Raw genomic sequence first — 57287 nt, 5'->3', positions numbered from 1 at the left:
TAGCATCCTTCATAACGCCGGATGCCGGTTCGTTTTTTCCGGGCTTCAGTGCGCCGTAAATCGTTTTCGTCGATACGCTGATAGACGGCTTCGCGAGTACGACCCACGCGTGCGGCGGTCTCGGCAGTCGTTCAATAATCTCCCCGCGCCCTGTCGCGAGTGCTGTTCCGCCGTAAACACAAAATGGTATATCAGAACCGAGTTCTGCTGACAGTTCCGCCAGCTCATCGAGTTCCAGTCCGAGATTGTACAGCGCGTTCATCCCCCTGAACGTCGCGGCAGCATCGGCAGAACCTCCGGCGAGACCCGCAGCAATCGGAATATGCTTGTCGATGTTAATCGTTACGCCGGTTTTTATCTTGTAACGGCGCATCATTAACTGCGCAGCCTGGTAAGCCAGGTTGCGGCGGTCCGTCGGCACAAACTGATGATCGGACTCAATGATGATCTTTCTGTCATTGCGCTTCTCGAACGATAAATTATCGTTCAAATCGACAGTCGTCATAACCATGCTGACCTCGTGATAACCATCATCGCGTTTATACAGCGTATCCAATGTTAAATTAATTTTTGCTGGTGCGATTTCATAATGCATAGCTCATAGTCCTTTGCCAGATTTTTTTCGAAATATATATGTGTTATTTTAGCATATAACAAAGATGAATAACGCTGATATTTTTAAAGATTGGTGCGGAGAAGTTGTTCGGATTGCGATTTGGCGTTGCCGTTACATAAACCACGACACCCACAAACAGAAAAACACCGGATCCAAAGGAATCCGGTGCCTGATATAATCTTACTCATCATTTTTACGTTTATTAAATGCCCACAGTACAAGCAGGAAGCTCGCTGCTGCCCATGCGCCCAGTATAATGAACTCCGTCACGCCTCCGCTGCCTTCCAGTACAAACATATGCTGATAAATTGGGAAGTATTCTGCAATTTTAATCGCTATGCTGTCCGGATCTGTAATCAGCATTTCTATATACGGTGTAAATCCGAAGATGAACATAACCGGCAGAACATAGACTGACGTTGTCGCAACTGATTTCACGACAAGTCCAAAGCCGACACCCATGTTTAAAAAGAACAGTCCTGTCAGAACCAGACTCAGTATGTTTCCGGCTGTCCAGTAGTTGTCCGGGCTGATGATGATAATCGATGCAACAAGTGACAGTACAGTCATCAGCGTCACCACCATGCTCTTGCCAAATATAATGTCCAGTATCGTCGCCGGTGACTGCAGCAGTCCTCTCAGCGTGTCTTTTTCATTTTCTTCTGCAATCATCGTCATCACCGCACTGAACAGCACTGCTGAGAATACGACACCTGCAATAATTCCAAGTATTTCAGGCGGCACAACTCCTTTTGCACCTTCCCCCACTCTCGAAAAAAAGACGGCCATCAATACCGGCAGCAGCACCGATGTAAACAGCATCATATTTTTCATAAATTCTTTTAAATCCTTTTCAAATATCGCCATTACTCTCGTCATATTCATTTAGACCAGCTCCTTACCGGTAACTTTTTTAAACACTTCTCCAAGTGTCGGAAAATCCGTTCTGACATCTGCTACGTTATCGTCAAAAAGCACATTATCGAGCAGCGGTCTGTTGTCCGTTGTTCTCGCTATCGTTTTAACTGTACCGTCCGTATATGTGACGTGTACTTCATCGTGTTTATATTTATGTCTCAAATCAGCCGGCGCACCAGAGTCCTGAATGACACCCTGATACAGAAAAGCGACGTTATCGCAAAGTCGTGTCGCCTCATCCATATTATGTGTCGTCAGTAAAATTGTCGTTCCCGAATCTCTCAGTTCCTCCAGCATGTCGTGAATTCTTTCAGCAGTCCCGGGATCCAGCGCCGAAGTCGGTTCATCCAGGAATAGCATCGCCGGTCTGTGAATCACTGCTTTACATAACAGAATACGCTGCTTCATGCCTTTCGATAATTTTGATACCGTCTTATTGATTTCGTCTCCAAGTCCGACATCATTCAGAACTTTTTCAACAGTGCCTTTCGGTGCACCGTACAGTTTTCTAAAAAGCTCGAGATTATCTTTGACGGTGAGCCTTTCATATAAAGAGCTTTTATCCGATAAAATTCCAAGACTGCTGATGTACTCATCTTTGCCGAACTGTTTATAGTTGAAACTGTTCACATCAACGTCACCGCCTGACGGCTTAAATTCGCCTGTCATTATTTTAATCGTTGTCGTTTTCCCCGATCCGCTCGGTCCAAGCAGCCCGAAAATCTGACCGCGTTCCACATTAAATGTAATACCGGAAAGTGCATGTTCACTGCCGAATGATTTCTCAAGCCGGTTTACCTGAATAATACTCATAGTTAAAACCTCCAGTTTTTTGTTTCGCCTGTCTTAACTACAGTTTATTCAGTAAAGAAAAACGCCGCGATATAATCACGGCGAGTTGTGGGAAACTGATATTGAGCTGTATATAATTCATCTTTTATGTACCTTTGTTTTTCTGAACTGTACTTAAATCCGGTGAACTGTACTAGAGTGTTTCGGTACGTTTCGATACCGCCATCCGGACAAGAAACATTGTCAGACCAAGCCACAGCAGCAAAATAACGTACGGCATTATTCCGGCGTTATTATGTATCGCTATCAGCTGGTACACTGGAGTCAGTTCGGCAATCACTATTATGATACTGTCTTCTTTAACATTTAACGTTTCTGCAATCGGAGTCATACCGAGGAAGAATAAGATTATTACACCATATACTGTCGATGTCGACTGCAGCTTCGCGTACAACCCTGTCCACAAACCCAGATTTAAAAATATAATCGCTGCGAGTATCAATCCGGCAAAGAGCGGCAGGCTGAATATGCCGGTCCCATTCATTATTACCAGAGATACTGTAGTTACAGCAGCTGTAATCAAGAGCGTCACTATACTTCTTCCGAGCATGCCGTTTACCAGATCACTCCGGGTATGCATGACAAGTTTTAACAGACCGTGTTCATTTTCTTCAGCATACAGCATAAGCGGAATATTTGTTGTGACTGCAGACAGCGTCGTTCCGAGCACAACAAATATCATAATTTCCGGCATTTCCGCTCCGGATTTTTGTGCAGTACCTCCATATAACAGCGCCATAGCCGGGGGCATAACCAGCAGTGTCAGAACAGCATAATTCGTAAAGAACTCTCTTATATCTCTGTATATTGTCGCCCGTATTTTATGTGTGTTCATATAGTCACCTTTTAGTTTATAGTTTTACCAGTTTTTCCTGTATTTCATTAAACTTCGCACGTGACAGCGGAATTTTTGATTTTTCAGGATTACTGATAATAACGGAATAAGTATTCTTTGACCATGTAATAATTTCTTTTACTTTATGAAGATTAACGATGTAAGAACGGTGACAGCGGTAAAATCCATGCCCTCCAAGCTGTTCTTCAGCAGCCTGCAGCGTCGATTCCATGATAAACTTCTCAGAGCCGAGATTAATATACACTTTACCGTCCTGACTTTCGAGATATTCAATATCCCCGATAGTGACGAATATCGTTTTATCGTGTGCTCTGACTTTTATTTTGCTCACATTCTGAGAGCCGTCTTCTTCAGTGTTGTCTGCTGTTTCTACAATCTGCAGTCCTTTTTCAGTCAGTTTCATGACATCCGGCTGGACGATAAACGCATCTTCCAGTCTGGACGTCGCAACGAACAATGATTTACCCTGCTGCATCAGCTGTTCTTTCATTTTATGAAACAAATGAATATTATCCGTCACTGTATTGATAAACGGATCGATGAATACGATGTGCTTATTGCCGCTGAGCAGTGCATGAATATATGTCAGTTTTTGAATTTCAGAGCGGCTCTGTTTAGACATTCTGAGTGAAACATCGGCAATATTAAACTGGCGGATAAGGTCCTCTGTTTTCAGCTGACTGTTGTACCATTTTCTTAAATACTCGATATGAACTTTTAAATTCATACGCTTATAATATAACAGGCTGCCTGAAAATACGTGGGTGCCTTCATTTTGCAATGTTTTCTCAAATAACCCGAGTCGTTCATACGGAATTTGGACAGCGAGAGTCTCACCTGCTGTCATTATAATATTTCCATCAGTCTGGCTGTCTGTTAATTTTTGAACCGGTATCTCCATAGTCACTGCTCCCATTGTTTAAAATCATTTTAAATTTACCATGTAAACGTAATCATGACAATTTCTGAATAAAAATGAGCCGAAACCTTTATTTCCATTTCTAATTACTGTATATTAAAAATTGGTTACAAAATGTAACTTAATACTTTTCATATACTCCGGAGGAATTATACAATGACTAAAATTGGTATTGTTACAGGAAGTACACGTGAATCACGTGTTAACTTACAGGTTGCAGAGTGGCTTAAAGACTTTGCTGAAAAAATGGATACAGGTGCTGAATTCGAAATCGTAGACATCAAAGATTACGATGCACCAGTATTTAAAGAAGCTTTACCGCCATTAATGGCTAACAGACAGTACGGTTCTGATGTAATTAATAACTGGTCAGCTAAAATTGATTCACTTGACGGTTATATCTTCGTTACTCCAGAATACAACAAAGCCGTTTCACCGGCTCTTAAAAACCTTCTTGACTACATCGGACCTGAGTTCGGTAACAAATCAGCAGGTATCGTAGGTTACGGTTCTACACTTGGTGTTGCTGCAACACTTTCACTGCGTCAGATTCTTTCAAACTTCAACATGGCAACTGTAGGCCCATTCGGTGCTTTCAGCCTGTTCACTGACTTTGAAGAAATGACTAAATTTGCACCAGCTGAATTACACAACCCGACAATCGAATCTGTAATCACTACTACAGTCAACTGGGCTAACGGACTTAAAACAATCAGATAATAAATGATAAAAAAGACGTTCAGGATAATTATCCTGAACGTCTTTTTGCATTAAAATCCGAATGATTCATCAAACTTATCCAGCACAGCCTGATGAGCCTCTGCATTATTAAATGTATTATCCATCAATGCATCGAGCCTTAAGAGAATATCATCATTCTCAATGCCTTCTGTTCCGAAGTCCTGATCCAGAATATAGACATATCCCGGTACAATATCAGCTTTCATATATGACAGAATCGGTTTTAACTGCTGTTCCGGCACCAGATAATGTCTGAGTGAGCCGGCAGTAATAATCATACTGACTGTTTTGTTTCGGAATGCATCCGGCGGCAGCAGATCAAATAAATTTTTTAACGGTCCCGGAATCGATGCCTGAAAAATCGGTGTGCCGATAAACACCACATCCGCTTCCATTATTTTAGTCAGTGCTTCTGTCGTAGAACCGCCGTAATCCAAATAGTTTCTGCCGTCGCTGAACGGCATATCATAATTTTTTAAGTCGATATATTCAATGTCATGAGCATTCAATGATTCAATCTTTTCCCTGAGTGCTGTCGTCGCCTTCCTCGTCTTGCTTCCGACGACTGAACCGCTGATGATTACTGCTTTCATTACTGTTCCCCCTGTCGCTTTGTATATTTTTTAACTGCAGGTAAAATCTTCTCCCCAATAATATCTATGTTACGTTTAATATCGTCCATTGTCACGCCGCCGAAGTCAAGCTGTGCAATATAACGGTCGTGATTAAACAATTCATGCTGATAAAGTATCTTCTCGATAATCAGTTCCGGGTCACCGACGTTAATCACACTGCGGTAATCCTGACCCTGTGCAAAGCCCTGTTTCGGGAATCCCTGACCGTTTGTTCTCTTCATCCCTTCATTAATATGAGGGTAGTATTTACGGTACGCTTCCAGTGTATCTTCATGTGTAAAAAAGAACCCTGCTGTTGCAACCGGCAGTTTAGAAGCGTCGTAACCCGCCTCCGCCGCCGTCTGCCTGTACAGGTCGATACGGCTCTTAAATACATCAGCCGGTCCGCCGAGATGTGCCTGGTACATCGGTACACCCGCTAGTCCCGCCTTATGCGCAGAAGCCATTGAACCGCCGACTGCACGCCATACCGGCAGACCGTTATGTTCATTTTCCGGGCGCGGAATGACATGCGCATTGTTTAACGGCGCACGGAATTCTCCCTGCCAGTCCACGTATTCATTTTCGTTAATTTTTAAAAGCAAATCAAACTTTTCTTCGAACAATGCTTCGTAATCATTTAAATTATAGCCGAGCAGTTCATACAGACCGACACGTGAAGCCCGTCCCGCAATGACTTCCATACGTCCGCCGGATATCAGATCAATCGTCGAAGCATCTTCAAATACACGCACCGGATCCGATGTACTGATAATCGTCGAACCGGAGGCAATTTTCATTCTGCCGGTCGACTGTGCAATCGCCGATAATATTATCATATGCGCCTGGGATACAAAATCATCCTGATGGGATTCTCCAACCTGAAACGTATCGATTCCCGCCTGTTCAGCATACTGTGCAGTTTCAATAATTTCCTTTATTCGCCGGCCCGCCGGGATTCTTTCTCCTGTATGCGGATTCGGTAGATGATCGCCGAGCGTGTACAAGCCGAATTCAAGCCCTTTAGATTTATCAATTCCAGGCATGATATGAGGATTAATTTTAGTCATAAGTCACACTCCATATGTTATATAATTTCCATAATATATATAATGACCGGCGCATGCTCAATATCCGCTCATAAAACAAAAAAACCATCCTTTCGGATGGCTTTTCAATATGTTATTGAATTAAAAATTCTTCTGTAAAATCGTCGTTATAGAATGTAACCTCTACGTTTGATGTCAGTACGTCTGTGTATGTATAAGATACACGCTCAAAATTATGCTCGTCTTGATCTAGTTCAACTACGAAAATCGATGGATAAGTCTCTCTTAGAATACCTTTTCTTTCAATCAACTTCTTGCGGCCTCCGTTTGCACGAAGTACACATGGATTTCCTAACTGACAATCAAGAATCTTTTTGATGTCGATTAATGTTTTTGGCATTATACCCCACCTCACTAAATCAAGTATAACAAGTTTACATAATTCTGTCAAAAAATTGCCATTATCTCAACATTTTCAGGCGAATTCCAAGTCACTTTTCTTGAAAGCATCGTAGATTTTCTTAAAGTCTTCTAACGATAAACTTTCACCGCGGCGGACAGGTTCGATGCCGGCTGCTTCAAACAGCGCACGGATTTCATCTTTTTTCTTTTTACCGTCAAGAAACAGTGTCTGATAGTTGTTCAGAATCGTTTTACGGCGGTGCAGGAATGCCCCCCTCGTTAATTTGAAGAAACTGTCTTCATCATCCACTTCGACTTTTCTTTCACTTCTCGTTTTCAGTTCCACGATAATTGAATCGACGTTCGGCGGCGGCATAAATACAGTTCTCGGTACGTGCTGTACTGTTTTCGCCTCAGTGTAATAATCGATTGCAATCGACAGTGAGCCGTATGCTTTTGAATTCGGCGATGCACTGATACGTTCTCCGACTTCTTTTTGCATCATCACGTAATATCGTGAAATTGGCAGGTGTGCAGTCAGGAAATTCATCAGTATAGGTGTTGTAATATAGTAAGGCAGATTTGCCACAACGACAATATCATCACAGTCGCTTAAATATTCCTCAATACGTGCAGGTACATTTGCTTCCAGTATGTCTTCGTTAATGACAGTGACATTATCGTATGCGCTTAACGTATCATCGAGCACGGGAATCAGACGCTGGTCAATTTCAAATGCCAGCACTTTTTTTGCATTGATTGCAAGATGCTCTGTTAACGAGCCGATACCCGGACCAACTTCGATAACACCTGTATTTTCATTAATATCTGCTTTATGGATAACTTCCTTAATGACATTCGAGTCGATTAAAAAGTTCTGTCCGAGACTTTTCTTAAACGTAAAGTGATGTTTCTCAAGTATTTCTTTCGTACGTCCCACAGTTGATATATGTTTCATCAGTTATTCACTTCCAGCTCATTTAATATTTCTGCCACTCTTTCAGGAGAGATACTGTAGCGGTTCAGCTTTTTTCGAAGCTGTGTTGCATTGGCATAGCCGATATTCAGCCGTTCCGTTAAATACTCACGGCGTTCTTTCGCAGCGGAATTTCCGGACAGCTTTAAATACTGCATATCCTGAATTGTGAACAGCTCTTCTTCGATCTGCTGACTCGTCCGGCAGTTTTCCAATGCCGAACGGATGTCTTCAGGATGGGCATGCTCCACACCGACACTATTGTGTCCGAGTGCTTTATGTTTTGGTAAAAATGCTTCTTTTATATTCGGAAAGCGTTCGATAATCGTATTTCTGATTTTATGACCCGGGAAGTCCGGGTCTGTAAATATAATGGCACCGCGCGTATTTAACGCCACTTCAATTTCATCAAGTGTACGCTGATTAATTGCAGAACCGTTTGTTTCAATTGTTTCACAGATTACCGCTTCTTTTAATCTGCGTGTATCATCTCTGCCCTCGACAACAATAATTTCTTTAATCACAGGTTTTTCCATACATTGTCACCTCTTATACCTCGTTTAGTATCATACCATATTTTTCATACTTCTTATCTTTCACCACAATAAAAAAGTGCTCCACCTCAACCAAAGTCAAAGTGAAACACTTTCATTTTAGATGTTATACAGTCTTTTAGCGTTCTCTGTCGTCGCTTTCGCCAGGTCTTCGTAGCTCATGCCGCGAAGCTCTGCAATTTTCTCGGCCACCAGCTTTACGTGGGCCGGTTCGTTACGTTTTCCGCGGAACGGATGCGGTGTTAAATACGGTGCATCCGTTTCAACGAGCAGTCGTTCAAGCGGTACATGTACAGCGATGTCTTTTGGCAGCTGTGCATTTTTAAATGTCACAGGTCCGCCAAGTGAGACATAGAAGTTCATACCGATAATCTCATCCGCAGTTTTTTCATCCGCGCTGAATGCGTGCATAATACCACCGATTTCTCCGGCATTTTCTTCTTTCAGAATTTCCACACAGTCATCAGTCGATTCGCGGTTGTGAATTATAATCGGCAGGCCGACACGTTTTGCCAGTGCCAGCTGCTTTCTGAACAGTTCTTTCTGTACATCTTTCGGTGACTTGTCCCAATGATAGTCGAGTCCTGTTTCACCGATACCGACAATTTTCTTATGGGCGGATAATTCTTCTATCCATTTGAGATCTTCGTCAGTACAGTCGATTGCATCGACCGGATGCCAGCCGATAACGCCGTATATATCATCATATTCTTCAATGAGTTCCATCGTGCGTTCAATCGACGGACGGTCGCAGCCGATAACAACCATTTTCTCGAGACCACTTTCCCGCGCACGCGCAATGACTTCATCGAGATCTTCATCGTACTGGTGTGCATTCAGATGGACGTGTGTATCGATTAGCACAAAATCACTCCCTGATTTATTTTACAATGCTGCCGTTCTCAATGCCGTCAGGCACATCGATTAACGTGAGACGGCTGCCTTTTTCCGCTGTTAAAATCATACCTTCTGATTTTTCTCCTCGCAGTTTTACAGGCTGAAGGTTCGTTACGACAAGTACTTTCTTGCCGATAATGTCACCCGGCTCATAGTGTTCGTGAATCCCGGAGACAATCTGACGTTCTTCATTGCCGAGATCCACCTGGATTTTCAGCAGTTTTTTCGCTTTCTTCACAGCTTCTGCCGCAATAACAGTTGCGACTTTAATTTCTACTTTGTTAAAGTCATCAATTGTAATTTTTTCTGCCGCTTCAGCTTCCTCTTCCGGTTCTTCTGCTGCCGGCGGACGCATCTGATCTTTGATGTGCGTCACCTCTTCTTCAACATCAAGTCTCGGGTAGATTGGCGTCGGTTTGGACAGCGGACCTTCCGGTTTAACAATGCCGTACTCCATTACCGATTCGTATGTCTGCTGGTTTTCATCAGTAATGTTCAGCTGTTTAAAGATTTCTTTCGGACCATGTGGAAGATACGGGCTTAATAATACCGCTGCGATACGGATATTCTCAGCCAAGTGTACCATAACATTGCCAAGTGCTTCTTTGTTCGCTTCATCTTTAGCCAGTACCCACGGTGCAGTTTCATCGATGTACTTGTTCGAACGTCCGATAATTGTCCATACTGCTCTGAGCGCATGGCTGAACTGCATGTTTTCCATTGACGTTTCATACTCCTGAACGTTATCTTTTACAGCTTTTTCAAGGCTCTTATCGAAGTCGGTATGTGCACCTGTGTAAGCCGGTACATTGCCGTCGAAATATTTGTTGATCATTGAAATTGTACGGTTAACCAGATTTCCCAGGTCGTTCGCCAAGTCGAAGTTCGTACGCTCGATAAACGACTCCGGTGTAAATACGCCGTCAGAACCGAATGGCACTTCGCGCATTAAGTAGTAGCGCAGAGAGTCGAGACCGTAACGTTCAACAATCTGGTCAGGGTAAATAACGTTTCCTTTAGACTTCGACATCTTGCCGTCTTTCATTAGCAGCCAGCCGTGTCCAAGTAATTTTTTCGGTAACGGCAGATCGAGTGCCATCAGCATAATCGGCCAGTAAATGGCATGGAATCTTACGATTTCCTTACCAATCATATGTACATCTGCAGGCCAGTATTTTTTAAACAGTTCGTCTTCGTCTGTTGAATAGCCCAGCGCTGTAATGTAGTTTGCAAGTGCATCAATCCATACGTAAACAACGTGCTTCGGATCAGATTGAACCGGTACACCCCATTTAAATGTCGTTCTTGATACTGCAAGATCCTCAAGTCCCGGTTTAATAAAGTTGTTCAGCATTTCATTTTTACGTGCCGCCGGCTGAATAAAATCCGGGTTATCTTCATAGTACTGCACAAGACGGTCAGCATATTTACTCATTCTGAAGAAGTAGCTTTCTTCTTTAACAAGTTCAACGTCGTGCCCGCTTGGCGCTCTTCCGCCGATCATTTTACCGTCTTCATCACGGTAAACTTCGTCGAGCTGAGTTTCTGTAAAGAATTCCTCATCCTGAACCGAGTACCAGCCTTCGTATTCGCCAAGGTAAATATCACCCTGCTTAAGAAGACGTTCAAAGATGTGCTGTACAGCTGCTTTATGTTTATCGCTCGTTGTACGGATGAACTGATCATACGTAATATCAAGCATTTCCCACAGGTCTTTCATTCCCTTCGCCATATCATCGACGTAGGCCTGAGGTGTAATCCCCATGTCATCAGCTTTCTGCTCTATTTTCTGACCGTGTTCGTCAGTACCTGTTAAGTAGTATACGTCAAAGCCTCTCAGGCGTTTATATCGTGCCATTACATCACATGCAATTGTCGTATAAGCGTTACCGATATGGAGTTTTCCACTCGGATAATAAATTGGCGTAGTGATATAAAATGTTGGTTTGGTCATGGGACATCCTCCTATAATATACTTATCTAATATATCTAATTTATGTATGTTTTTCAATTCTGAACAGTTTTTAATAGTTTTCCCATAATTTTTGTGCTATAGTCATGAATATCCAATTTCCGGTAATACATTCGAAGCTTATATTTCTATATTTTACTGCACGATCATATTTCCGTATTGGACATAACCCATAATATTTTGGTTAAAAATGTAGGAGGAATCACTAATGAAATCTACTGGAATTGTGCGTAAAGTTGATGAACTTGGACGCGTCGTTATTCCAATTGAACTGCGTCGCGTACTCGATATTGAAGTTAAAGATGCTCTGGAAATTTTCACTGATGACGATAAAATCATTCTGAAAAAATACCAGCCACGCATGACTTGCGCAGTAACCGGCGATGTATCCGATGACAACATGTCACTTGCTGACGGTAAAATTGTACTAAGCAAAGAAGGCGCCGATCAGTTAATTAAAGAAATTCAAAAGAAAATCGATAAATAGTTAAAAGAAACCGGACCGTGAATATTTCATTCACGGTCTATTATTTATGAAATTCATTATATACTTCCTGCTTTTTTAATCCGCGCAGTTCCGCTACAAGTTTAATGGCATCTTTCGGACGCATACCTTCCTCAACGAGCTCTGTAACATGGTCTTTCGGCGTTCCTGTAAATGCAGACTGTTCTTCTTTATAATTATCAATCACGACAACGAATTCACCTTTTAAAGGAATTCCGTTATCCAGCTGCGCTAAAATTTCATCGGCTGTACCTCTGACATGCTGTTCGAATTTCTTTGTAATTTCTCTCGATATGCTGACTATCCTGCTGCTGTCGACTTTGCTGATTTCCGTCATCAGTGATTTTATACGATGCGGTGATTCATAGAGTACAGACGTAAACTTATGGTGCATAATTTCAGAAAGTTTCTCCCTCTGCCTCGATGCACTTTTAGGCAGAAAGCCGAAATACGTAAATTCGTAACTCGGAATGCCGCTTGCAACTAATGCCATCGTAAAAGCAGATGCTGCAGGAATAACCGTATACGGCAGTTTTTCATCCTGCATGCGGCTGACGAGTTCAAATCCGGGATCCGATATGACCGGCATACCGGCATCGGTCACAAGCGCATAAATTTTACCGTCTCTTATATCTTCTATTATAGATTCCGTCGTTTCTTCCTTATTGAAATCGTGATAGCTTTTCAGCGGCGTATCAATATTAAAATGTGTCGTTAATTTTCGGGTAATACGCGTATCCTCACAGAGTATTGCATCTGCTTCTTCGAGTGTTTTAACTGCTCTGTACGACATATCATCCAAGTTCCCTATCGGTGTCCCGGTAATATATAACATCATTATCCTCCTATTAACGATAATTTCTGCTGTTTTGTCAGCTGTTTAATTGCATATTCCCGCTTCAGTGCCACGCTCTTCGAGTCGAACACTTCGACGTAGCGGAGCGTCACAGGCAGCCTGCCCCTCGTGTACTTTGCACCGAGTCCCGCATTGTGCGTTGTAATTCTCGCATCAATATCCGTCGTATAGCCGGTGTAAAGACTGAAGTCACTGCACTCAACAATATATACGTAATACTTCTTATCTTCTGCTGTCACCGTAATACACCTCGAGCATTTCATCCGAATACGTCTTGTCCTCATTATAAATATAAAACGGCGGGAGTATATCGGCATATGCATTTGAATTAAAGATTGCTTCCACAACGATAAACATCGCATTTCTGCTGTTTACATCGTTGTACACATACTGGGCGCGTCTGACTCTGAAGCCCTGGTTATGCATCTCTGTAAACACTTCGGCACTGCGCTCTGCACGGTGGACCATATACAGTCTGCCTTTATTCGTAAGTAAATAGCGGCATGCTTCGACGATGCCTTTTAAATCGATATGCAGTTCGTGGCGCGCAATACTCTGCGGTCCTTTATCCTTTAACGGCTGGTTACTTGTAAAGTACGGCGGATTTACCGTAATGACATCATACGAGGAATGCTTCATGGAAGTTTTAAGTTCTTTAATATCGAGGTTATACATCGTAATCTGTTCCGATTTGCCATTCATCTGTATGCTGCGGTTTGCCATATCTGCCAGCAGTTCCTGTATTTCGACAGCATCGATCGGCTGTTTGGCACGGTGGGATAAGAGGAGAGGTATAATACCGTTGCCGCTGCATAAATCCATAATTCTGTTATCCCGCTTATTAATTTTTACAAAGTTGCCGAGCAGCAGTGCATCGACAGAAAATGAAAAAGTTTCGCTGCTTTGAATAATACGCATATTTTCCCTGAACAGGTCATCTATGCGTTCATGTGGTTTTAACATTGAGTTCACTCCAAAAAGAAAAGCAGCTGTCCGCTGCTTTAACTTTGTCTTTCATTAAAAAATGCCTGGCAGAATAAGCAGTCGTCTCCGTGCCTGTGTGTGCCAAAATGAATGCTGCATACATGAAATCCTTCATCGTATAAACTTTTCAATGAGTTTTCTTTAAACGGAGAGTCTGCGGTCTCTTTATCATTTAAAAGCTGCTCATAGTTTTCTTTTTCAAGTTCCAGGCTGACGTTTTCCTCAACCAGTTTTACAGTGAGTTCTTTCAGTGTCTGCACTTCTTCATCCATCATTCTAATATTGCGTTCGAGCTGCTGAATGTGCAGGAACAATTGTTCACGGTCCATTACTTCACAACCTCTAGCTTATCGATATCTTCTTCGCCGTACTCTTCAATATAATCATCTGAACCTTTTACTCTGACTGCAAGATCCAGTATATTAATGCCGATCACTCTGCCGATACCCGCCGGTGTCTTCACTTTCGCGCCGACATCAGGCAGTTTTGTCCGTGCATCCTCGTAATACTCGTCTTCGTAATTTAAGCAGCACATCAGACGGCCGCATGCCCCTGATATTTTGCTTGGTGACAGAGACAGATCCTGGTTCTTTGCCATCTGGATGCTCACCGGAACAAAATCACCAAGGAATGTCGAACAGCAGTGTGCACGGCCACACGGACCGATACCGCCAAGGTATTTCGCTTCATCTCTGACGCCGATCTGGCGCAGTTCGATACGCGTTTTAAAACGTGTCGCCAGTATTCTGACAAGCGCTCTGAAATCTACTCTGTCATCTGCAGTAAAGTTAAAAATCAGCTTCTTCATATCAAGCGTAAATTTAGCATTTACGAGGTTCATATTAAGCTTTTCATCTTTAATTGCCTTTGCACAAAATTCCAGTGCAGCTTCAGCTTTTTCTTCATTCGATTTAAATTTAATTAAATCTTCTTCTGTTGCCAGACGAAGGAACTTGCCGTCCGGTTCAACGATATTATCTTTCGGAATTTCATAAGTGCCTTTGACTACATTCAGCAGTTCCAGCCCTCTTTTTGTTTCCGCGACAATATAATCTCCGCGTTCTATGGAATCATCACTGCACGTGATATAAATATTATCGTAATAATCAAGTTGCGTGACCTTGATGATTTTAAGCATATTCATTCATCAACCTTTCGCACCTATGACCATACCTTCAAAAACAAGCATCGGATTAACGTTAAATGAAAGCAGTTGATTCGCTTTTTGAATTTCTTCAAGCATGCGCGACAGTTTCACTGCGTTTACATCATTGCCTTTTGGCATTGGTGTATCAAATGGTTTAAAGTCATCGAGACCGATAGTCTGATGCAGCGCCTGACGGATAAATCCGGAAAGGAGCTGCAGCATCAGTTCGTAATCTTTACGGTCATCACAAAGATCGACCATCTTTTTCGCATCGATTAACACCAGCGGATGATTATGTATCCAGCGCGTTCCGAAGTTTACTGCTTCTCCGCGCATATCGCTGAATTTTTCCGCCATCCCGTTAACGTGATGAGCATTCAGCGAGAGAGCGTTGACGGTTTTCGTTTCGGCTTCGCTTAAGTTCGGCAGTGAATCTTCACGGTCCCCGTCTTCTCCCTGGATATGGATGTGCTGGCTTCTCGAATGTATAGTCGGCAGAATGCCGCTTTTATTTATCGTTAATAATATTGCAATTGTTTTTTCCGGCGGTTCTTCTAAAAATTTCAAAATACTGTTTTCAGCCTGCGGAGTCAGTTTTTCAAACTGCTCGATAATATACACTTTATAATCAGACTCGATTGGCTTCTGGTTCATCTGGCGGACAAGCTGCTCGATTTCCTCTTTCTTAATCGTGTTTTCAGCTGTCGATAAATAATATAAATCCGGATGGTTGCCTGAATCAATCAGCATCTCATTACGTGTATTGCTGCCGAAAATATGCAGCGCAAAAAACTTGCTGTATTTGCGCAGTGTTTCTATTGTATCACCTTCGAACATATAAGTATGACTCAGCTTATTGTTCTCGATAATTTTTAATAACTGCTGCTGTACGATACTGTTATTCATCTTAAAATCTTTCAAATTGTTCAATCGGTAAAACAAAAACAGTAGCGCCGCCGACTTCAACTTCAACAGGGTAAGGAATGTAAGAATCTGCATTACCGCCCATTGGTGTTACCGGTGCAACTGTCTGCTCACGGTTACCGCAAGTGTCGTCAATAAGTTTAAGAAGTTCGTCTACACGTGCATCTTCAACCCCGCACAGGAAAGTAGTGTTACCTGCACGAAGGAAACCGCCTGTAGAAGCAAGTTTCGTGTTACGGAAATCATTTTTTGTTAATTTATCATTTAATCTTTGGCTGTCATGGTCCTGGACAATAGCTATTACCATTTTCATTATTCTTCACCTCTAGATTGTATATAAGTATTTATAATATTTAATGTATCTCTTACTACGTCTTCGACTGACTGGGCTGCATCAACAATTTTAATTCTGTCGGGATATAACTCCGATAACTCATTATAACCCAAGACTACTTTTTTATGAAAGTCCATAGTTTCATCATCCAGACGATTATTTTCCCGGGCATTATCGCGGATCCGCTGCAGTCCTGTTTCCGGATCGAGCTTTAGGTAAATGGTTAAATCAGGCATATGATGTTCAATCGCAAATTTATTTACCGCCATTATATCATCAAAACCGATACCGCGGGCGATACCCTGGTAAGCAAGTGAACTGTCGATAAATCTGTCGCACAATACAATTTTACCTGATTCAAGTGCCGGTACTACACGTTCTACAAGATGCTGACGGCGTGATGCTGCAAAAAGCAGCGCTTCTGTTCTGCCATCCATATCATGTTCTTTCGTCAGTATTACTTCGCGAATTTTTTCGCTGATTGGTATACCGCCTGGCTCACGCGTCTTTACGACTTCATGAGTTTTTGCCAGCAGTGCTCTGATCTGTTCTATAACCGTAGTTTTTCCTGATCCTTCCGGACCTTCAAAAGTGATGAAGTAACTCATTTTTCTGCCTCATTCATATAATAGTGGATGTTATATTGTATACCCTCTATTTTAACATGATTAACCTGGCAGTGCTTTATCCTTTTAATTACGTCTCGTGTAATCATATTACCTTTTAACACAAGCGGTACACCCGGCGGATAAGGAACGATGTTCTCCACACATATCCTGCCTTCGAGAATGTCTGTATTTATAAATGTTCCTTCTTCCTCATCAGCTGCTGTTAAATTTTCAATTCTCTCCAGCAGCTCTGTAAAAGGATAGCTGTCTCCTTCATGCCATAACGGCAGACACCAAAGAACACCTTCATCAGTAACCATTTCCGAGTATATACCTGACTTACGCAGACTTCTTTCAAGATTGAATGCACCGTCCGGTGCATTCAGTATCAGCTTCGCTGGATCATCCTGTTCCGCTGCATCGATTCCCGACTTTTTAAGATGTTGTATCAGCTCTGCTCTCTTTTCAAAAAACAACCTGTCATCATAGCTGTTATAAAACTGCTGCGCATACTCTATTGAAGCCAGCACCAGATATGACGGACTGGATGTTTCAAACTGATTAATGTAATGCATAATCCGCTGATGAAGATTATCCTCTTTCGTAAACAGTACAGAAGCCATCGTCAGTGCAGGCAGCATTTTATGATACGATTCTATGACGACATCAGCACCTGAACTTAATAATGATTCCTTAAAGTTTTCAGTGACGGATAAATGAGCCCCATGCGCTGCATCTATTATACTTATCCCCTTGTTTCTTCTTACATAATCAACATACTCACTGATACCCTTAATAAGCGAACCTGTATAGTCAGGAGATGTAAATATCACACAGCTGTTCTCGGGATTAATATCATATATTTCGTTAAGGTCGATTACTGTATAATCAGCATTCACAAGGGATACACCATGATATACCGATTTGTGTGCATCTCCTATGATATAGTAATGTCCTACCATTTCACTTACTGCATAAATGCTGCAGATAATACCATTAGTTGTTCCGTTTACCATAGCCTGCGCTGTGTAACCAGGAGATTTTTCAGCAAGCATACTATTCAATTCATTTAATACTTCAACCGGCTCATGAAGATCATCGAGACCGGGTATTTCGGTCAAGTCATGATTTGCTTTAACCACATCGGACAATTTCCCGATCGTATTATTTTTGTGCCCCGGCACATGCATAGATATCGCATTTTTATTATGCAGTACCTGCAATTTATTAATAAGAGACATATGTACCTCCGAAAAATCAGTTTAATACCTTCATTATACTATAGAAAAAAGACCAAAAAAAAAGAGACCTCGAAAGGTCTCAATGCGGCTCATCGCATCCATATATTAAATATGTATTCGCCTGGCAGCGTCCTACTCTTGCGGGACGTCAGTCCAACTACCATCGGCGCTGGAGAGCTTAACTGCTGTGTTCGACATGGGAACAGGTGTGGCCTCTCCGCCATCGCCGCCAGACTATTTGGTTGAATGTCATATACATTCAAAACCGGATAGAAGTATCGAAAAGAGTGAACGCACTCTTTAAATTGTTCATTATTTACTTGAATAAGTCATCGATGGATTAGTATTTGTCCGCTGAATGTGTTATCCCAATCTCAAGGGTAGGTTGCCTACGTGTTACTCACCCGTCCGCCGCTCGATCATGAGGAGCAAGCTCCTCATTCTCGCGCTCGACTTGCATGTATTAGGCACGCCGCCAGCGTTCATCCTGAGCCAGGATCAAACTCTCCATGATTGGAAAGCTTAATAATAAGCTCTGTGTGATACTGCTGACAGTATCTCGTTTGCGTTTGTGTTGTTCGCCTCAACCTGTGCTCCTATATAATAGAAGACTTTGTATTCGGAATTAAACGTTGACATATTGTCATTCAGTTTTCAATGTTCTTTATGTAAAGCTTTGTTTCGTTTGTGTTAAGCTCTTGTTGACTGCTTAATTAGTATATCATGCGGTGTTTTCAATTGCAAGCACTAATTTGTTTCTTTTTGTTAATTTCTTTGTTGTGTTTTGTTGTGTGCTTGTTTCGAACCCGACAAGAGATAACTATACAGGACAATCCCGGGTTGTGCAACCCTTTATTTGAAATTCTTTTAAAAAAGTTTAAAGAGCCTTGCGGCTCTTATATTTCCGTTCTGTATTCAATAGCTTTTGAGAGCGTTACTTCGTCTGCATACTCAAGGTCTCCGCCTATCGGCAGTCCGTGTGCAAGCCTCGTCGTCTTAATACCGATCGGTTTAATAAGACGTGTTAAATACATTGCGGTACTTTCACCTTCTATATTAGGATTCGTCGCAAGAATAAGTTCATTTACTTCCTCATCCTTTAGACGTTCCAGTAATGAAGGTATATTTATATCTTCCGGACCGATGCCGTCCATCGGACTGATTGCCCCCTGCAGTACATGATAGAGTCCGTTGTATTCGCGCATTTTTTCCATCGCGATAACGTCTTTCGTATCCTGTACAACACATATTGTTGAACGGTCCCGGTTTTTATCTTCACAGATATAGCACGGATCTACATCCGTAATGTGTCCGCAGACACTGCAGAATGTAAGCTCCCGCTTCACCTGCATTAAACTTTTCGAAAAGTCGACTACATCGTCTTCCTTCATATTGAGTACATAAAATGCCAGGCGCTGAGCTGTCTTTGGCCCAATACCTGGCAATTTCATGAAGCTGTCTATGAGCTTGGATATCGGTTCAGGGTAATGCATTTACATCATCCCTGGAATATTTAAGCCTTTAGTATGCTTGCCTAAACGTTCACTCGACAGTTCGTCCGCTTTATTTAAAGCCTCGTTAGTCGCAGCAACGATTAAGTCCTGCAGCATTTCGATATCATCAGGATCTACTACTTCTTCTTTAACAATAACATCAAGTACTTCTTTATGGCCTGATACTACTACAGTAACCATTCCGCCGCCGGCTGTACCTTCAATTTTTTCTTCTTTCAGTTTTGCCTGTTCTTCTTCCATCTTCTTTTGCATTTTCTGCATCTGTTTCATCATGCCTTGCATGTTGTTCATACCACCGCGCATGTTCTCATCCTCCGATACATTATTTTATCACTTACATATTATATATGATTATACTTCATTTACAAACTATCAGTCATTAACTTCGACGATGTTCCCGAACATCTTACGCGCAATATCCGAAGACTTCTCTTCTTTCTCCTTTTTCTGTTGGAGATTATCCCGGTTACTTTCGATGTATTCCTGACGAACCTGCTGCCAGCTTGAATCCGGTACGCCGACAACCTGCACTTTTTTACCTATAATAGTAGGAATCAGATTTTCGAGCTCTTCTTTTTTCTCTGCGTTTTGATTTATAAGTTCGGAATGCACATCGTTATCAAACTTGATCAGCACATGTGTATCACTTGCCGCGACCGGTTCCGAGTCTTTAATCAGTGCACGAAGAGACTGAAGACCTTTTTCTTCTATATACTGATAAACTCCGGGCCAGCCGTCTTTCAATTTAACAAGGTCTTCTTTGTTCGCCTTGTCCAGCACGCGGCTGATACTTTCAATTGAAAAGCTCTGTCTGCCCCGCGACGGCGCCGGACGTTTTGGTTTCGGCTGTGCTGCGGCACCTGCTGCAATCTGCTTCTCAAGATTTTTAAGCTGTGCTTTCAGCTCTGCAATTTCTTCTGTTGATGCTCCGCTGCCAATTGCTGCCGGCAGAGGGGCGTCGAGTACACGAATCATTTTAACGATAACGATTTCCAGATGAACGCTTACGCTCACAGAGAATCTCATGCTGACCATCGCATCGTTCAGCACATCGATCATTTGATACAGAAGTTCATCTTCGACATGTGCGAATGCAGTTTCTTCGGAAATCGTTCCTGAATGTTTCATCAGAATAACGTCTCTTATGAAGTACACCAGCTCGTGAATCAGACGCGTCGGATCTTTTCCTTCGTCTGTCATCTGATGGAATTTTTTAAATGCCGCTTCAGAGTCTTTCTGCTCGATAAACTTCATCCACTCATTTAATTCATCACGTTCGATACCGCCTGTGATCATCACTGCATCCTGCATCGTAATTTCATCACTGCTGAAAGCGATGACCTGATCCATGATAGACAGGGCATCACGCATCCCGCCTTCTGCGATTCGTGCAATGTATGACAGTGCCGCTCTGTCGTATGCCGTGTTTTCCTGCTGTGCGACAAACTCAAGACGTTCTGTAATTTCCTCAATATCCAGCGATTTAAAGTCAAATCGCTGCGTTCGGGAAATAATCGTTGCCGGTATTTTATGAGGCTCTGTTGTAGCCAGGATAAAGATTGCATGAGCCGGCGGCTCTTCCAGTGTTTTTAACAGGGCGTTAAACGCTCCTGTCGTTAACATGTGCACTTCATCTATTATATATACTTTAAACTCCGCTTCTGCCGGAGCATACTTTACTTTGTCCCTGATATTGCGGATTTCATCCACACCGTTATTACTTGCAGCATCAATCTCAATTACATCATTGGCACTGCCATCTGTAATTGATACACACAGTTCACATTCATTACAAGGTTCCCCGTCTGTCTCAAACTGACAGTTCAATGCTTTGGCAAAGACTTTTGCAATACTCGTCTTCCCTGTGCCCCTCGGGCCGCTGAATAAATAAGCATGGGATTCCTTATTGCGCATAATCGCATTCTGCAAAGTTTTTGTGACGTGATGCTGGCCAACTACATCGCTAAACTTTTGAGGCCGAAAAGCTCTGTATAACGCCTGATACTCCATTAGTATGGCACCTCAACTCTTCATAAATTCTAGCTATAATTATAACATACAGGCTTATTCATATTCCTGTTTTCAGGCATAAAAAAAGACCTCATCCATATGAAGTCAAAAATTAAAAACCGTGCACCACTTAATCGAATATGATGAACAAGCGTTACTCGGGAGACCAGCTCAACCACGGCAACCCTACGGCACATAGAATGGGCCACTTAATGCTGCTTCCTTCCGGACCTGACATGATTCATGACGTTCTATTGCATAGGACCGCAGTCTCAACACCGGAACTCCCGAGGCAGTCCTCACACTTCAAATCCTCAAAAGTGGAATTCAGCCTTGCTGGAGCGGATTGCAAGTACAGGGCACCGCTACCTCCCCGCTTAGCACGGTAAGCTTTATATTATCAAACTACTTCTCACGATGCAAGAATTGTTTTATCTTGCTGATATTTTTCTGAACAGAGCAATACCAACCGCCGCAATAAGCAGTAACGTTCCGCCGCCGATCAGCAGCATTTCAAACGGAGACATGCTCCCTGACGCCTCTGATGATTTCTCATCTGTTTCAGCTTCTTCGACAGGCGGCTCTTCCTCTTTTACTTTCACAGGCTCTTCAGTTTCTTCCTCCGCCGGTTCTTCTGCAGGCTCAGGCTCGGCTTCAACAGGTGTAACTCCAATTTCATAACCGAGTTTGTTACGGTTTTCGACTGTGACCTCCACAGGCTCCGCCGCCGCTTCGTATTGTTCACTGTCAGCAGCACTTAATGTATATGTGCCGTTTGCCACATCCGTAAAAGTGAATTCACCATTCTCATCGGATACCGCTTCTATCGATTCTTCGTCCGCCGCGAGTACAAGTGTGACATCCGCTGCCGGATTTTCACCGTCAGTTACCGTACCGCTGACTGTATATCCTTCTCCTTTAACGGTATTAATAGAAAATTCTTCTTCCTCTGCAGGCTCTTCAGCAGGTTCTGGTTCAGCCGCAGGTTCTTCGTATGGTTCGGTGTACACTTCAGGTTCGGTATACGGTTCTTCATAAGTTTCAGTGTATGGTTCCGTGTACGGCTCCGTATAAGTACCGTCATTAACACCGGGCTCCTGATACTGGTTATTATTATAGCCGTCATTATACGTATTATCCTGAGTGCCGGTCACACCGTTATTCCAGGCACCCTCTTCTGTACCATTGTTCCATGTGCCGTTTTCAGCTCCATTATTCCAGTCGTCATTTTCTGTCCCATTATTATAATAGCCGTCATCCTGGTAACCGTCATTCTGATTGACATTGTTCTGATAGCTGCCGTCCTGGTAACCATCGTTCTGATAATTATTGTTATAACCGGGTTCTTCGTACTGATTGTCGTACGGCACCTGTTCCTCGGCCGGCTCTTCATAATAAGTACCGTCATCAAAAGTATTATCCTGCTCAACTGCAAATGCACGGGCAGGTGCGATCATCAATAATACTGCAATAAATACCGCTATGTATTTCCTATTCATTATTACCCTCCACATCATCAATAACCAGCCATGGTCTTTCATTTTCAAAGTAAACTTTTACAGGTGTTTTGTAAGTGTCGCTCAGCAGGCTGCCGGTCAGCACTTCTCCCTTTGGTCCTGCGGCTACGATTCTTCCGTCTTTAATTAACAGAACGTGGGTGATTGCTCCGGTCAGCTCTTCGATGTGATGCGTGACGTAAAGCAGGTGACGCTCTTCCTCCGGGATTCTGTTCACGATTTTTAACACATCTTCACGCGCCCTGATATCGAGTCCGCTGCACGGCTCATCCAGTATTAACAATTCCGGCTGCCCCATCAGTGCGCGTCCGATCAATATTCTCCGGCGCTCTCCCTGGGAAAATGTATTATACGTCCTGTCTGCCAGATGATTTAGATTAAGATCGTTCAGCAGCTGTTCTGCATGCTTTTTCGTTTCTTCATCGATATCCCGGTATATACCAAACGATGAAAACTTGCCGCTCAATATAATATTCAGGCCTGTTTCCCTGTTTAGTGTTTCGTGAAATTTGTCGAGACTGGAGCTTACGTATCCGATGCGTTTACGCATCTCGGGAAGACTCGCTCTGCCGAATTCTGTACCGATTACAGATGCACTGCCTGCAGTCGGGTAGTTATAGCCCATAATAATATCGAGCAGCGATGTTTTACCCGCACCGTTCAAACCGAGCACTGCCCACTGTTCACCCGGGTTTACTTCAAATGAAATATTGTCCAGTATCGTGTCACCGTTCCGGCGCCAGATAATATTACTTAATGAAAGAACTTTTTCCACAGCCGTCACTCCCAACAATATTTTCTTTACTATTATAACCGTAAACTGCAGGTTACAGCATTAAAAATCCCGGGATAATTATCGATTCATAAGAACTGATAAATTGTCCCGGGAAAATATTACTCTTCAACTTCTGTGTATCCCTGATCCAGCAGCATTTCTGCAGAGCGTTCCATGCTGATACCGTCTTTAGGATCTCCTTCAAATGCTATGCCGTCCACGCCCTGAAGTTCTTCAGCATCGATTTCATCATACACGATTGAAATGCTCTCCGTTGCTTCTTCATCACCAAAGTCAAAACTGTGCTCTACTCCGGACAGTCCTTCATACTGTTCTGCAAGATCCCCAAAAAGTTCTTCAGCCTGAGCTTTGTCGATACCGAGCGCTTCGTAGTTAATGACATTCTCAGTCGACTGACTGATAACCTCATCACCGCTGTAAGTATAAACCAGCTTACTTTCTATCCCCTGCTCGTTTAATTCAAATGTTCTGGTTTCTTCACTGCCGCATGCTGTTAACACAATCATCACAGCTGCGATAAGAAATAACGCCCATGCTTTTTTCATCGTACCTTCCCCTTTTATGTTCTTTACTATTATACATACCTTATAATACGCGAATTAAACTCCCTTATTCACAGTTTTATTTTTCTTATAAAAAAGTAACAAGTAACAGTAGTTTGAGAAAGAAAAAATATTTCATTATGTTTTAGGGCAAATTAGCCGGGTAGATACTGTACTGTAACAACTAATTAAGTTTGTTAAAAATTTGAGAGAATAAAACAGTCTCTTTGGAGGGGAATATTAATGAGTAGAATTGAAAATTTCGTTACAGAGAATGATGCCTTAACACGCGTAGAACAATTAAGAGCAGAAGGTGTTGCCGATCGTGACATTACAGTATTATCGAAGCAGCCGATAAAAAATGAAACATTTGCAGGCAGCGAGGTAAACTTCAGAGATGCAGAAGGTTCTGCATGGGATAAATTTGTTTCATTCTTCTCACCGGATAATTCTGAAGAGAAAGTTTTAAATGATCTTGGCTTAGGTGAGTCGGAACAGGTTCAATACCGTGATTCACTAAATGCAGGTGAAGTGCTGGTTTATGTAGAAGCACCGGACAACACCGCTGCAGACAATACGATGGAATATGGAGAGAAACGCAGCAACTATGATTATGACAACAATGCTGATACTGCAGGTGCAGGACTTGCAGGCAGTGCAGCAGTGAACAATAATTACACTGATGAAAATGTCGCCGGTCACGATAATTTAAGAACAGATGAATACAACAGAGATCCTGAACTTGATGCCCGTGCAGTTGAACGTGAAGACGGACTGACTGAAGAAGAAAAAATTCAGCTGCGTGAAGAACGGGTAAATGTCGACAAGGAAAACGTTCAGACCGGTGAAGTAACAGTAGACAAACATGTTGAAACCGATACTCAGGAATTCGATATTCCTGTAGAACGCGAAGAAGTTGTAATTGAACGCAACCCTGTTGACGATGTACCGGCTGAAGGCGGATTCGATGATAATAACGATGTCGATGAAGTCAGAGTTCCCGTTAACGAAGAACGCGTTAACGTCGACAAGGAAAACGTTGTAAACGAAGAGGTTACAATTAGAAAAGAAACACACGAAGATGTGGAACATGTATCTGAAGAGGTCCGCCGCGAAGAGCTGGATGTAGATGAAGACAAGTTCAGAAAATAATACAGCAATTTAAAATTACCCGGGATATTCCCGGGTATTTCACTTATACATAGAGGATATTGATTATAATAGAAACAAATGACATAAAGGCGGGATATTATGAATTTCGATGACTACGCTGCAAGTGTGGAAGATAGATGGAAAGATGCGTTTTTAGACACATGGAATACGATAGAGTCACACCTGCCCCCGGGTTTTGAAATCAGCATCTCACACGGTATGCCCGGCTTTCAAGTTCCACTCGACCGTTATCCGGCCGGCTATCACGTCGATAACGAGCCGCTGCCGTTTATCGGAGTCGCCGCCCAAAAGCGGCACCTCGCTGTATATCATATGGGTATGTACCGTAAACCGGAACTTCTCGACTGGTTTACAGAAGAGTATCCGAAACATATGAAAACAAAACTGAACATGGGTAAAAGCTGTATCAGATTCACCAATCCGAAAAAGATTCCGTATGAGCTGCTCGGTGAACTTGCCGAAAAAATGACAGTCGATGAATGGATTGAACTGTATGAAAGCCGGCCGACCGGTCCAAAATCATAAAAAAGCTGATTTTGTTTCATTCCAAACAGACAGGGTAAATATTTTATATGTATATGAAACTCTCTGGGAGGGGATATTATTGGCCAGATTGGAAACATTTCTTAATGAAACTGATTTACTGAATCGTATTCACTTATTGCGAAGAGAACACAATGTAACGAATGAACACCTGACTATTTTTTCGAATTCTTCTTTCGAAAGTGTCGAATTAAATGAAGATATTGAAACGAAAACAATCGACGGAAGCGCCGGAGACAAAATGATTACTTATTTCTCTGCGGGTGAGCCGGAAGACCGCCGTATTGGCAATCTCGGACTGACACATGAACAGGAAGAAGCTTATCATTACGCTCTGGAGCATCACCAGTTTATTCTGTATATCGACAATCCGGATTTAGGAGGTGTCGACAGGGCAAGTCTTAAAAATGTGCCTTACGATGCAGATACTGAAGTCGTCGACATGAACAAAGTCAGTGATGACGGTAAAAGATTATAATATTCACCGGCAGGTCAACATAGACCTGCTTATTTTTATGTTTTTTAAAATTTAAGTATAATAATATTCAAGGAGATGGTGCTGTGATACTTAATAAATCAATCGAACAATGGCAAAATGAATTTCCAAAACTTAAAAATATGATGGAATATAAGGAAGTGCTGTGGCTGAATGATCAACTGCTGCCGGCTGCACAGATTCTCCCGGACTTATCGCTCGGTGAACAGGATATTCTGGATGCGGAAGCCCGTCTGAAACGCTTTGCACCGTATATCGCACATGTATTTCCGGAAACAGAAGAGCAGGCAGGTATTATTGAGTCTCCTCTGACTGAACTCACACATATTCAGGACAGCTTAAAACAGCAGAGCAGCACGGAAATTAACGGCTCTTTTTATTTAAAAGAAGATAACAAGCTCCCAATCTCGGGTTCTGTTAAAGCACGGGGCGGTATTTACGAAGTGCTGGCGTTCGCTGAAAAGCTTGCATTGGAGGCCGGACTGATTACCGAAGATGGAGATTATAAAAAGTTTGCAGATGACGAATTTAAACAGCATTTTTCACAGTATACTCTCGTCTGCGGTTCGACCGGAAACCTCGGACTGAGCATCGGGATTATGGGTGCAGAACTCGGCTTTAATGTCATTATTCATATGTCTGACGATGCGAGGAAATGGAAGAAAGATATGCTCCGCTCAAAAGGTGTGACTGTCATCGAGCACAGTGATGACTATTCAAAAGCTGTCGCTGAAGGACGCGGAGAGACTGTCGGCGACCCGAAAAGCTACTTTATCGATGATGAAAATTCAATCACGCTGTTTTTAGGCTATGCCGTAGCGGCAATACGCCTGAAAGCCCAGCTGCAGGCAGAGAATATCAACATCAGCACCGAACAGCCGCTGAATGTATATCTGCCATGCGGTGTCGGCGGCGGTCCCGGCGGCATTGCTTTCGGGCTTAAAGTTGTTTTCGGCAATGCTGTAAACTGCTACTTTGCTGAACCGACGCATGCACCGTGTATGACACTCGGACTGATGACCGGTTATCACGATAAAATATCCGTTCAGGATTTCGGCATGGATAATGTGACAGCTGCAGACGGCCTTGCTGTCGGCAGAGCATCCGGGTTCGTCGGCAAACTGCTGGAAAACCTGATCAGCGGGTCATATACAGTCAGTGATGAAAACTTATTTAAAATGCTTGCCGAAATGGATGATAAAGAAAATATTAAACTCGAACCTTCAGCACTGGCAGGTGTATCCGGGCCTGCTGCCGTCAAAAAGGGAGGTGTCCATATTGCCTGGAGTACCGGCGGCAATATGGTGCCTGATGCAGTTTATCAGGAATATTATAAACAAGGGAAAAGCTTAATTTAGACAGGAAAAGCAGCGGCAGAGCCGCTGCTTTTTAACTTTACTATATTAACGTCTCAAAGACTTCATTTAAAATTTCATGGTCCGGTTTTGAACCCAGGTTTTTCGTAATGACACCCCGAATCTTATCCGGACTCATATTGGATTCAATTTCACCGACCGACTCCTTCGTCCCGATGAGATACACACCTTCAAGACCGCGTTCTTTAACTTCTTTTTCCAGCTGCGCTGCCAGACTCTTGTACCAGCGGTGCTGGTTTTCTAAAAAGCGGTCCTGGAACTCATCTTTACCGCCGCCCCGCGCCGCCGGCTGAGCCGCTTCACCATAATCAATCCAGTTTTCACTGTCGACGTCCCAGCTGTATTTTTTCGTCTCTCTGATAATTCCAAGTGATGTTTCGATAAATGTCACGTCAGACTGCTGTACTACTACCAGTGCTGTTTCAGGGAATCGCTGTTCGAGTTCTTCAATCTGCTGGGTTTGTGCAGTTTCTCCCCAATGGAATGAAGTCGATACCGGAACCTGCAGGACTCTCGCTTTCCAGAGTTCACCATCAGCAGATGCAACTAATATAAATCCTTTACGCATTTCACGCTGATGCACGGCAATTTCTTTTTCCACCTTATCCTGCAGTTTCTTCAAAGCTTTCAGCTCTGATTGATCATCTTTATCTTTTACTTCTTCCTTCAGTTCTTTTAAACCGTTTTTTAAATGAATTTTCCATTCACCGTTTGACAGATTCCCTGCACTGGCATCAGTGTTTAAGTAAATCGTCAGCACACCGGTACTGTCGCGTTTCCCTTTGATTTCCTCAATAATCTTTGCTAATGACATTCTTATCTTACTCCCCTTTCAGAATTACATCATTCCAGTACAGTACCCTTATAATCCCCGGTAAAACAAAAATATCACCTGCCATGTAAATGACAGGTGATGTTTCTATGCTCTGTGTTTTTGAGTAATATGTTTGTCGAACCGACCGTGCAGTAAATAATATACGATAATACCCGCCAGTACGATAAATCCGAGTGTCAGATACATTCCGCTGTAACCCAGTGACGTTGCAATCGGACCAAGCAGAAACGGTCCAAAACCGAGGCCGAGATCCAGCGCTATAAAGTACGTCGTATTCGCGAGTCCGAGACGTTCCGGCGGTGTAACTTTAATGGACAGCGCCTGTGTAATCGACTGGACGTTGCCGTAACCGAAACCAATCAGTACTGCCGCAACCAGGAACATAATCGTTATTGAAGCCTGACTGATTACAGCAAGTCCGATCGCAAACATAATAATCGCCGGATACATGACAACGTTTGCCCCTTTACGGTCAAGGAGCGGTCCTGTAATCGGGCGTGACAGCAGCACCGTCACACCGTATACCGTAAAGTAGAGACTGCCGGCCTGAATGAGGCTGATGCTTTCTGCGTATGCAGTCACGTAAGATAAAATCCCCGAATAAGCGAATGCCATAACGAACATTACGGCCGAAATTGGAATTGCACGTTTTTCAAAGAAGTTAAAGATATCAAATTTACCGGTCTCAGATGATTTAATCGGTCTCATCGGCGGTGCATTGACTGTCAGCCCTATCACGAGACTGATTACAGCCATCGAGAATGAAAAGATAAAAATACTGATAAATCCGTATGCTGCAATTAACGCGACACCAATCAGCGGCCCGACTGCCGTTGCCAGAACTACTGACATACTGAAGTAGCCGATACCTTCACCATTTCTGCTCGGCGGTATAATCTGGGCAATAATCGTTCCGGTTGCCGTCATCGCATAGCCCATCGCCATTCCGTGTAATATACGGAGAACTATCAGCGGATAGATGCCCATCGGAATCATGTATGAAGCAGTCAGCAGAACGATAAATCCCGAACCGATCAGGAGCATCTTTTTGCCGCCCATCGCTGTAATGTGTTTTCCGCCGAATAACCTTCCGATCAGCGAACCGATAATAAATGCACTGGATACCAGTCCGGCCATTGCTACAGATGCGCCGTATTCCTGCGTGGCGTACATCGCCATTGTTACGAGCAGCAGGTACTGTGACATCATCAGTGCAAAGTTCACTATTGATGTGTTGATAAAATCCTTCGTCCACAATCTGTCTTTATATACTTCCGACAATATAACTGCACTTCCTTAATAAATGATTGAATCTCTCTATTTTCCATTAAATAACAGACATTGTCTATAGCTGCGCCGATAAAATTTGTAATCTGTTTACTTATTCACCATTTGTATTGTAGAAATGACTGACCAGTTCTTCTGTTTCTTTCGACAGCATGCCGACACCTCTGATTAAATAATCCGAGCCCGCAGACAGTGCACCGATTGTATAGAAATTACCCAATGTACCGAATCTCGGACTGATTATCTCGTGATCTTTGCTCAGCAGCGCCCCGCCGAACTCATCCGCTTCAAGTATTAGCGCATCATACATATTCTGAATCAGTTCAGTATTATCTTTTTCTATATTTTTCACAGGCCCTGTAGCATTAATTAAAATATCGAAATTTTCGGATCCACCGTCTTCAAACGTTACCGTAAAGCCATTATCTGCCGATACGGAATCCATCCCGTGCATAAAGATCAGTCTGTCTTCATCAATCCATTCGAGAATCTGTTCTGCACCGTGCGGCGGCATCGGTGAATGATTCCCGTTAATATAGGGATGATAATCCTGTAAAAACTTACGCTTATCGCTTCGTGACAAATATTTAAACAGCGTTTTAAATGTATCTTCAAGGTTCACAATTAAATACTGGAGTTTACCGACCGTATCCATATGCTCAAGATCATACTTTAAATCAATTTCCGGGCGGTCGGTTTTACGTTCAAACAGTGACATATCGAGTCCCTGCGCTGTCATTTCCTCTATAAAAAGCTCCACAATCTGTTCAAGTGGAATCAAGCCGTCCTTTTCGTGCTGCATGGCAGCGCCAAGTGTCAGGCATTCAGGCTGAATATCAAAATACGTACCTCTGACAGCAGGCATTTCCCCGCTTCTCGACAGAACATATACCTGATCATGCCCGTTTCGGAGTAAATATCTGAAGCTGTCGATTGCAGACAGCCCGCTGCCGATAATTCCGATTCTTCCTTTGAGATTATTTAAATTCTCTTCTATCGGATACGGATTATAGAAATAATCCGGTTCACCTTTCAATTCATACGGATCACTGTATGACAGCTCACCTGTCATTAGATACACGGCATCGTAATCCCGTCTTTCATTACCTGAATGCAGCGTGTAGGTTTCACTGTCTTCGTTAAATGTAATGTTGTCTGCATAATTTTTAATAATATTAATATTGCTGTGCCCTTCCTTCAGTGCAGTCAGCGTACTGTGCATGTATTCGCCAAACACGCGCCGGCTCGTATAGCTTTCAGCCTGATATCCGTTTCTTTCCAGCCAGCTTACGTAATCATCAGGATCCGCAGTCAGCGACATTTCCTCCGCCGGCAAGTTAATAATGAGATGGTCATCGTCATGCTGGTACGCATACCCCCGCCCCATCGTTGCCGGTGCATCATAAATATCAATTTTCAACCGTTCACTGAACCGTTTATCGTTTACAAAAAATTTAACAATGGAAATTCCGGCCACTCCCGCACCTGCAATTGCTATTCTTTTAGATTTCATTGCATCATCACTGTCCTCAAAGAAAGTATTAATTTAAGTATATTAATAAAATGGACGGAGTGCCAATGCTTAAAACATCAAAATTATGATACGATTTACCTAACAATGATACCGGGGTGTACATATGAACATTAACGAGATGCTTAAAGATTCAAAGATTATGACCGGACCGTTCCCGCTGCCTGACGAAACGGTGCATGCCAATCCGTTCGACCGTTTCACCGAATGGTATGCTCATGCTGTGGAGAACGACACGAAAGAACCAAACAGCATGGTGCTCGGTACGATTGATGAAAATGGTACTGCCGATTCACGCGTCGTTCTGCTGAAGGCGGTCGATGAGACTGGTTTTTACTTTGAAACCGGCAAAGCCCGAAGCAAAGTAAGACAGCTCGCTCACAACAGCAGTACTGCATTAAATATTTACTGGCGTGAACAAGGCCGTCAAATACGCATTAAAGGTACCGCCATTCAGACAGCTGATTTTTCACATGTTGCCGATAATCTGGATGCATCGGTCCGCGACTTAAATGCGTATAAGACCGTACCGTCTGAAATCGAGTTTTACCAGGCGTTAAATGAGGGCGGCTATGCCCGGCTCCTTTATAAATTTAATGATGGTATGTGGAAGTGCGACTGGCTGTAGCCGTCGCACTTTTTCTTTTCAATATGCCGGCTGTGATTAAATACCTGTTTTCATGTATAGTAGGGAAATAAATAATACAGAGGTGAGTACATGACCCCACATATAGTACAGTGCACTGTAAATGACAGAGAGACGCTGTTAAAATTAAGTTATGATACGTTTTATGAAGCATTCCGGGCCCAGAACACAGCTGAAAACATGAAGGCTTATACCGATTCCGCTTTTACAATCGACAGGATTACAGAAGAGCTGAGGCACCCGGAATCAAAGTTTTATTTTATATACAGCGGCGATGTGCCTGCCGGATATTTAAAAGTAAATATCAATGATGCTCAGTCTGAACCGATGGGTTCCGATGCGCTTGAAGTTCAAAGAATTTATGTGCTCTCTGAATATCATAAACAGGGCTTTGGCAAAGCATTGCTGAATCACGCATACAGCATTGCACACTCACTGAAAAAGACAAAGGTCTGGCTCGGTGTGTGGGAGGAGAACGATAATGCCATCGGCTTTTATAAAAAACAGGGCTTTAAGAAAACAGGGTCTCATTCTTTCTTTATGGGAGATGACGAACAGACAGATCTTATAGCCGAAAAAATTTTACCGTCAAATTAATGGAGGAGACAATTATTGGATAATCGGATAGATCAATCTCTGCTGAACAGTAAGCACTTAAGATGGCTGCTGATTACAGGTGTAATTTTAGTTGGTGCAAACCTGAGAATCCCGTTAACTTCCGCAGGGGCACTCGTGTCGTTTATAAGAGATGATTTCGGCATCAGCAACGCACTTGCAGGCACGATTACTACACTGCCGTTAATCGCGTTTGCACTGTTGTCACCATTTGCACCGAAAATCGCAAACAAAATCGGCATGGAGCTCACGATCGCAATTTCACTGCTGTTACTGATTACCGGCATTCTCATTCGTTCGGCAGGCGGCATCACCCTGCTGTTTACCGGTACATTGATGATCGGTCTCGCAATCGCAGTCGGCAATGTGTTAATACCGGGAATTATTAAGATGAACTTCCCGTATAAAATTGGGCTGATGACAGGAATGTATGCGATTATTATGAATGTTTTCGGTGCGCTCGGGTCAGGTCTCAGCATTCCCATCGCAACATCAGGAAATGTTGGATGGCGCGGCTCACTGATTATATGGTCAGGTCTCGCGTTTATTACGCTCCTGATCTGGCTGCCGCAGCTGACGAAAAAGCATGCCGGCAAAAAGAAGCTTAACAATCAAAACATCGGCGGCATGCTGCGTTCACCGCTCGCATGGAAAATCACACTCTTTATGGGTGCCCAGTCGCTAATTTTCTATACGCTGATTACATGGCTGCCGACAATCTTAACGGCAAACGGCTACGACATTAAGCTTGCCGGCTGGGGTGTCTTTATATTCCAGTTTGCAAGCATTCCATTTACATTCATTATTCCGGTAATTGCGGACAAGATGAAAAACCAGGTGCCGATTGCAATCGCGAGCAGCGGTATGATACTCGGCGGTGTCCTCGGTCTCTTCGCAGGATTTTCAGACCTGTCGATTCTCTGGATAATTATGCTTGGTGCCGGTAACGGCAGTGCCTTCTCACTGTCCATGATGTTCTTTACACTGAGAACAAATGACGGCTATGAAGCAGCTGAACTGTCGGGTATGGCACAGTCATTCGGCTACCTGCTTGCAGCAGTCGGACCCGTGATGGTCGGCGGCCTGCAGGATTTAACAGGCAGCTGGGCGCTGCCGCTCACGATGCTCGCAGTATTCTCGGCAGTAATGCTCGTTTCCGGTATGGCGTCAGGTAAAAACAAACAGGTTTCCAATCATTCATGACATAAAAAAGGCAGCGGATAACCGCTGCTTTTTTACTGATTTTCTCTATTTCTTGCCTGTTCTTCTTTAAGCTTTTCAGGCGTTACATCGTTACCAAGCGGATCAACAACCGTCAATCCCTGAAAAGAATCCAGCACCTGCCCTCTGATTTGACGGAGATAGTCTTCTCTTAATTCTTTCTGCTCCAATTTTTGAGCTTCTGTCAGACCTGTAGTCTTTTGTATTTTTGCCAATTCATTGATTCTGTCTAATCCTGCGATCATATCCGACCCTTCTTTCTTTACTGATTAAAATGTAAATGCATTATATTACCATTATTTGTAATTGGCAATATATATGCCTGTGACGTTTAGAATACCTATGGTTGAGGGAATACAAAAGGACAAAGCTTTTCTCTGAAGGAGTGATAAGCATGGATTTGATACGGGGAATTAATCATATCGGTATGACTGTGCCCGATATAGAATCGGCGACAGATTTTTTCAAAAAAGGGCTGGGTGCCAAAATAGCTTATGATTCACAAACACTTGAAGATCGCCCGAGAGGCGGACCGATGGTTGAAAAGTTACTGGGCATTCCGGAGGATTCATATATCGTCAAAAAAAGAATGCTCACTATCGGCAACGGGCCGAACATTGAAATGTTCCAGTTTTACAATGTCCATTCAAGAAAACCGTTAAGCCTTGAAGATTACGGGTACACACATCTGTCTTTTTTATACAGATGATATTAAAAAATCATATGAACAAATGAAAGAGGCAGGCGGGAAACCGCTGTCCAACATTCATGCAAACACCCGTTTTGAAGATACCGAAGGCAACGGTACAGTGTACTTTAAGACACCCTGGGGCAGCTTGATTGAACTTCAGACATTACCGGAAGGATATTACTACCCGGAGTACAGTGAAGCCGAAGCATATATTCCGGATGAATTGCAGCCTTCTGAAAGTTAATCAGAAGGACTGCTTTTTTATTTCAGCCATCCTTTATCCAGTGCTTTTTTAATGGCTTCTATTCTGTTATTTACACTGAGTTTTTCCAGCACGATTGACACATAGTTCCTTATCGTCCCATTCGATAAATGCAGCTCTTCAGCGATGGATTTTGTTGTCTTCCCATCCGCAAGCAGCTGGACGATTTCAATTTCTCTCGATGTCAGAGGATTACCGGTTTCAAAGGCGATATCAATCAATTCCGGCGAGTAAATCCGCTTGCCGTTCATAATCTGTCTGATGGATTCCGCCAGTGTTTCACTCGGCGTATCTTTCAGCAGATAACCTTTCACCTCGGCTTTTTTAGCACGTTCAAAATAACCCGGACGGGCATAAGTCGTCAGTATAATCACTTTGCAGCCGGTGCCGTTCAGTTTCTCTGCGGCATCCAAACCTGTCATCAGCGGCATTTCAATATCCATCAGACAAATATCAGGCTGCTGTTCTTCAACCAGTTTCAACGCATCTTTACCATTATCCGCCGTCCCCACTACCGTAATATCTTCTTCCAGATTCAACAGCGAGCTGAGAGCACTCAACAGCAGATTCTGGTCTTCTGCCAATACAACTCTGATCATTTTATTCCTCCTCTATCTGCCTCAGTACTTTCGGTACCGTAATGTTTACTTCAAAGCCGCTATCCGAACTGTGGACCTCTGATTCACCGTTAACAAACTGAAGACGTTCCTTCATTCCCTGCAGGCCGTTACCGTAATTAAAGCCCGGTGTCCCCGTGCCGTTATCGGAAATTTTCAGGAATATATCTTTGTCCGACTCATTCAATATAATCATACACTCCGTTGCACTGCTGTGTTTAACAATATTTGTGACCGATTCTTTCAAACACATGCTGAGCACATTTTCTATCAGTATCGGAATGTTCTTAAAGTCCGCTTCTATCGTTTCTGTATGCTTCACTGCAGCCGTGTCGAGAATCCGTCTCGAGTGTTCCAGCTCGTCGCAGAAATTCACGCGTCTCATATCACTGATCATTTCACGGACTTCCTTCAGGGCATGCCGTGCAGTATCCTGTATATCCTGAAGTTCTCTTTTCGCATCTTCCGGCCGGGCGTCAATCAGTTTCTTCGATAAATCACTCTTTAGCCCGATCATTGATAAACGCTGCCCAAGCGTATCATGCAGATCTCTCGCAATACGGTGACGCTCTTCTTTAATCGCCAGCTCCGCAATGCGCTGATTCGCATCTTCGAGCTGTGATTCCAATGCTTCCTGTTTCAGCCTGCTGCGCTTGTTCAGCGGAATCAAAATAACCCCGAGAATCGTCATAATTAAAAACGGCAGATGGTTTAGGAAAATCATGTAATTAAAAAACGAGGCAGAAACTATCGACAATACCGTTGTAACGAGCAGCAGCACATACATCGTAATGAAGCCTGCCCTGCTTTTAATATTCCCGATAAACATCGCAATAAATAATGCAAAATACACATAGCTGAACAATATCGTCATAATAATATTAATCACAATTTCTATACTCATGCCGATGTAGACAGGTGCCCCTTTGGATTTAAATGTCAGCCAGTACACCGCGAAAAAAATCAACGTCGTAACAATGCCTGTAGCAATTTCAACGGGCGATGTCGCACGGAAAATGAAGTAAAATGGCAGCACACAAAAAATAATCCATATATAAAGACTCAACCCCGTGTTTGACGGGAAAATATGATACCAGTCTTTCACTTTCATTCGCCCCTTCCCTGTTGTGTTCAGCCTATTATATCAAATACTCTTTCATGAAGATAAAACATCCTCCTAATTTTACATAGGAGGATGCTGTTCGTTCTTATTGTACAGTCTGGTTGCCCGATACTTTTGTCTGAAGACGTTCCTTCATGTTTTTAAATGTGATGAATGTATTGTTTTCCTCATCATAGAGGCGGAATTTTAATGATTCCAGACTTGTTTTCAGTGTAATTGTCGTCGCTTTGTGCAGCGGCGGTGTGTTTTCGTGCGCTTCTTCAAGATGGTAGTTCGGTACACGCGGCGCCAGATGATGCACATGGTGATATCCGATACTGCCCGTCATCCACTCAAGCCATGCCGGAAGTTTGTAGTAGGAACTGCCGTCTACCGCAGCTTTTACAAAATCCCATTCCGATTCATTTTCAAAGTATGAATCTTCGAACTGGTGCTGCACGTAGAATAACCATATGCCCGCCATACCTGCAATGTATATAATCGGCAGCTGAACCATAAGCAGTACATGCCAGCCTAAAGTAAAGCCGATCAGCAGGTAAATACCGACGATAATTAATGTCAGAACGTGTGTGTTAATACGCTCTGCACGTTTCGCTGCTTTACGGTTCACACGGTTTGCAATAAGGAATAAGTACAGTGGACCAAAACCGAACATAACAATCGGGTTACGGTATAGACGGTATTTAAGTCTTTCCCATTTATCTGCGTCTTCATATTCCTGCACAGTCATTACCCAGATGTCGCCGACTCCACGTTTATCAAGGTTACCACTCGTTGCATGATGAATTGCGTGTTCTTTTTTCCATTTCTCATATGCGAAATGTGTAATTACGCCGGTTACATTACCGAAGAAATTATTTAATTTTTTACTCTTAAAGAATGATCCATGTGTACAATCATGGAAAATGATGAATGAACGAATCATGAAACCTGCTGCCAGTATCGAAAACGGCAGGCTCAGCCAGAATGAAACACTCAGTGACTGATACGCTAAAAACCACAGTATAAAGAATGGCAATATCGTATTCAGCAGCTGTATAACACTCGTCTTAGTTTGTGATTTCGCATACGGCATTACACTTTTTCTCAGTGCCGCCTGTTTTTCTTTAGTCATATGCTTACCTCTTTCCCCGTATCTTTTCATCTTTAATTATGAATGACAGGAGGGGTGGGATATAGACTAAACTGTCAGTACATTCACATGACATTTGTCATATTATCAGCCGATTTTAACGTTATCTGCGAGTCTTTCAAGCGTTGCGTACAGGCTCAATGCTGCGAGCGAACTTGTTTTCGGGTTTTCCGGCAGCGGATTGCTCGTCATTGTAAACTCTGCATCACCGAAATTACCCGCAATATTAATTGTATGTTTATTTAATGTTGCGTTTGGATCTGCAATCAGCACAACATTCGTCTTATCAATTCCAACGCCTGCCAGTGACAATATAATCGAGATGTTCATATTTTTCGGGAATTTATCGATGGCATCTTTCGCTTTCCCTTCAAACACAACTGTCTCTTCTTCCACAGGCTCATCGATCAGTGAACCCGCAGGCTTACGCGTCGTTAAAGTCACTGTGTCCAGGTTGCCGAGCGCTCTCGCATTCTGCACAAGGTCAAGTCCGCCGATACCGCCAGATGGCAGGTGAAGTGTTTTCGCACCTTCAGCTGTCACTGTTTTAAGCAGCTCTTCGTCTGCAAGTGCACCGATACTGATCATTACCGTATCTTTTACTTTAATAATTTCAGGAATTATCTCCTTGCATGTTTCAACGTTCGCCGCTTCGACAATAACATCCGTGTCGGCTGCGAGGAATTTTTCCAGGTCAGTGAAGAGTTCTACATTATACTGTTCTTCAAGATGTTTATACTTGTCGTAATTACGCACGTATACACTCGTTACATTCAAGTCTTCATTGCTGCCCTTGTTAATGTTCTTTAATAAATACTGACCGATTGCACCTGAACCAACTAATCCAATATTCATAAATCAATCTCTCCTCTGTTTTTATGTATTATTATTCATCCCGGCTCTGCCGGCGGATGAAGTATTTCAATAATAATGACCCCGTTTCCGGGGCCCTCATGTTTTTATCCAAAGAATGCTGTGACTGCATCAATCATACTGTAAATACCTAAGAATGACACGACCGCCACAACAAGAAATCCCGCGATGTTTAAAATCGGACCGTTTTTATGTTTGCCCATAAGTCCTTTTTTGTTAACAATAATGTAAATCAGTATCGCAATCAGCGGAAGAATAAGTCCGTTCAATGCCTGTGCAAGAAGGATGACTTCAAGCGGTTCAAAACCGATTGCCGATGTTACAACACCGATTAATATCACGAGTCCGAAAACCATTTTAAATTTCTTATTTTTCATGCCGCCTTCCCATTTAAAGAAAGAGCTGACCGTTGCAGCTGCACCCATCGGCGATGCCAGTGCAGATGAAAATCCTGCTGCGAATAACCCGACACTGATAAAGACCGGTGCCCATACTTCACCAAGTACCGGTACGAGCGGCCCGGAAAGTGCAACCACATTATCAACTTCCTGACCGTATATAAGCGTTCCGGCAGAAATCAGAATTGCTGCTGAAATAATTCCCCCGATAGTAATTGAAATGATTGTGTCCCAGCGTGCCAGCGTTAAATATTTCAAACTTCCAAAACGTTCGTGCACAGCTGTTGCATGAAGGAAGAAGTTATACGGTACTACCGTTGTACCAATCAGCGCGATAACCATAATAATCGAACCATCCGGAATCGACGGTATCAATGCCCCGCTGAATACTTCTCCCCAGTCAGGTTTGACAAGGAACATCGTCGTAATAAATGTTGCACCCATAATCACCATTAAACCGAGCATAATTTTTTCCACAACTTTATAACTTCCGAGTAAGCCGATTGTTAAAATAATGACACCGACAACAGGCGCCAGTATATTTGTCGGTATATCGAGCAGATAACCAAGACCGAGCGATGTTCCGAGAAGGTCACCGCTCATGTAGGCTGCACACCCGATTGCTACTGCAAGCATTGAAATCCAGACCACGAAAAACTTCCCGAGCGTATTGCTGAATAAATCGTAAATTGCTTCACCGAGGCCGCGTCGTGTGACCAGGGCCAGTCTTATAATCATTTCCTGCAGCACGATTGTTGCAATGACAGAAAATATGACCGCCCATAAAATACTGTAGCCGAAACCTGCTCCGGCACGTGTCATCGTCGTTACTGTTCCCGGACCGATGAATGAAGCTGTAATGACCATACCGGGTCCAAGTGCTTTCAGTATATCTTTAAATCTGTTCATCGAGATCCCATCCCCTGTTTAATCAGATTTTACCTAAATGTTTTAAGTGCCCCGCGAGTACATAAAGCACAGCGTAACTGACAAAGTGAGCTGAATGCTGATTGGCATCCATCATCGGATACACTTCTACGTAGTCCATACCGATAAGGCCGTGTTTGCCGAATTCGTGAATCATTGTGAGCAGTTCATATGAAGTTAAGCCGTTGCCGTCTACAGGGCCGCCGGGATTATATGCAAAATCCAGCACGTCACTGCAGATGGATAAGTAAACTACATCGACATCTTTTGCCGCCATATCGTATATTTCTTTCGCATAGGCACGTAAATCTTTCGCTTCGCGTATGTCATTAATCGTAATCGTGACTGCACCATTTTCTTTGGCATAGCGTCCTGTGTCCGGTTTGTTACGCGGTCCGTGAATACCTGTATGAATAATCGATTCGTTGCGGACCCCTTCTGTTTCGTACAAGCGCATAAACGGTGTGTTGCGTGCGTACTGTTCGCCCTCGTAATCCGGCATATTGTCGTAATGTGCATCGAGATGTATAATGCCGACTGTTTTACCGCTGTCAGCAAGAGACTTCAAAATTGGGTACGTCACACCGTGCTCGCCACCGAAGCCGACCAGAAACTTGCCTGTTTTCCATAACTCAGCTGAAAAATCTTCGATGTTCTGATATGACTGTTCATTGTCATGTGCAACAAACGGCACATCACCTGCGTCACCGAAAGTCAGATGTTCCGTCACATCAACATGATCAAGTTCCGGCAGATAGCCGCTGTAGCGTGCAGATGATGAGCGGATCTGCTTCGGTCCAAGTTCTACACCTGTATAATCTCCCCATGTACTTTCGCCTTCAAAAGGTGCACCGTAAAAAATCACATCAGTATCATACTCACCTTTTTTAACGAGGTTCTCTGCACCTAAAAAGCATGGAATGTTGCCGTAAATATTATCTTTCATAAATATAATTCCCCTTTATAATTTATTTTTATAAACGATTTCGCCTGTTACTCAACTACCCTGCGGTCTTATCAGCAAGTCTCTCCTGTTCCATCTTAAGCACTTTTTTCGCCAGCGACTGCTCTGATTCTTCATTTTGGTCCTGAACAATATTGGCAACTTCCGAGTCTTTGGCATACATATTAAACAGTTGTGATTTCTCCTCCAGCAGTTCAAGTATGCTCACATCGATACTGTCTTCTGTCAGCAGACGGTAAACGACGACATTGCGGGACTGTCCCATTCTGTATGCCCGGCTGATGGCCTGCTCTTCTGTTGAGGGTTTCCATTGCGGTTCGCACAGTACTACAATGTTAGCCGCCTGAATGTTCAGTCCCACCCCGCCGGCAATAATTTGAGCGGTCATCACCGCACCGTTTTCTGCTCTGGTGAAATCATCGATGATTTTCTGTCTTTCGTCATTTGGCACATCACCTGTAATGGCCGGGAACGACGGACCTGTAATATGCTGCTGGACGGTATCGATAACATCTCTGAAAAATGAAAACACAAGCACTTTATGTCCATTTTCTTTAGCTGATTCGCATATTTCCTTCAGCGCATCGAGTTTCGGAGATTTCTCCGGACTGCCGCCCTGCCATGCTGCTCTCCTCATTGTCATAATCTTACCGCCGGCGACAGCAGCGTTATAGATTTTCTCTTCTTCTTCTCCAAAATCAGACCATTGTTCAATAATTTCCAGTTCAGGCAGTTCACCAAGCACGTCGGCCCGGTTGCGTCTCAAATACACAGGTGCAATTTCTCTCATAAATTTTTGCGGTTTGAGAAGATGCAGTTCATTCGACAGCTTATCTGCAATATCCTGCTGCAGCACACTGATCAGCTGTTTCATCTCTTCGAGACGGTTTTCCAGCGGTGTTCCACTCATGTACACGGCAAATTCAGCTCTACGGGACATCTCATATACACTCTCTGACCGCTTTGCATCGGGATTCTTTACATAATGAGCCTCGTCTACGATAAGAATGTCCAGATTTTTCAATTTATCTTTATCAATATTTCTCGTATGGCTGAAAGTAGTAATGAGTATTCCGCCTTCGCGGCTCCACTGTTCAAATACTTCGTCTCTGTTTCTGCCATGATAAATAAATGCCTTAAGCTCAGTGAATTTTTCTGTTTCCCTTTTCCAGTTCGCCATAACACTTAACGGACAAACTGCAATTGCAAAAGATTTCCCCGTATTATTCAAATGATTAACAGCAGCGAGCGCCTGGACAGTTTTACCGAGACCCATTTCATCACCGAGCAGCACGCGTTTATTGTACAAAATATATTTCGTACCAAATTCCTGATAATGTCTCAATGTGAGATTGAGTCCTGACGTATCAATCTCAACTTTATTAACTGCCTCTACAAGTTCCGACGGCATGTCTTCCGTAACTTTTCTGTTGCTGTATCCGGTGACTTTCTCGATTTCAGAATAATATTTGATATTATTCTGGACAAAATCTTCTTTTAAGCTGCTTTCTTCAATGTTAAATCCGGTAATCTCAGCATAAATTTGCTCTATTCTTTCCAGCCTGTGCTGCATTTCACCGTTATTTAAACTTTCAATTGCCCCGGCAATGTCATCTTTCTTTTCCTGAGACTGGAATAACCGCATGATAAAGTTCTTCTGCTCTTTAACGATTTCAAATCTGTTCCGGTAATCTGTGATGAAACTTTTGAGCTCATTCAACAGGTACTCTTTCTTGATTAAAATATGCCATTTGGAGTTAATTGCACGAAGCGTATCATAGTCCAGACGCGTCATATTATCGGGGTTAATGCGCCCTTTAGCTCTTAAGTGCACAGACTGTTTAATTTTCTCAACTGCTTCTTTTAAAGGCTGAGCAGATTTTTCCCCGACACCTCTAACCTGCAGAAACTGGCTGACAGTGTAGTTCGACACATCATAAATCGTTTTTAAACCGGCATTAACCAGATTATTAACCGGCATTCCCTTTTCAATAGTCGAAACGGTATCAATGTGCATCTTTTTGAACTGCTCATTTGATTCCCGTTCTTTAATAAACTGCCATAATCTCGTGATTTCCCTGTCAAATTTCTCTTCGTCATAAGTTTTAAGTTTCGATTCTATCGTATCGATTCTACGCTCGATTTCAGTAACATCTTTTTTATTGGCAATCATAGCTTTCTCACCCAATTTTTTATTTAAATTCCACTGCAGAATATCAGTAATATTGTATTCCTAAACCCTATACCCTGTTTCGGCAGTTTATGCATTTAATAAAAATAGCCGTGAGAAAACATCTCACGGCTTCAGCTGGTTTGCTTCTTTATACGTCTTTTAATCCCTGTTCCAGATCACCGATAATGTCGTCAATGTTTTCTGTTCCGATCGACAGCCTTACCAATTCCGGCAGCACGCCTGAAGCGACCTGTTCTGCTTCTGATAACTGCTGGTGTGTCGTCGATGCCGGGTGAATCACTAATGATTTGGAGTCTCCGACGTTTGCAACGTGTGAAAACAGCCCAAGTCCGTCGACAAATTTCGCAATCTCTTCAACCGAACCGTCGATACCGAATGTCAGAATGGCACCTTGTCCTTTCGGCAGATATTTCTTGCCGAGTTCATGATATTTGTTACTTTCAAGCCCCGGATAATTTACCCATTTTACTTTAGGGTGCTGTTCCAGATACTCTGCTACTTTTTGTGCGTTCTCTGAATGACGTTCCATGCGAAGATGCAGTGTTTCAAGTCCTAACAGGAACTGCTGTACGTTGAACGGTGCGACTGCAGAGCCAAGATCCCGTAATAACTGAACACGCGCTTTCGTAATATACGCTGCAGGGCCGATATCCTTCGCATAAGACACACCGTGATAGCTTTCATCCGGTTCTGTCAGTCCCGGGAACTTGCCGTTATCCCAGTTAAATTTACCGCTGTCGACGATTACCCCGCCGATTGAAGTTCCGTGTCCGCCGATAAATTTAGTCGCAGAGTGCACGATGATGTCCGCGCCATGTTCAAACGGACGCAGCAGATACGGTGTTGCAAAAGTGCTGTCGACAATAAGAGGTACGTCGTTGCTGTGTGCAATTTCCGCCACTTTTTCAATATCCAGTACGTCGATGCGCGGGTTACCGATTGTCTCAGCGAAGATTGCGCGTGTTTTATCATTAATAGCTGCTTTAAAGTTTTCAGGGTCTGATGGATCAACGAAATGAACTTTAATACCCATCTTCTTAAACGTTACATTTAAAAGGTTGTATGTACCGCCGTAAAGGTTCGCAGATGCAACAATTTCATAGCCTGTTTCAACAATGTTTAAAAGTGATAAATGTATCGCTGCCTGTCCGGAAGACGTTGCAAGTGCACCGACACCGCCTTCAAGCGCTGTAATACGCTCCTCAAATACGTTCTGTGTCGGGTTCATAATGCGTGTATAAATGTTACCCGGCTTTGCCAGTGAGAATAAGTCCTGCGCATGCTGAGTATCGTCAAACACATAGCTCGTTGTCTGCGCAATCGGCACCGCACGTGATTTTGTATCATCGATCGTCTGTCCTGCATGTATCGTTAAAGTTTCCAGGTTCCAGTTTTCGTTAGTCATTAGTATTCCTCCATCATATTGGTTGAATTTTCTGATTTATAAATATATTTAAAATCATACTATCTCAGTAGGTGTTTTGCAAGGAAGGAAGTCTTTTCTTTACACTCAGTTTTTGAACGTATACTGTGGAGTTAAATTCCGAAACGATTAAGGGGTGCAGAGATGAAAATTAAAATCTTTCAATTTCAAGTCATCGACAGCGATACAGAAGCGAACTTAAATAAAGTCGAAGAAATGTTCCGCGAAACTGACTTAGGCAGTACAGACGTTGTTGTTCTTCCGGAAATGTGGACGTCCGGATATGATCTCGAAAATATTAGAGACTATGCTGCTGACAATCTGGAACCGGTAAAATCATTTATTGGCAGACTGGCTGCAGATAACGATGTCACAGTTGTTGCAGGTTCTATTCCAAACACATACGGAGGCAGCGGTGTGTACAATACTGCATTCACTGTAAATAATAACGGCGAACTGATTTATGAATACTCCAAGATGCATCTCGTACCGATGCTGAATGAACCGGAATTTCTGGAGAGCGGTGACAAGCCGGCCGAAGTATTTGAAATTAACGGGGAACCAGCAGGACAGGTCATCTGTTACGATTTACGTTTCCCTGAACTGTTCAGGGACCTGTCCCTGTCAGGTGCAAAAATAATATTCGTCGTTGCAGAGTGGCCGATTGAACGCACGGAACACTGGATTACACTGCTGAAAGCAAGAGCAATAGAAAATCAGTGCTATATCGTGGCAAGTAATACCACAGGCACTCAGCAAAACGGCACCCAATTTGCCGGGCGTTCGATGATTATTAATCCATTCGGGGAAATTCTCGCAGAAGCAGCAAAAGACACAGAAGAAACAGTTACAGCCGAACTTGATCTGAATTATATTGCCAAAGTCCGTAAAGACATTCCTATTTTCGACAGCAGAAGGAAAGAGCTGTATAAGTACTTATAAATTCAAAACTGTTCCCACTCAAAAAGAATGGGAACAGTTTTTATGCAAACACCATCTGTACAAGAATCATGTAAAATATCGTGCCGCCCGCGATTGACAGCAGCATGCTTTTTTTCCAGTAATGCAGCAGGACTATAAATCCGACCGCGAGCAGTTCCGGCATGAAACCGCTGATTGCCGTCACTTCCACTTCCCGTAATGCGTAAACTACCAAAAGGCCGAATACCGCCGGAGGCAGCATATACCCTAAATATTTTATGTATCGGGGCGTTTCTTTATCACTGCTGAATACTATAAACGGCAGGAATCTCGTCGTAAGTGTTCCAAGAACGACACATGCGATAATAATAATCTGCTGGGTTAATGTCATTACGAGATCACCTCTCTTTTCTCAACCGTTTTTCTAATCAGTGTCAACGTGACTAAAATCAGAACCATCGCCGGGATTATAAAATTCTCCGGACCAAAGACAATGAGACTTAACACAGAGGCTGCGATACCGGTAATTGAACTCACGTGGTACCGTTCCTTCATCCACTGATCGAGGAAAATCACGACAAACAGTGCGGTCATTACAAATTCCAGTCCTTCAGTATTGAATGTCACAGCCGATCCGAACAGACTGCCGACTGTCGTGCCGCCGACCCAGTACAGCTGATTCAGCACCGTCACGTAAAACATAAACCATCCGGAATTAATATGGGCCGGTGTCTTTTCAGTACTGTTAATAACGAAAGTTTCATCGCACATACCGTAGATTAAATAATATTTTTTCTTACCGGCATCTCTGAATTTATCGAGCATGGAAATGCCGTAAAACAGATGACGTGCGTTAATCATCAAAGTCAGCAGAAATGCACTGAAAGGATTAAATGCACCGAGCAGCATACTGCCCGCAACAAACTCCATCGAACCTGCAAAGATAAAAATGCTCATTAAAATAGCATACCAGGGCCCGAAGCCGAGGGAATTCATGTAAATACCGTAAGCAATGCCGAGGAAGGTGAATCCTGCGAGAATCGGTATCGTTTTCGGAAAGGCGTATTTCAAAGTTGCGATATGGTTATCAAAAGACATTTATGCCACCTGCTTTATGTATTTTTATATGCTGTGGTAACTCACCATCGGCAATTTACTTTACATTCTTTTATAACATAAAAAGACAGCATATTCTGAAAATATGCTGTTAAATCATTATTTTTCTTTAGCAATGGGAGCAAAGCTGTAATTTTCAAATCTGTTTCTCTGCTTTTCATTAAAATCATATTCAGCAAGTTTGCCGATATTCTGAATATAAACATCAAGCGAATCCGTAAGCATCAGGTTGACAGGCGCTTCTGTGACAGGATCTTTCTCCTGGTATAAAACGATAAATTTTTTCAATGCTTTACCGTACCCGATTTCAAAACCTGTACCCGGATCAACGTGTTCACCTACATAATCGTGAACCGCAACGACAGCATCACACCACTCAATGTGTTTAATGTCGTTATTGTAAACGAAGTCACGCCACTCATCTGAACCATGTTCAAGATGCTCTACCTGCTGCAGGCGCGGTGAAAACACCTCGGTAACTGTCGGGTTGTCAGCAAGAGCTTTCTCCACACGCTTCACACGTTCAAGCTGTTCTTCGTCAAAAAATGGACTCGCTAAATAAATTTTCATTTCATAATCCCCTGTTCTTTTATGATGACATTAATATGTTTTATGATTTATAAAAATACTTTCCACTTCGATAGAGTTGAAAATTCCATAGTACCTGCCTAATTATTACACTGTTCTTAAGATTTTCTCCATCTTTTTACCTTTGGCGAGTTCGTCTACCATCTTATCCATATAACGGATTTCCTGCATCAGCGGCTCTTCTATTTCTTCCACTCTCACACCGCAGATCACGCCTTTAACTTCTCTTCTTGCCGGGTTTAATGTCGGTGCCTGTTCAAAGAATTCTTCAAAGTTTACTTCTTTGTCTATCTGCTCTTCCAGCTCTTTTTGGGAATAACCGGTTAACCAGAGAATAATTTCATCCACTTCTTCTTTCGTTCTGCCTTTACGCTCCGCTTTTTTAATATAGTGCGGATACACACTGCTGAAACTCATTTTATAAATTTTATGACCTGCCATCGTTCTCCACCTCTTTAAAATAGTAATTAACTGACATCTCCTGCTTATTCATTTATAATAATATACGAACGTATGTTTGTACAGGATGTGATAATCATGACTATGGATGCTGTTGAAGTACTCTTTTTGCACTATGTAAATGGTAAAACCGAACAGGAAGTGCTGCAGCATGATTTCTGGTCGGCTGAATATAACCGCAGCCCGAAACAGCTGTTAAATTTTCTAATTGAATCAGGTGCTGTTTATAAATCCTGTGATTTGTCTGTCACTCTGACTAAACATACTATACCCGTTTTAAAAGATTTACTTAAAAAATCCGGCATTAAAGTTTCCGGAACCAAACCGGCCATCATTGAACGCATCAAAGCACATCAGGAATTTATCGATTTAAGCGCATTGGAACTTAACGGCGTTTACGTTGCCGATGAGTCACTGGACACGTTTCTTCATGACACTGTTTTTATTAATTATATCAGTCTGCACGGGCCGGTGACGATTTACGAAGCTTACGATTTTTATATTAAGCATCCCGATATGAGCAATTCAGACATTATTATTGCACTGCATGAAAACAAAATCTCTGCGTCTCTCAGCAAATCCAATAAATACGATGCGGTGAAGTGTCATCATCTGCTGTCTGTATACTATGACAGCGAGCTGAATGATATTCATAAAAGCCTGTACCACTTAAATCAATTCACCATGCTGATTATTCTGCAATCCATCGAAAGATATCAGAAAGAAACAGTTTCTCCCCCACATGATTTATTTTTTAACATCGACAACTTCACCGTTGAAAAGTACCGTAATTTGTTACTCATGAAACAATTTACGATTAATGAGCTTTATGAGCTGCTGCTTGAAGAAACAGCGGATCTGCCATACAGTCACAGCCATATTACGCTCGCTTCCCAGTTTATTATCAGGTATATTATCGGCAGTGAATATGCCTCGGTAAAACTGGCGGACGCACTGAATAACACTTAGTTAGAATTCGAACCTTATTGTTGTATTATGATGGTTGTCTTATGTTATTTTTAATAGTGAAGAGAAAACTATTTAAGGAGTGTTTTATTCATGGCAAAACGTTTTGAAGACAAAGTAATCCTTATGACAGGTGCCGCTTCCGGTCTTGGGCAGGACGCAGCAGTAAGAGTCGCATCCGAAGGTGCTAAATTAGTACTTGTCGACTTGAACGGAGAGGCACTGAAAGAAACAGAAGAGCTGATAAAAAAAGAAAACAGCAATGCTGAAGTGTTAACAGTGACAGCTGATGTTTCCGATGAAGAAGCTGTTAAAAATTACGTCAATAAAACTGTTGAGACATTCGGTAAAATTGACGGTTTCTTTAATAACGCCGGTATTGAAGGCAAACAAAATCTGACAGAAGACTACGGTTCGGATGAATTCCAGAAGGTAGTAAATATTAACCTGAACGGCGTATTCTTCGGTATGAAACACGTACTAAAAGTAATGAAGGAACAGGGGTACGGTTCAATCGTTAACACTGCTTCAGTCGGCGGAATCCGCGGCGTTGGCAACCAGTCCGGTTACTCAGCTACAAAACACGGTGTTGTCGGTCTGACACGCAACTCCGCCGTTGAATACGGACAGTTCGGTGTAAACATTAACGCAATTGCACCGGGTGCAATTATGACGGCAATGGTAAAAGGTTCATTAAAGCAAATGGATCCTGACAACTGGGAAGAAGCAGGTAAAGAGTTCGTTTCAGTTAACCCGATGAAACGTTTCGGCAAGCCTGAAGAAGTATCGGCACTTGTGGCATTCCTGCTGTCTGAAGCCGGGTTCATCAACGGTGCGGTCATTAACATTGACGGCGGACAATCTTATAAATACTAAAATGTTATAGATTTAAATTAAGACGGAAGCACATTGCTGCTTTCGTCTTTTTTTGTCTGCAGGTCTTTCGTATTCTAAATATTTTCAGATTATTTTGACTTGCCAATTAATTAGGCATATAATTTGGCATTATCCAAACTTTAATAAATAAAAGGGAGATGGGAACATGGATAATTTATTTTCTACATTGGACAGCCTGAACGAAGAAATTATTTCGATACGAAGACATCTACATAAGTATCCGGAACTGTCGTTTGAAGAAGTGGAAACACCGAAATACATAGCTGAATTTCATGAGCAGCTGGGTCATGAAGTCAGAACCGGCGTCGGCGGTAATGGCGTACTCGCTTATTTAAAAGGTGCGCACGAGGGACCCACTGTAGCACTCCGGGCCGACTTTGATGCATTGCCGATACACGAGGAAACTGAACTCGAATTCAGTTCGGTCAATGACGGCGTAATGCATGCCTGCGGACATGACGGGCACACCGCTACTCTGCTCGGCGTCGCCAAAGCTTTAAATAAACATAAAGAAGAACTGCACGGTACTGTCGTATTCATTCATCAGCATGCGGAAGAACTGCCGCCGGGCGGCGCCCGTCCAATGATTGAAGATGGTGCACTGGAAGGTGTCGATGTTATTTTCGGCACACATCTGCAGGCTCAGCTTCCTTTACACGAAATTAATTACCGTACAGATGAACTGCAGGCATCATCCGACTCATTCGAAGTAATAATTTACGGTAAAGGCGGACACGGTGCGATGCCACAAAATACGAAAGACAGTATTTTAATCGCGTCACAGCTCGTGGATAACTTCCAGCAGATTGTCAGCAGACGGGTAGATCCGCTTCAGTCGGCTGTTTTATCAGTCTGTTCATTCGAAGCAGCGGGTCCGTATAACGTCATCGCAAATACCGCGAAGCTGAAAGGCACCGTCCGTACTCTGAATGAGGATACACGTAAACTGATGGAACAGGAAATGCTGCGTGTAATTGAAGGAACCTGCCATTTAGCCGGTGCAGAATTTGATTTTAAATATGACCGCGGATATCCGGTACTGATTAATCATAAAGAAGAAACTGAATTCGTTATGGATGTTGCAGAAACCGTACCCGGAGTGAAGGAAATTAAAGAAACTGAACCGATTATGGGCGGGGAAGATTACTCTTACTATCTTCAGCAGGTAAAAGGAACATACTTCTTTACAGGTGCACAGCCTGAAGGTGTCGCAGACCCTTACCCGCACCACCATCCTAAATTTGATATCGATGAAAAATCACTACTCATTGCTGCAAAAATTCTTGCTGAATCCACAATGAAATACATGTCACAAAATAAGTAGTCACAAGGGAGAATGTTTATGGATAACACTTCAACACACTTATGGAAAGACTGGCGGCTGCATCTTGTCGTCATCGGAATTGTCATTATTACAGAATTAATCGGTACACACGAGATTCCCGTAGGGGCCGGCGCTATACTGCTCCTGCCGATGCTGTATGCGGTAATTATCGGACTTGGAACATTTTTTACACCGCTGATTAATAAAAAGCAGTCAAAAAAAGCTGAGACGCTCGTCTTTATGTCTGTCACACTGCTAATCGCGAAATTCGGTGTGCAGGCCGGCCCCGCTCTCCCGTAACTGATTAAAGCCGGTCCTGCTTTGATTCTTCAGGAGTTTGGTAATCTTGCCACAATATTAGTTGCACTGCCGGTCGCGATTTTACTCGGTTTAAAACGCGAAACAATCGGAATGACACATTCTATCGGTCGTGAAGCCAACCTCGCATTAATCTCGGAGAAATACGGTATTTCTTCTCCTGAAGGACGCGGTGTAGTATCGATGTATATTTTCGGTACGATTTTCGGGGCGATATTCCTCGGTTTAACTTCAGGACTGTTCGCTTCACTTTTACCCATCAGTCCCCTGTCTTTTGCCATGGCCACAGGTATTGGGAGCGGAAGTATGACTGCTGCCTCTCTCGGACCGCTGGTAGCGATGTATCCTGAACAGAGCGAGCTGATTACAGCTTATTCAGGGGCAAGTAATCTTCTCACTTCGGTGACCGGACTGTATATGAGTATATTTATCGGTTTACCGCTGGCGGAAAAGTATTACAGCCTGATTACCAAGTTAAAATCAAAGAAGAGAGGTTAAGAATATGCTGGATAAATTAACAGACTGGACATTGACACTTTCACTGGTTGCAGCGATGACACTGCTTGGCAACTTCATCGGGTATGAAGTGATGCCGCCTGCTGCATTGCCGGGGATTATCAGCTTAATGGTCATCGTCCTCATTGGCATGGTCATTCATGAAATTCTGCCGTTCAAATTACCCGCAATTGCCTATATCGGTGTTCTTGCTTTTCTCGTGACGATTCCGGGGGTCCCGGGTGCTGCACAAATATCAGCATGGACTTCTGAAGTGAATCTGCTTTCCCTGACTACACCGATTCTTGCCTATGCCGGGATTTCCATCGGAAATTCATGGGCAGACTTCGCCAAGATGGGATGGAAAACAATTATTATCGGGATGCTCGTACTGATTGGTACATATCTCGGATCTGCGGTTATTGCTGAGATTATTTTAAGATTCCAGGGTATAATATAAGATGAAATGACACATAAAAAAAACGGAAGCTGCCGCTTCCGTTTTGTTCTTTTACAAGCTGTCCTCTGAAAAGTTTTTATATCCTGATATTTCCTGTGTTTCATAAAACTCTTCAAAATATTTGATTGTCTCTTCATAGCTCAGACCGTCCAGGTGATAGATCTTACCGAACTCTTCTGACTTCCGCGCCGGTAATGCTTCGATAGTATAGCCATTTTCAAACTTTATACACTGCAGTGAATCCACTTCCAGATTCCGGTTATAAAAGCCCAGTGTCGCAAAACTGTCTTCTGCTTCTATAACATCTCTGACTGCACTTTCAACCTGTCCCCAGCTGGGGTTTGGAAAATCATCGAGTCCCGTGGACAATTCTGAATAGGACTCCTGTGTTTTATCATCCGCTTCATTGTTATCTTCTTCTGGTTTCAGAAAATCAAATAGTCCCATATACATATACTCCTCTATATTTATCGATTTTGTTTATACATTCTTTCCAATAATCAAATAAAGGTTCTTCTGCATGTTTCAGAGGTGTCATTTCTGTATTCGCTGCTTCTTTCAAAAACAAATACCTCCCAAAAGTTCATATACGTATGTTTGCCCTTTTTCACCGCGAAGTAATCATTAAAAAAAGATGCCGGAAAATCCGGCATCTTTATATATCATTCTATTTCTCTTCGCTGCTTTCCGCTTCAATTTCAGGCGGCTGTTCATCCGGAAGTGTTTCTTCAAACGCTTCGCGTTTCTCTTCCAGTTCTTTTTGTGTGTCTTCTCTGTAGCCTGATTCAAACAGCAGCTGCTGCTTTTCAAGCTGAATAATGCCATGTTCACTGCGCAATGCTTTGTACAGTGATATTGCCAGCATTATTACAATAAATGTGAATGGGAATGCTGCAATGAGCATAGCCATCTGTAGTGCGTTAAGACCGCCTGAAGCCAGTAATACCATAGCTGTACCAGCCAGGATACCGCCCCATGTTAACTTAATTTTAAGCGGCGGATTCAGTGAACCGCCAGTTGTCAGCATACTCAGTACGAAAGTACCGCTGTCTGCTGATGTTACGAAGAATGAAGCAATCAGTAAGATTGCAATACCCATAATCAGCGGTGCTGCCGGATAGTTCTCAAGGAATGCGAACAATGCTACTTCGTTACCCTGCGATTCCATCAGGCTGTACAGTCCGCCGCCAAGAAGGTTATCAGTCTCGATACCTGCTACGCCAAAAATTGCGAACCACAGTGCGCTGAATAATACCGGAACACCCATTACACCGATGATGAATTCACGGATTGTTCTGCCTCGTGATACACGTGCGATAAAGCTTCCGACGAAAGCAGCCCAGCCGATCCACCAAGCCCAGTAGAATATAGTCCAGCTGTCAAGGAATCCTCTGTCGCCGACGAACGAGTTCATATTGAATGTCATGCTCACTAAGTTTTGCAGATAGTTTCCTGTATTGGTCATAAATGAATCGATCATTAATACAGAGGAACCAAATACAAATACGAAAATCATTAATAAAATTGCAATAACAACGTTACCCATACTTAAGTAACGGATACCCTTGTTAAGTCCTGTTGCCGCAGAAGCAACGAATGCTAAAGTAATTAAAATAACAACTATCATCTGTGTCATCAGGTTATTTTCTATTGCATCGAAGCTGTAGCTCAGACCCGCTGTAATCTGTGTTGCACCAAGCCCGAGCGATGTTGCAATACCAAAAATTGTACCGAATACTGCGATAACATCGACAGTTGTACCCAGCCAGCCTTTTGATCTGTCGCCGATTAACGGTGACAGTGCCGAACTCATTAAAAGCGGAGCGTTATGTCTGAAGTTAAAGTACGCGAGTGCCAGACCTACTACTGCATATACTGCCCATGGGTGAAGTCCCCAGTGGAATAACGTATATTGAAGTGCTTCCTGCTGAGCGAGCGCCGTACCGCCTTCTGTAATCGGCGGGTTGTGGAAATGCGTCAGCGGTTCGTTTACACCGTAGAATACTAGTCCTACACCCATACCTGCTGTGAACAGGAATGAGAACCACGTGAAATAACTGTACTGCGGTTTTTCATCCTGTTTACCTAAACGGATCTTACCGTAAGGGCTGATAACAAGATAAAGTGCGAATACTACGAAGCCCGTCATTGCGAGCATGTATACCCATCCGAGTTCATTGGAAATAAAATTGTTAATGTAACCCAGTATTGTCTCGAGATTCGCCGGGAAAAATGCGCCCCATAAAATAAATACAAATGCGATAGCAAGTGAAATATAAAATACCGGGGTGATCGATGATCTTCTGTTTCTCATGAAATATCCTCCTTATTTAGTTGTGACGCCCCATATAAAGACATACTAAAAAAGAGAGGTCTCCATATGAGAAAATCAATAGTTTTGTAACGCTTTACTTTTTTGTGAGAAAAAAAGATGGAAAGTGTCTGTGCACTCCAGAAAAAAATTGAAATAAAAAACGGTGACGTTTAAACAATGCCTGAAAAATACTTCAGAACAATAATGCATTGCGAACAGATCGCATGACAAAGGGATGCATGGTTAAGTATGCACTAAACAACTAATAATGCTAACATGGATAACTTTAAAATTAAACGGTACAAAAGGATGAATACGTTTTACATTTTACGATTGTGTATATTTACAATTATATTCCCTTAATTTTTCAGTATAAACGCAATCACGTACTTAAAAATAAACAAAAAATCAGGCACAGATTTTTTATAATCTGTGCCTGACAGCAATATGGTTATTTAAATCCTCTTGTGAATGACGCAGGTGTTTCCGATTCAAAGCGCATCATTTTACCGCTTGACGGATGCTTAAATTTTATTGCATTGGCATGCAGTCCGAGTCTGTTAATCGTATTAACTTCCGATCCGTACTTTTTATCTCCAACAATTGGGTGTCCGAGATCCTGCATATGGACACGAATCTGATTTTTACGTCCTGTATCGAGATTCACTTTCAACAATGAGAATCTGCGATTTGATTTCATTACTTTATAGTGTGTAATTGCCTTCTGCCCGTGATTTGGTTTCGGACTGGAATGCATCATAAATGTCCTGTCTTCCGTCAGCCATGAAGTTATCGTGCCGCCTTTACTGACGACACCTTCAACCAGCGCCACGTAAGAACGCTCCTGCACAGCTTCAGTCCATGCTTTCTGCAATTTCTGCTGAACAATTTTACTGCGTGCAAAAATCATGACACCTGATGTATCGCGATCCAGGCGGTGGACGATAAATATACGGTTTTTCGGGTGAATACTCTGTACGTAATCCATCAGCTGTTTATAAGCAGTCATCTGGCGTTCCTGTTTTGAGCCCATAGACAGAAGCCCGCTCTCTTTATCGACCACAATTACATCATCATCTTCATGAAGAATAGTCACACCTTTCAGCTTAACTGAAGCCGATGCCACACGCTCACGAATCTGAACGAAATCACCGGGTTTCAGTTTGTCATCAAACTGAGTCGTCGGTTTATCGTTCACTACAACCTGGCCGCGCTTTAAAATACCTTTAACGGCATTACGGCTTTTTGACGGCATCACTTTAAATAAAAACTCCAGCACTTCTGTATGCTCTTTAACCGTCCACTCTTCATGACGGGGTCTGTTCGGTTTCTTTGTCGGTTTCTTTTTCATTTTTAAATCCCTCTACTTTTTTAAATTCCTGCTCGTTCACAGTACTAAGCGATTACTCTATTGTACTTTGTCTATTCCTTAATTACAGCAAAATATTCATATTAAAAAAGCTTTCCGCCATTATCAGGCAGAAAGCTTTATGCATTGTATTATTTCACAGTGAACTTTCAGCAGCCACTGCGTCTTCAAGTTTCTTCATTTCTTTGTTCATTACCGATCTCACAACAGGCTTTGCTGTCATGGCAAACACACGGACACCCATTCCGCTCTCGATTAAAGACTGTACGGTGAGTTTTGTACAGGTTCCTGACGGCTCCACATTAAATAACGTTGTTATAACGCCCTGTTTAAGCTTGGTTTTCATCACTATACGCCTGTTCTCATCGTATTCCGTAATCTCATTTCTAAATCGGTACGTCTTATTTCTAACGCCCAGCGTTATTCTGAATTTCGTCCCTTTTGAACGTTTGCCTTTAGTATTGTACTCGATATCTTTAAGTATACTGAAGATATTTTTAAGTTGTTCATCATCATTGATTACAGCAAATACATCTTCCGGCGATGCTTCAAGTTTGTCATTCTGATAGCTGTATATTTCCATATGCAGGCACCTGCTTTCATGTTGATATTGTTATTATAACTATTTCACGCACCGGAGACTAATTCTTATAGAGGTCCAAGGTTAATCATTACTGCTGTTGCCAGCAGAATAAAAGCAATGACTGACCAGATAAGAAACAGCGGGAAAAACCATTTTGCCCATTTAATCCACGATACACCTGCGACTGCCAGACTTGCCATCAGCGGCCCTGATGTTGGATACAGCACATTGGAGAACCCGTCTCCAAACTGGAAGGCAAGTACTGTAACCTGTCTCGTAATACCAATCATATCAGCGAGCGGTGTCTGGATCGGCATCATGATTGCTGCCTGTCCGCTCCCCGACGGTACGAAGAAGTTAAATACCGAGTTCATTATAAACATTCCGATTGCTGTCGCGATTGGCGGCAGTGCTGATAACGGCTGCGACAGTGCGTTGACCAGTGTATCCAGTATCTGTCCGTTCTCCATAATGACCAGCACTGCCCTTGCAAGACCAATGATCAGTGCGCCGTAAACGAGGTTTTTACATCCTTCTAAAAATGTGAGTGTGATTTCATTGTAATTCATACCTGCGATAATTCCTGCCACAAGACCGATAATAACAAAGAATGCAGCCATGTGATCTGTCGTCCACTGGAATTTAACCACTGCAAAGACGAAGAATATTAAAGCTGCTGCCGTCCATATTAAAATCAGTTTATGACGACCTGTAAATGTCTCATCAAAATTCAATTCATCTTCAGCGGCAGCTTCTATACCAATCAGGCTTCTGGATGGATCATCCATAATCTTCTTACAGTAGCG

Annotated in this window: 63 protein-coding genes, 1 rRNA gene, 1 other RNA gene and 2 pseudogenes (2 of these 67 only partly in view); 16 read left to right on the top strand and 51 right to left on the bottom strand. The window is 42.8% G+C overall.

Features of this window, described 5'->3' with window-relative positions; translation table 11 throughout:
• From ispE to RZ44_RS08565, 5 genes are all read right to left on the bottom strand, one after another.
• Positions 1–595, bottom strand: the 5' portion of a protein-coding gene (gene ispE / locus RZ44_RS08585) for a 4-(cytidine 5'-diphospho)-2-C-methyl-D-erythritol kinase (RefSeq protein ID WP_035810414.1). It extends 251 nt beyond the left edge of the window; only the first 595 of its 846 coding nucleotides appear in the window; the start codon lies at positions 593–595; the stop codon falls past the left edge of the window.
• A gap of 201 nt (positions 596–796) precedes the next feature.
• Positions 797–1501 (bottom strand): ABC transporter permease, encoded by a 705-nt coding sequence (locus RZ44_RS08580; protein ID WP_035810412.1) that lies wholly within the window; start codon positions 1499–1501, stop codon positions 797–799.
• On the bottom strand, positions 1502–2347 hold the full coding sequence (locus RZ44_RS08575) for an ABC transporter ATP-binding protein (RefSeq protein ID WP_035810410.1): 846 nt from the start codon (positions 2345–2347) through the stop codon (positions 1502–1504).
• Between the two features lie 172 nt (positions 2348–2519).
• Positions 2520–3221 carry a hypothetical protein gene (locus tag RZ44_RS08570; RefSeq protein WP_035810408.1) on the bottom strand — a complete coding sequence of 234 codons (702 nt, stop codon included), beginning with the start codon at positions 3219–3221 and terminating at the stop codon, positions 2520–2522.
• Between the two features lie 16 nt (positions 3222–3237).
• Entirely contained in the window at positions 3238–4143 is a 906-nt protein-coding gene (locus RZ44_RS08565; protein ID WP_035810406.1) for a LytTR family DNA-binding domain-containing protein, read from the bottom strand.
• A 174-nt stretch (positions 4144–4317) separates the two neighbouring features.
• Here RZ44_RS08565 and RZ44_RS08560 point away from each other — a divergent pair, with 174 nt between their 5' ends.
• The gene (locus RZ44_RS08560; RefSeq protein ID WP_035810403.1) at positions 4318–4881 is read left to right on the top strand and encodes an NADPH-dependent FMN reductase; all 564 of its coding nucleotides are present in this window, start codon (positions 4318–4320) and stop codon (positions 4879–4881) included.
• A 50-nt stretch (positions 4882–4931) separates the two neighbouring features.
• Here RZ44_RS08560 and RZ44_RS08555 read toward each other — a convergent pair whose 3' ends face one another.
• The 7 genes from RZ44_RS08555 to metG all read right to left on the bottom strand — a co-directional run bounded on the left by RZ44_RS08555 (position 4932) and on the right by metG (position 11348).
• Positions 4932–5495, bottom strand: coding sequence for an NADPH-dependent FMN reductase (locus tag RZ44_RS08555; RefSeq protein WP_035810402.1), 564 nt, complete (start codon positions 5493–5495; stop codon positions 4932–4934).
• Positions 5495–6586 carry an LLM class flavin-dependent oxidoreductase gene (locus tag RZ44_RS08550; protein ID WP_141639009.1) on the bottom strand — a complete coding sequence of 364 codons (1092 nt, stop codon included), beginning with the start codon at positions 6584–6586 and terminating at the stop codon, positions 5495–5497. The genes RZ44_RS08555 and RZ44_RS08550 overlap by 1 nt, the downstream gene beginning before the upstream one ends.
• 112 nt (positions 6587–6698) lie before the next feature.
• Positions 6699–6965 carry a Veg family protein gene (locus RZ44_RS08545; RefSeq protein WP_026860087.1) on the bottom strand — a complete coding sequence of 89 codons (267 nt, stop codon included), beginning with the start codon at positions 6963–6965 and terminating at the stop codon, positions 6699–6701.
• A 75-nt stretch (positions 6966–7040) separates the two neighbouring features.
• Entirely contained in the window at positions 7041–7925 is an 885-nt protein-coding gene (gene rsmA, locus RZ44_RS08540; protein WP_141639008.1) for a 16S rRNA (adenine(1518)-N(6)/adenine(1519)-N(6))-dimethyltransferase RsmA, read from the bottom strand.
• Positions 7925–8479, bottom strand: a complete 555-nt coding sequence (gene rnmV, locus RZ44_RS08535; RefSeq protein ID WP_035810398.1) for a ribonuclease M5 — start codon at positions 8477–8479, stop codon at positions 7925–7927. Before rnmV ends, rsmA begins: the two co-directional genes overlap by 1 nt.
• A gap of 117 nt (positions 8480–8596) precedes the next feature.
• A complete protein-coding gene (locus tag RZ44_RS08530; protein ID WP_035810396.1) occupies positions 8597–9361 on the bottom strand; it encodes a TatD family hydrolase in 765 nt (254 codons plus the stop codon).
• A gap of 16 nt (positions 9362–9377) precedes the next feature.
• The gene (metG, locus tag RZ44_RS08525; protein ID WP_035810394.1) at positions 9378–11348 is read right to left on the bottom strand and encodes a methionine--tRNA ligase; all 1971 of its coding nucleotides are present in this window, start codon (positions 11346–11348) and stop codon (positions 9378–9380) included.
• 226 nt (positions 11349–11574) lie between these two features.
• On the opposite strand from metG, the gene RZ44_RS08520 reads away from it, so the two are divergent.
• Entirely contained in the window at positions 11575–11853 is a 279-nt protein-coding gene (locus tag RZ44_RS08520) for an AbrB/MazE/SpoVT family DNA-binding domain-containing protein (RefSeq protein ID WP_035810393.1), read from the top strand.
• A 40-nt stretch (positions 11854–11893) separates the two neighbouring features.
• Here RZ44_RS08520 and rsmI read toward each other — a convergent pair whose 3' ends face one another.
• From rsmI to RZ44_RS08440, 17 genes are all read right to left on the bottom strand, one after another.
• Positions 11894–12706: a 16S rRNA (cytidine(1402)-2'-O)-methyltransferase gene (rsmI, locus tag RZ44_RS08515; protein WP_231856258.1), complete on the bottom strand. Its 813-nt coding sequence runs from the start codon at positions 12704–12706 to the stop codon at positions 11894–11896.
• Between the two features lie 2 nt (positions 12707–12708).
• On the bottom strand, positions 12709–12966 hold the full coding sequence (locus tag RZ44_RS08510; protein WP_035810390.1) for a GIY-YIG nuclease family protein: 258 nt from the start codon (positions 12964–12966) through the stop codon (positions 12709–12711).
• Positions 12950–13690 carry a tRNA1(Val) (adenine(37)-N6)-methyltransferase gene (locus RZ44_RS08505; protein ID WP_035810388.1) on the bottom strand — a complete coding sequence of 247 codons (741 nt, stop codon included), beginning with the start codon at positions 13688–13690 and terminating at the stop codon, positions 12950–12952. The genes RZ44_RS08510 and RZ44_RS08505 overlap by 17 nt, the downstream gene beginning before the upstream one ends.
• A 38-nt stretch (positions 13691–13728) precedes the next feature.
• Positions 13729–14040: an initiation-control protein YabA gene (locus RZ44_RS08500; RefSeq protein WP_035810382.1), complete on the bottom strand. Its 312-nt coding sequence runs from the start codon at positions 14038–14040 to the stop codon at positions 13729–13731.
• Positions 14040–14849, bottom strand: coding sequence for a PSP1 domain-containing protein (locus RZ44_RS08495; RefSeq protein ID WP_035811683.1), 810 nt, complete (start codon positions 14847–14849; stop codon positions 14040–14042). The genes RZ44_RS08500 and RZ44_RS08495 overlap by 1 nt, the downstream gene beginning before the upstream one ends.
• Before the next feature lie 9 nt (positions 14850–14858).
• Positions 14859–15764, bottom strand: coding sequence for a hypothetical protein (locus tag RZ44_RS08490; protein WP_052108928.1), 906 nt, complete (start codon positions 15762–15764; stop codon positions 14859–14861).
• Position 15765: 1 nt separating this feature from the next.
• Positions 15766–16095, bottom strand: a complete 330-nt coding sequence (locus tag RZ44_RS08485) for a cyclic-di-AMP receptor (RefSeq protein ID WP_026866209.1) — start codon at positions 16093–16095, stop codon at positions 15766–15768.
• Positions 16095–16724 (bottom strand): dTMP kinase, encoded by a 630-nt coding sequence (gene tmk, locus RZ44_RS08480; RefSeq protein WP_035810378.1) that lies wholly within the window; start codon positions 16722–16724, stop codon positions 16095–16097. The genes RZ44_RS08485 and tmk overlap by 1 nt, the downstream gene beginning before the upstream one ends.
• Positions 16721–17965, bottom strand: a complete 1245-nt coding sequence (locus tag RZ44_RS08475) for an Orn/Lys/Arg family decarboxylase (protein WP_035810377.1) — start codon at positions 17963–17965, stop codon at positions 16721–16723. The genes tmk and RZ44_RS08475 overlap by 4 nt, the downstream gene beginning before the upstream one ends.
• Before the next feature lie 119 nt (positions 17966–18084).
• Positions 18085–18199, bottom strand: a 5S ribosomal RNA gene (gene rrf, locus RZ44_RS08470).
• A gap of 662 nt (positions 18200–18861) precedes the next feature.
• Positions 18862–19458 (bottom strand): recombination mediator RecR, encoded by a 597-nt coding sequence (gene recR, locus RZ44_RS08465; RefSeq protein ID WP_035810375.1) that lies wholly within the window; start codon positions 19456–19458, stop codon positions 18862–18864.
• The gene (locus RZ44_RS08460) at positions 19459–19782 is read right to left on the bottom strand and encodes a YbaB/EbfC family nucleoid-associated protein (protein WP_035810372.1); all 324 of its coding nucleotides are present in this window, start codon (positions 19780–19782) and stop codon (positions 19459–19461) included. It lies immediately after the preceding gene.
• A 69-nt stretch (positions 19783–19851) separates the two neighbouring features.
• Entirely contained in the window at positions 19852–21489 is a 1638-nt protein-coding gene (gene dnaX / locus RZ44_RS08455) for a DNA polymerase III subunit gamma/tau (RefSeq protein ID WP_035810369.1), read from the bottom strand.
• Positions 21490–21608: 119 nt separating this feature from the next.
• Positions 21609–21875, bottom strand: an RNA gene (gene ffs / locus RZ44_RS11185) — signal recognition particle sRNA large type.
• A 45-nt stretch (positions 21876–21920) separates the two neighbouring features.
• Entirely contained in the window at positions 21921–22988 is a 1068-nt protein-coding gene (locus RZ44_RS08450) for a carboxypeptidase-like regulatory domain-containing protein (protein WP_035810368.1), read from the bottom strand.
• Positions 22981–23781, bottom strand: a complete 801-nt coding sequence (locus RZ44_RS08445; protein ID WP_035810363.1) for an ABC transporter ATP-binding protein — start codon at positions 23779–23781, stop codon at positions 22981–22983. The genes RZ44_RS08450 and RZ44_RS08445 overlap by 8 nt, the downstream gene beginning before the upstream one ends.
• 119 nt (positions 23782–23900) lie before the next feature.
• A complete protein-coding gene (locus tag RZ44_RS08440) occupies positions 23901–24347 on the bottom strand; it encodes a YehR family lipoprotein (RefSeq protein WP_035810360.1) in 447 nt (148 codons plus the stop codon).
• A 240-nt stretch (positions 24348–24587) separates the two neighbouring features.
• Between RZ44_RS08440 and RZ44_RS11060 the strand changes: the two genes are divergently transcribed.
• From RZ44_RS11060 to RZ44_RS08420, 4 genes are all read left to right on the top strand, one after another.
• Positions 24588–25496: a DUF2382 domain-containing protein gene (locus tag RZ44_RS11060; protein ID WP_052108926.1), complete on the top strand. Its 909-nt coding sequence runs from the start codon at positions 24588–24590 to the stop codon at positions 25494–25496.
• Positions 25497–25595: 99 nt separating this feature from the next.
• On the top strand, positions 25596–26042 hold the full coding sequence (locus RZ44_RS08430) for a DUF1801 domain-containing protein (protein WP_035810357.1): 447 nt from the start codon (positions 25596–25598) through the stop codon (positions 26040–26042).
• A gap of 79 nt (positions 26043–26121) precedes the next feature.
• Positions 26122–26538 (top strand): general stress protein, encoded by a 417-nt coding sequence (locus RZ44_RS08425; RefSeq protein ID WP_035810354.1) that lies wholly within the window; start codon positions 26122–26124, stop codon positions 26536–26538.
• Between the two features lie 83 nt (positions 26539–26621).
• Entirely contained in the window at positions 26622–27914 is a 1293-nt protein-coding gene (locus tag RZ44_RS08420; protein ID WP_035810351.1) for a D-serine ammonia-lyase, read from the top strand.
• A gap of 40 nt (positions 27915–27954) precedes the next feature.
• On the opposite strand, the gene RZ44_RS08415 is transcribed toward RZ44_RS08420, so the two are convergent.
• The 3 genes from RZ44_RS08415 to RZ44_RS08405 all read right to left on the bottom strand — a co-directional run bounded on the left by RZ44_RS08415 (position 27955) and on the right by RZ44_RS08405 (position 31567).
• Entirely contained in the window at positions 27955–28746 is a 792-nt protein-coding gene (locus tag RZ44_RS08415) for a VLRF1 family aeRF1-type release factor (protein WP_035810348.1), read from the bottom strand.
• A gap of 105 nt (positions 28747–28851) precedes the next feature.
• Entirely contained in the window at positions 28852–30048 is a 1197-nt protein-coding gene (locus RZ44_RS08410; RefSeq protein ID WP_035810345.1) for an MFS transporter, read from the bottom strand.
• 100 nt (positions 30049–30148) lie between these two features.
• Complete coding sequence (locus tag RZ44_RS08405) at positions 30149–31567, bottom strand: FAD/NAD(P)-binding protein (protein ID WP_035810343.1); 1419 nt, start codon at positions 31565–31567, stop codon at positions 30149–30151.
• 124 nt (positions 31568–31691) lie between these two features.
• Here RZ44_RS08405 and RZ44_RS08400 point away from each other — a divergent pair, with 124 nt between their 5' ends.
• The 3 genes from RZ44_RS08400 to RZ44_RS08390 all read left to right on the top strand — a co-directional run bounded on the left by RZ44_RS08400 (position 31692) and on the right by RZ44_RS08390 (position 34049).
• Positions 31692–32213: a pyridoxamine 5'-phosphate oxidase family protein gene (locus RZ44_RS08400; protein WP_052108923.1), complete on the top strand. Its 522-nt coding sequence runs from the start codon at positions 31692–31694 to the stop codon at positions 32211–32213.
• Between the two features lie 90 nt (positions 32214–32303).
• Positions 32304–32828 (top strand): GNAT family N-acetyltransferase, encoded by a 525-nt coding sequence (locus RZ44_RS08395; RefSeq protein ID WP_035810339.1) that lies wholly within the window; start codon positions 32304–32306, stop codon positions 32826–32828.
• A gap of 15 nt (positions 32829–32843) precedes the next feature.
• Positions 32844–34049 (top strand): CynX/NimT family MFS transporter, encoded by a 1206-nt coding sequence (locus RZ44_RS08390; RefSeq protein ID WP_035810336.1) that lies wholly within the window; start codon positions 32844–32846, stop codon positions 34047–34049.
• Between the two features lie 32 nt (positions 34050–34081).
• Here RZ44_RS08390 and RZ44_RS08385 read toward each other — a convergent pair whose 3' ends face one another.
• Entirely contained in the window at positions 34082–34312 is a 231-nt protein-coding gene (locus RZ44_RS08385) for a DUF896 domain-containing protein (RefSeq protein ID WP_035810334.1), read from the bottom strand.
• Positions 34313–34461: 149 nt separating this feature from the next.
• Here RZ44_RS08385 and RZ44_RS08380 point away from each other — a divergent pair.
• Positions 34462–35002, top strand: a pseudogene (locus RZ44_RS08380) (VOC family protein).
• 17 nt (positions 35003–35019) lie between these two features.
• On the opposite strand, the gene RZ44_RS08375 reads toward RZ44_RS08380, so the two are convergent.
• From RZ44_RS08375 to RZ44_RS08340, 8 genes are all read right to left on the bottom strand, one after another.
• The gene (locus tag RZ44_RS08375) at positions 35020–35619 is read right to left on the bottom strand and encodes a response regulator transcription factor (RefSeq protein WP_035810333.1); all 600 of its coding nucleotides are present in this window, start codon (positions 35617–35619) and stop codon (positions 35020–35022) included.
• Between the two features lies 1 nt (position 35620).
• Complete coding sequence (locus RZ44_RS08370; protein WP_331709022.1) at positions 35621–36748, bottom strand: sensor histidine kinase; 1128 nt, start codon at positions 36746–36748, stop codon at positions 35621–35623.
• 97 nt (positions 36749–36845) lie between these two features.
• Entirely contained in the window at positions 36846–37874 is a 1029-nt protein-coding gene (locus RZ44_RS08365; RefSeq protein ID WP_035810332.1) for a Delta(5) desaturase DesA, read from the bottom strand.
• Positions 37875–37979: 105 nt separating this feature from the next.
• Positions 37980–38747, bottom strand: a complete 768-nt coding sequence (locus RZ44_RS08360; RefSeq protein ID WP_035810331.1) for an aspartate dehydrogenase domain-containing protein — start codon at positions 38745–38747, stop codon at positions 37980–37982.
• A 104-nt stretch (positions 38748–38851) separates the two neighbouring features.
• Positions 38852–40072: an Nramp family divalent metal transporter gene (locus RZ44_RS08355; protein ID WP_035810329.1), complete on the bottom strand. Its 1221-nt coding sequence runs from the start codon at positions 40070–40072 to the stop codon at positions 38852–38854.
• Between the two features lie 22 nt (positions 40073–40094).
• A complete protein-coding gene (locus RZ44_RS08350; protein ID WP_035810328.1) occupies positions 40095–41036 on the bottom strand; it encodes an agmatinase family protein in 942 nt (313 codons plus the stop codon).
• Positions 41037–41091: 55 nt separating this feature from the next.
• Complete coding sequence (locus RZ44_RS08345) at positions 41092–43227, bottom strand: DEAD/DEAH box helicase (RefSeq protein ID WP_052108922.1); 2136 nt, start codon at positions 43225–43227, stop codon at positions 41092–41094.
• 148 nt (positions 43228–43375) lie between these two features.
• A complete protein-coding gene (locus RZ44_RS08340; protein WP_035810325.1) occupies positions 43376–44653 on the bottom strand; it encodes a homocysteine synthase in 1278 nt (425 codons plus the stop codon).
• 162 nt (positions 44654–44815) lie between these two features.
• Here RZ44_RS08340 and RZ44_RS08335 point away from each other — a divergent pair, with 162 nt between their 5' ends.
• On the top strand, positions 44816–45613 hold the full coding sequence (locus RZ44_RS08335) for a carbon-nitrogen family hydrolase (protein ID WP_035810322.1): 798 nt from the start codon (positions 44816–44818) through the stop codon (positions 45611–45613).
• A 40-nt stretch (positions 45614–45653) separates the two neighbouring features.
• Here the strand turns inward: RZ44_RS08335 and RZ44_RS08330 are convergent, their stop codons facing one another.
• The 4 genes from RZ44_RS08330 to RZ44_RS08315 all read right to left on the bottom strand — a co-directional run bounded on the left by RZ44_RS08330 (position 45654) and on the right by RZ44_RS08315 (position 47737).
• Positions 45654–45983 carry a branched-chain amino acid transporter permease gene (locus RZ44_RS08330; RefSeq protein ID WP_035810319.1) on the bottom strand — a complete coding sequence of 110 codons (330 nt, stop codon included), beginning with the start codon at positions 45981–45983 and terminating at the stop codon, positions 45654–45656.
• Complete coding sequence (locus RZ44_RS08325; RefSeq protein ID WP_035810316.1) at positions 45983–46690, bottom strand: AzlC family ABC transporter permease; 708 nt, start codon at positions 46688–46690, stop codon at positions 45983–45985. The genes RZ44_RS08330 and RZ44_RS08325 overlap by 1 nt, the downstream gene beginning before the upstream one ends.
• 117 nt (positions 46691–46807) lie before the next feature.
• Complete coding sequence (locus RZ44_RS08320; protein WP_035810314.1) at positions 46808–47278, bottom strand: nucleoside 2-deoxyribosyltransferase; 471 nt, start codon at positions 47276–47278, stop codon at positions 46808–46810.
• 105 nt (positions 47279–47383) lie between these two features.
• A complete protein-coding gene (locus RZ44_RS08315; RefSeq protein ID WP_035810311.1) occupies positions 47384–47737 on the bottom strand; it encodes a DUF2200 domain-containing protein in 354 nt (117 codons plus the stop codon).
• A gap of 96 nt (positions 47738–47833) precedes the next feature.
• Between RZ44_RS08315 and RZ44_RS08310 the strand changes: the two genes are divergently transcribed.
• The 5 genes and pseudogenes from RZ44_RS08310 (at position 47834) to RZ44_RS08290 (ending at position 52215) form a co-directional block, all read left to right on the top strand.
• A complete protein-coding gene (locus RZ44_RS08310; RefSeq protein ID WP_035810309.1) occupies positions 47834–48724 on the top strand; it encodes an SAP domain-containing protein in 891 nt (296 codons plus the stop codon).
• 90 nt (positions 48725–48814) lie between these two features.
• Entirely contained in the window at positions 48815–49597 is a 783-nt protein-coding gene (locus RZ44_RS08305; RefSeq protein WP_035810307.1) for a glucose 1-dehydrogenase, read from the top strand.
• Between the two features lie 166 nt (positions 49598–49763).
• Complete coding sequence (locus RZ44_RS08300; protein WP_035810305.1) at positions 49764–50942, top strand: M20 metallopeptidase family protein; 1179 nt, start codon at positions 49764–49766, stop codon at positions 50940–50942.
• 18 nt (positions 50943–50960) lie between these two features.
• Positions 50961–51758 (top strand): annotated as a pseudogene (locus tag RZ44_RS08295) (DUF3100 domain-containing protein).
• Between the two features lie 4 nt (positions 51759–51762).
• The gene (locus RZ44_RS08290; RefSeq protein ID WP_035810302.1) at positions 51763–52215 is read left to right on the top strand and encodes a hypothetical protein; all 453 of its coding nucleotides are present in this window, start codon (positions 51763–51765) and stop codon (positions 52213–52215) included.
• A 51-nt stretch (positions 52216–52266) separates the two neighbouring features.
• Here the strand turns inward: RZ44_RS08290 and RZ44_RS08285 are convergent, their stop codons facing one another.
• From RZ44_RS08285 to RZ44_RS08265, 6 genes are all read right to left on the bottom strand, one after another.
• Positions 52267–52662 carry a hypothetical protein gene (locus tag RZ44_RS08285; RefSeq protein ID WP_035810300.1) on the bottom strand — a complete coding sequence of 132 codons (396 nt, stop codon included), beginning with the start codon at positions 52660–52662 and terminating at the stop codon, positions 52267–52269.
• Entirely contained in the window at positions 52649–52777 is a 129-nt protein-coding gene (locus tag RZ44_RS11475) for a hypothetical protein (RefSeq protein ID WP_269448288.1), read from the bottom strand. The genes RZ44_RS08285 and RZ44_RS11475 overlap by 14 nt, the downstream gene beginning before the upstream one ends.
• Positions 52778–52882: 105 nt before the next feature.
• Positions 52883–54529 (bottom strand): BCCT family transporter, encoded by a 1647-nt coding sequence (locus RZ44_RS08280; RefSeq protein ID WP_035810299.1) that lies wholly within the window; start codon positions 54527–54529, stop codon positions 52883–52885.
• A 451-nt stretch (positions 54530–54980) separates the two neighbouring features.
• Complete coding sequence (locus RZ44_RS08275; RefSeq protein WP_035810297.1) at positions 54981–55880, bottom strand: RluA family pseudouridine synthase; 900 nt, start codon at positions 55878–55880, stop codon at positions 54981–54983.
• Between the two features lie 154 nt (positions 55881–56034).
• Entirely contained in the window at positions 56035–56481 is a 447-nt protein-coding gene (locus tag RZ44_RS08270; RefSeq protein WP_035810294.1) for an SRPBCC family protein, read from the bottom strand.
• Positions 56482–56546: 65 nt separating this feature from the next.
• Positions 56547–57287 carry the 3' portion of a YfcC family protein gene (locus RZ44_RS08265; protein ID WP_035810291.1) on the bottom strand. Its footprint extends 651 nt past the window's final position, so the window shows 741 of its 1392 coding nt (coding positions 652–1392); its start codon lies beyond the right edge, outside the window; it ends in the stop codon at positions 56547–56549.

Origin of the sequence: Jeotgalicoccus saudimassiliensis (assembly GCF_000756715.1) — a bacterium.
GTDB classification, from domain to species: Bacteria; Bacillota; Bacilli; order Staphylococcales; family Salinicoccaceae; genus Jeotgalicoccus; species Jeotgalicoccus saudimassiliensis.
This window is presented reverse-complemented; position numbering and strand designations above follow the sequence as displayed.

Excerpts from the sequence above, each read along its gene's own strand:
- RZ44_RS08580 (WP_035810412.1), bottom strand. The coding sequence starts at position 1,501 with ATGAATATGACGAGAGTAATGGCGATATTTGAAAAGGATTTAAAAGAA.
- RZ44_RS08575 (WP_035810410.1), bottom strand. The coding sequence starts at position 2,347 with ATGAGTATTATTCAGGTAAACCGGCTTGAGAAATCATTCGGCAGTGAA.
- RZ44_RS08570 (WP_035810408.1), bottom strand. The coding sequence starts at position 3,221 with ATGAACACACATAAAATACGGGCGACAATATACAGAGATATAAGAGAG.
- RZ44_RS08565 (WP_035810406.1), bottom strand. The coding sequence starts at position 4,143 with ATGGAGATACCGGTTCAAAAATTAACAGACAGCCAGACTGATGGAAAT.
- RZ44_RS08560 (WP_035810403.1), top strand. The coding sequence starts at position 4,318 with ATGACTAAAATTGGTATTGTTACAGGAAGTACACGTGAATCACGTGTT.
- RZ44_RS08555 (WP_035810402.1), bottom strand. The coding sequence starts at position 5,495 with ATGAAAGCAGTAATCATCAGCGGTTCAGTCGTCGGAAGCAAGACGAGG.
- RZ44_RS08550 (WP_141639009.1), bottom strand. The coding sequence starts at position 6,586 with ATGACTAAAATTAATCCTCATATCATGCCTGGAATTGATAAATCTAAA.
- RZ44_RS08545 (WP_026860087.1), bottom strand. The coding sequence starts at position 6,965 with ATGCCAAAAACATTAATCGACATCAAAAAGATTCTTGATTGTCAGTTA.
- rsmA (WP_141639008.1), bottom strand. The coding sequence starts at position 7,925 with ATGAAACATATATCAACTGTGGGACGTACGAAAGAAATACTTGAGAAA.
- rnmV (WP_035810398.1), bottom strand. The coding sequence starts at position 8,479 with ATGGAAAAACCTGTGATTAAAGAAATTATTGTTGTCGAGGGCAGAGAT.
- metG (WP_035810394.1), bottom strand. The coding sequence starts at position 11,348 with ATGACCAAACCAACATTTTATATCACTACGCCAATTTATTATCCGAGT.
- RZ44_RS08520 (WP_035810393.1), top strand. The coding sequence starts at position 11,575 with ATGAAATCTACTGGAATTGTGCGTAAAGTTGATGAACTTGGACGCGTC.
- rsmI (WP_231856258.1), bottom strand. The coding sequence starts at position 12,706 with ATGTTATATATTACCGGGACACCGATAGGGAACTTGGATGATATGTCG.
- RZ44_RS08505 (WP_035810388.1), bottom strand. The coding sequence starts at position 13,690 with ATGTTAAAACCACATGAACGCATAGATGACCTGTTCAGGGAAAATATG.
- RZ44_RS08500 (WP_035810382.1), bottom strand. The coding sequence starts at position 14,040 with ATGGACCGTGAACAATTGTTCCTGCACATTCAGCAGCTCGAACGCAAT.
- RZ44_RS08495 (WP_035811683.1), bottom strand. The coding sequence starts at position 14,849 with ATGCTTAAAATCATCAAGGTCACGCAACTTGATTATTACGATAATATT.
- RZ44_RS08490 (WP_052108928.1), bottom strand. The coding sequence starts at position 15,764 with ATGAATAACAGTATCGTACAGCAGCAGTTATTAAAAATTATCGAGAAC.
- RZ44_RS08485 (WP_026866209.1), bottom strand. The coding sequence starts at position 16,095 with ATGAAAATGGTAATAGCTATTGTCCAGGACCATGACAGCCAAAGATTA.
- tmk (WP_035810378.1), bottom strand. The coding sequence starts at position 16,724 with ATGAGTTACTTCATCACTTTTGAAGGTCCGGAAGGATCAGGAAAAACT.
- RZ44_RS08475 (WP_035810377.1), bottom strand. The coding sequence starts at position 17,965 with ATGTCTCTTATTAATAAATTGCAGGTACTGCATAATAAAAATGCGATA.
- recR (WP_035810375.1), bottom strand. The coding sequence starts at position 19,458 with ATGCATTACCCTGAACCGATATCCAAGCTCATAGACAGCTTCATGAAA.
- RZ44_RS08460 (WP_035810372.1), bottom strand. The coding sequence starts at position 19,782 with ATGCGCGGTGGTATGAACAACATGCAAGGCATGATGAAACAGATGCAG.
- dnaX (WP_035810369.1), bottom strand. The coding sequence starts at position 21,489 with ATGGAGTATCAGGCGTTATACAGAGCTTTTCGGCCTCAAAAGTTTAGC.
- RZ44_RS08450 (WP_035810368.1), bottom strand. The coding sequence starts at position 22,988 with ATGAATAGGAAATACATAGCGGTATTTATTGCAGTATTATTGATGATC.
- RZ44_RS08440 (WP_035810360.1), bottom strand. The coding sequence starts at position 24,347 with ATGAAAAAAGCATGGGCGTTATTTCTTATCGCAGCTGTGATGATTGTG.
- RZ44_RS11060 (WP_052108926.1), top strand. The coding sequence starts at position 24,588 with ATGAGTAGAATTGAAAATTTCGTTACAGAGAATGATGCCTTAACACGC.
- RZ44_RS08430 (WP_035810357.1), top strand. The coding sequence starts at position 25,596 with ATGAATTTCGATGACTACGCTGCAAGTGTGGAAGATAGATGGAAAGAT.
- RZ44_RS08415 (WP_035810348.1), bottom strand. The coding sequence starts at position 28,746 with ATGTCATTAGCAAAGATTATTGAGGAAATCAAAGGGAAACGCGACAGT.
- RZ44_RS08405 (WP_035810343.1), bottom strand. The coding sequence starts at position 31,567 with ATGAAATCTAAAAGAATAGCAATTGCAGGTGCGGGAGTGGCCGGAATT.
- RZ44_RS08400 (WP_052108923.1), top strand. The coding sequence starts at position 31,692 with ATGAACATTAACGAGATGCTTAAAGATTCAAAGATTATGACCGGACCG.
- RZ44_RS08395 (WP_035810339.1), top strand. The coding sequence starts at position 32,304 with ATGACCCCACATATAGTACAGTGCACTGTAAATGACAGAGAGACGCTG.
- RZ44_RS08385 (WP_035810334.1), bottom strand. The coding sequence starts at position 34,312 with ATGATCGCAGGATTAGACAGAATCAATGAATTGGCAAAAATACAAAAG.
- RZ44_RS08375 (WP_035810333.1), bottom strand. The coding sequence starts at position 35,619 with ATGATCAGAGTTGTATTGGCAGAAGACCAGAATCTGCTGTTGAGTGCT.
- RZ44_RS08370 (WP_331709022.1), bottom strand. The coding sequence starts at position 36,748 with ATGAAAGTGAAAGACTGGTATCATATTTTCCCGTCAAACACGGGGTTG.
- RZ44_RS08365 (WP_035810332.1), bottom strand. The coding sequence starts at position 37,874 with ATGACTAAAGAAAAACAGGCGGCACTGAGAAAAAGTGTAATGCCGTAT.
- RZ44_RS08360 (WP_035810331.1), bottom strand. The coding sequence starts at position 38,747 with ATGAATATTGGATTAGTTGGTTCAGGTGCAATCGGTCAGTATTTATTA.
- RZ44_RS08355 (WP_035810329.1), bottom strand. The coding sequence starts at position 40,072 with ATGAACAGATTTAAAGATATACTGAAAGCACTTGGACCCGGTATGGTC.
- RZ44_RS08350 (WP_035810328.1), bottom strand. The coding sequence starts at position 41,036 with ATGAAAGATAATATTTACGGCAACATTCCATGCTTTTTAGGTGCAGAG.
- RZ44_RS08345 (WP_052108922.1), bottom strand. The coding sequence starts at position 43,227 with ATGATTGCCAATAAAAAAGATGTTACTGAAATCGAGCGTAGAATCGAT.
- RZ44_RS08340 (WP_035810325.1), bottom strand. The coding sequence starts at position 44,653 with ATGACTAACGAAAACTGGAACCTGGAAACTTTAACGATACATGCAGGA.
- RZ44_RS08335 (WP_035810322.1), top strand. The coding sequence starts at position 44,816 with ATGAAAATTAAAATCTTTCAATTTCAAGTCATCGACAGCGATACAGAA.
- RZ44_RS08330 (WP_035810319.1), bottom strand. The coding sequence starts at position 45,983 with ATGACATTAACCCAGCAGATTATTATTATCGCATGTGTCGTTCTTGGA.
- RZ44_RS08325 (WP_035810316.1), bottom strand. The coding sequence starts at position 46,690 with ATGTCTTTTGATAACCATATCGCAACTTTGAAATACGCCTTTCCGAAA.
- RZ44_RS08320 (WP_035810314.1), bottom strand. The coding sequence starts at position 47,278 with ATGAAAATTTATTTAGCGAGTCCATTTTTTGACGAAGAACAGCTTGAA.
- RZ44_RS08315 (WP_035810311.1), bottom strand. The coding sequence starts at position 47,737 with ATGGCAGGTCATAAAATTTATAAAATGAGTTTCAGCAGTGTGTATCCG.
- RZ44_RS08310 (WP_035810309.1), top strand. The coding sequence starts at position 47,834 with ATGACTATGGATGCTGTTGAAGTACTCTTTTTGCACTATGTAAATGGT.
- RZ44_RS08305 (WP_035810307.1), top strand. The coding sequence starts at position 48,815 with ATGGCAAAACGTTTTGAAGACAAAGTAATCCTTATGACAGGTGCCGCT.
- RZ44_RS08300 (WP_035810305.1), top strand. The coding sequence starts at position 49,764 with ATGGATAATTTATTTTCTACATTGGACAGCCTGAACGAAGAAATTATT.
- RZ44_RS08290 (WP_035810302.1), top strand. The coding sequence starts at position 51,763 with ATGCTGGATAAATTAACAGACTGGACATTGACACTTTCACTGGTTGCA.
- RZ44_RS08285 (WP_035810300.1), bottom strand. The coding sequence starts at position 52,662 with ATGGGACTATTTGATTTTCTGAAACCAGAAGAAGATAACAATGAAGCG.
- RZ44_RS08280 (WP_035810299.1), bottom strand. The coding sequence starts at position 54,529 with ATGAGAAACAGAAGATCATCGATCACCCCGGTATTTTATATTTCACTT.
- RZ44_RS08275 (WP_035810297.1), bottom strand. The coding sequence starts at position 55,880 with ATGAAAAAGAAACCGACAAAGAAACCGAACAGACCCCGTCATGAAGAG.
- RZ44_RS08270 (WP_035810294.1), bottom strand. The coding sequence starts at position 56,481 with ATGGAAATATACAGCTATCAGAATGACAAACTTGAAGCATCGCCGGAA.